43 protein-coding genes and 1 pseudogene (1 of these 44 cut by a window edge) are annotated in these 41,765 nt (G+C 37.5%); 11 read left to right on the top strand and 33 right to left on the bottom strand.

What is annotated here, in order from left to right; all coding sequences use genetic code 11:
• The 11 genes and pseudogenes from OSO01_RS10305 to OSO01_RS10260 all read right to left on the bottom strand — a co-directional run.
• Positions 1-168 (bottom strand): annotated as a pseudogene (locus tag OSO01_RS10305) (Fe-S cluster assembly protein SufB); the annotation flags it as partial.
• 39 nt (positions 169-207) lie between these two features.
• Positions 208-636, bottom strand: coding sequence for a Fe-S cluster assembly sulfur transfer protein SufU (gene sufU, locus OSO01_RS10300; protein WP_147210346.1), 429 nt, complete (start codon positions 634-636; stop codon positions 208-210).
• Positions 623-1,846, bottom strand: coding sequence for a cysteine desulfurase (locus OSO01_RS10295; RefSeq protein ID WP_147210345.1), 1,224 nt, complete (start codon positions 1,844-1,846; stop codon positions 623-625). Before OSO01_RS10295 ends, sufU begins: the two co-directional genes overlap by 14 nt.
• Entirely contained in the window at positions 1,846-3,156 is a 1,311-nt protein-coding gene (gene sufD, locus OSO01_RS10290) for a Fe-S cluster assembly protein SufD (protein WP_147210344.1), read from the bottom strand. The genes OSO01_RS10295 and sufD overlap by 1 nt, the downstream gene beginning before the upstream one ends.
• Positions 3,157-3,173: 17 nt before the next feature.
• Entirely contained in the window at positions 3,174-3,962 is a 789-nt protein-coding gene (sufC, locus tag OSO01_RS10285) for a Fe-S cluster assembly ATPase SufC (protein WP_077602046.1), read from the bottom strand.
• Positions 3,963-4,314: 352 nt separating this feature from the next.
• Positions 4,315-4,467 (bottom strand): YuzK family famiily protein, encoded by a 153-nt coding sequence (locus tag OSO01_RS23355; protein ID WP_175637096.1) that lies wholly within the window; start codon positions 4,465-4,467, stop codon positions 4,315-4,317.
• A 534-nt stretch (positions 4,468-5,001) separates the two neighbouring features.
• Positions 5,002-5,322, bottom strand: a complete 321-nt coding sequence (locus tag OSO01_RS10280) for a thioredoxin family protein (RefSeq protein WP_147210343.1) — start codon at positions 5,320-5,322, stop codon at positions 5,002-5,004.
• 110 nt (positions 5,323-5,432) lie between these two features.
• Positions 5,433-5,792 (bottom strand): toprim domain-containing protein, encoded by a 360-nt coding sequence (locus OSO01_RS10275; RefSeq protein ID WP_371863292.1) that lies wholly within the window; start codon positions 5,790-5,792, stop codon positions 5,433-5,435.
• Positions 5,793-5,962: 170 nt separating this feature from the next.
• Positions 5,963-6,343, bottom strand: a complete 381-nt coding sequence (gcvH, locus tag OSO01_RS10270; protein WP_147210341.1) for a glycine cleavage system protein GcvH — start codon at positions 6,341-6,343, stop codon at positions 5,963-5,965.
• Between the two features lie 73 nt (positions 6,344-6,416).
• On the bottom strand, positions 6,417-6,773 hold the full coding sequence (locus OSO01_RS10265) for an arsenate reductase family protein (RefSeq protein WP_147210340.1): 357 nt from the start codon (positions 6,771-6,773) through the stop codon (positions 6,417-6,419).
• 17 nt (positions 6,774-6,790) lie between these two features.
• The gene (locus OSO01_RS10260) at positions 6,791-7,267 is read right to left on the bottom strand and encodes a DinB family protein (RefSeq protein WP_147210339.1); all 477 of its coding nucleotides are present in this window, start codon (positions 7,265-7,267) and stop codon (positions 6,791-6,793) included.
• A 262-nt stretch (positions 7,268-7,529) separates the two neighbouring features.
• Between OSO01_RS10260 and OSO01_RS10255 the strand changes: the two genes are divergently transcribed.
• A complete protein-coding gene (locus OSO01_RS10255) occupies positions 7,530-8,342 on the top strand; it encodes an ion transporter (RefSeq protein WP_147210338.1) in 813 nt (270 codons plus the stop codon).
• A 42-nt stretch (positions 8,343-8,384) separates the two neighbouring features.
• On the opposite strand, the gene OSO01_RS10250 is transcribed toward OSO01_RS10255, so the two are convergent.
• The 3 genes from OSO01_RS10250 to OSO01_RS10240 form a co-directional block, all read right to left on the bottom strand.
• The gene (locus OSO01_RS10250; protein ID WP_147210337.1) at positions 8,385-10,169 is read right to left on the bottom strand and encodes an acyl-CoA dehydrogenase FadE; all 1,785 of its coding nucleotides are present in this window, start codon (positions 10,167-10,169) and stop codon (positions 8,385-8,387) included.
• Positions 10,170-10,193: 24 nt separating this feature from the next.
• Positions 10,194-11,369: an acetyl-CoA C-acetyltransferase gene (locus OSO01_RS10245; RefSeq protein WP_147210336.1), complete on the bottom strand. Its 1,176-nt coding sequence runs from the start codon at positions 11,367-11,369 to the stop codon at positions 10,194-10,196.
• 89 nt (positions 11,370-11,458) lie between these two features.
• The gene (locus OSO01_RS10240; RefSeq protein ID WP_147210335.1) at positions 11,459-13,852 is read right to left on the bottom strand and encodes a 3-hydroxyacyl-CoA dehydrogenase/enoyl-CoA hydratase family protein; all 2,394 of its coding nucleotides are present in this window, start codon (positions 13,850-13,852) and stop codon (positions 11,459-11,461) included.
• A 449-nt stretch (positions 13,853-14,301) separates the two neighbouring features.
• Between OSO01_RS10240 and OSO01_RS10235 the strand changes: the two genes are divergently transcribed.
• The 4 genes from OSO01_RS10235 to OSO01_RS10220 all read left to right on the top strand — a co-directional run bounded on the left by OSO01_RS10235 (position 14,302) and on the right by OSO01_RS10220 (position 16,993).
• Positions 14,302-15,051, top strand: a complete 750-nt coding sequence (locus OSO01_RS10235; protein ID WP_147210334.1) for a metal ABC transporter ATP-binding protein — start codon at positions 14,302-14,304, stop codon at positions 15,049-15,051.
• Positions 15,052-15,072: 21 nt separating this feature from the next.
• Positions 15,073-15,897 carry a metal ABC transporter permease gene (locus OSO01_RS10230; RefSeq protein WP_147210333.1) on the top strand — a complete coding sequence of 275 codons (825 nt, stop codon included), beginning with the start codon at positions 15,073-15,075 and terminating at the stop codon, positions 15,895-15,897.
• A gap of 14 nt (positions 15,898-15,911) precedes the next feature.
• Positions 15,912-16,325, top strand: a complete 414-nt coding sequence (locus OSO01_RS10225) for a Fur family transcriptional regulator (protein WP_147210332.1) — start codon at positions 15,912-15,914, stop codon at positions 16,323-16,325.
• Between the two features lie 218 nt (positions 16,326-16,543).
• The gene (locus OSO01_RS10220; protein WP_147210331.1) at positions 16,544-16,993 is read left to right on the top strand and encodes an SH3 domain-containing protein; all 450 of its coding nucleotides are present in this window, start codon (positions 16,544-16,546) and stop codon (positions 16,991-16,993) included.
• A gap of 191 nt (positions 16,994-17,184) precedes the next feature.
• Here OSO01_RS10220 and OSO01_RS10215 read toward each other — a convergent pair whose 3' ends face one another.
• The 4 genes from OSO01_RS10215 to OSO01_RS10200 all read right to left on the bottom strand — a co-directional run bounded on the left by OSO01_RS10215 (position 17,185) and on the right by OSO01_RS10200 (position 23,403).
• On the bottom strand, positions 17,185-17,991 hold the full coding sequence (locus tag OSO01_RS10215) for a VLRF1 family aeRF1-type release factor (protein WP_147210330.1): 807 nt from the start codon (positions 17,989-17,991) through the stop codon (positions 17,185-17,187).
• A 207-nt stretch (positions 17,992-18,198) separates the two neighbouring features.
• Positions 18,199-19,518 (bottom strand): hemolysin family protein, encoded by a 1,320-nt coding sequence (locus OSO01_RS10210; RefSeq protein ID WP_147210329.1) that lies wholly within the window; start codon positions 19,516-19,518, stop codon positions 18,199-18,201.
• A gap of 422 nt (positions 19,519-19,940) precedes the next feature.
• Positions 19,941-21,446 carry a BCCT family transporter gene (locus OSO01_RS10205; protein ID WP_147210328.1) on the bottom strand — a complete coding sequence of 502 codons (1,506 nt, stop codon included), beginning with the start codon at positions 21,444-21,446 and terminating at the stop codon, positions 19,941-19,943.
• A gap of 475 nt (positions 21,447-21,921) precedes the next feature.
• Positions 21,922-23,403, bottom strand: coding sequence for a C40 family peptidase (locus OSO01_RS10200; RefSeq protein ID WP_147210327.1), 1,482 nt, complete (start codon positions 23,401-23,403; stop codon positions 21,922-21,924).
• Between the two features lie 409 nt (positions 23,404-23,812).
• On the opposite strand from OSO01_RS10200, the gene OSO01_RS10195 reads away from it, so the two are divergent.
• Positions 23,813-24,820, top strand: a complete 1,008-nt coding sequence (locus OSO01_RS10195; RefSeq protein WP_147210326.1) for an aromatic acid exporter family protein — start codon at positions 23,813-23,815, stop codon at positions 24,818-24,820.
• Positions 24,821-25,025: 205 nt separating this feature from the next.
• Here the strand turns inward: OSO01_RS10195 and OSO01_RS10190 are convergent, their stop codons facing one another.
• The 5 genes from OSO01_RS10190 to OSO01_RS10170 form a co-directional block, all read right to left on the bottom strand.
• Positions 25,026-25,568, bottom strand: a complete 543-nt coding sequence (locus OSO01_RS10190) for an Rpn/YhgA-type helix-turn-helix domain-containing protein (RefSeq protein WP_147210325.1) — start codon at positions 25,566-25,568, stop codon at positions 25,026-25,028.
• Positions 25,569-25,634: 66 nt separating this feature from the next.
• On the bottom strand, positions 25,635-26,174 hold the full coding sequence (locus OSO01_RS10185) for an Rpn family recombination-promoting nuclease/putative transposase (protein ID WP_147210324.1): 540 nt from the start codon (positions 26,172-26,174) through the stop codon (positions 25,635-25,637).
• Between the two features lie 123 nt (positions 26,175-26,297).
• Positions 26,298-26,912 carry a DedA family protein gene (locus OSO01_RS10180; RefSeq protein ID WP_147210323.1) on the bottom strand — a complete coding sequence of 205 codons (615 nt, stop codon included), beginning with the start codon at positions 26,910-26,912 and terminating at the stop codon, positions 26,298-26,300.
• 136 nt (positions 26,913-27,048) lie between these two features.
• Positions 27,049-27,975 (bottom strand): MsnO8 family LLM class oxidoreductase, encoded by a 927-nt coding sequence (locus OSO01_RS10175; protein ID WP_147210322.1) that lies wholly within the window; start codon positions 27,973-27,975, stop codon positions 27,049-27,051.
• Positions 27,972-28,550 carry a DUF1836 domain-containing protein gene (locus OSO01_RS10170; protein WP_147210321.1) on the bottom strand — a complete coding sequence of 193 codons (579 nt, stop codon included), beginning with the start codon at positions 28,548-28,550 and terminating at the stop codon, positions 27,972-27,974. Before OSO01_RS10170 ends, OSO01_RS10175 begins: the two co-directional genes overlap by 4 nt.
• Positions 28,551-28,742: 192 nt before the next feature.
• Between OSO01_RS10170 and trhA the strand changes: the two genes are divergently transcribed.
• Both trhA and OSO01_RS23350 read left to right on the top strand, forming a co-directional pair.
• Entirely contained in the window at positions 28,743-29,387 is a 645-nt protein-coding gene (gene trhA / locus OSO01_RS10165) for a PAQR family membrane homeostasis protein TrhA (RefSeq protein WP_147210320.1), read from the top strand.
• A 328-nt stretch (positions 29,388-29,715) separates the two neighbouring features.
• Positions 29,716-29,880, top strand: a complete 165-nt coding sequence (locus OSO01_RS23350; protein WP_186813624.1) for a hypothetical protein — start codon at positions 29,716-29,718, stop codon at positions 29,878-29,880.
• A 279-nt stretch (positions 29,881-30,159) separates the two neighbouring features.
• Here the strand turns inward: OSO01_RS23350 and OSO01_RS10160 are convergent, their stop codons facing one another.
• Both OSO01_RS10160 and OSO01_RS10155 read right to left on the bottom strand, forming a co-directional pair.
• Positions 30,160-30,756 (bottom strand): TetR/AcrR family transcriptional regulator, encoded by a 597-nt coding sequence (locus tag OSO01_RS10160; protein WP_147210319.1) that lies wholly within the window; start codon positions 30,754-30,756, stop codon positions 30,160-30,162.
• Positions 30,757-30,762: 6 nt separating this feature from the next.
• A complete protein-coding gene (locus tag OSO01_RS10155; protein ID WP_147210318.1) occupies positions 30,763-31,440 on the bottom strand; it encodes a YqeB family protein in 678 nt (225 codons plus the stop codon).
• A gap of 227 nt (positions 31,441-31,667) precedes the next feature.
• Here OSO01_RS10155 and OSO01_RS10150 point away from each other — a divergent pair, with 227 nt between their 5' ends.
• Entirely contained in the window at positions 31,668-31,826 is a 159-nt protein-coding gene (locus OSO01_RS10150) for a YfhE family protein (RefSeq protein ID WP_147210317.1), read from the top strand.
• Positions 31,827-31,917: 91 nt separating this feature from the next.
• Here the strand turns inward: OSO01_RS10150 and OSO01_RS10145 are convergent, their stop codons facing one another.
• The 4 genes from OSO01_RS10145 to OSO01_RS10130 all read right to left on the bottom strand — a co-directional run bounded on the left by OSO01_RS10145 (position 31,918) and on the right by OSO01_RS10130 (position 35,163).
• Positions 31,918-32,622 (bottom strand): hypothetical protein, encoded by a 705-nt coding sequence (locus OSO01_RS10145; protein WP_147210316.1) that lies wholly within the window; start codon positions 32,620-32,622, stop codon positions 31,918-31,920.
• Between the two features lie 3 nt (positions 32,623-32,625).
• The gene (locus tag OSO01_RS10140) at positions 32,626-33,483 is read right to left on the bottom strand and encodes an ABC transporter ATP-binding protein (protein WP_147210315.1); all 858 of its coding nucleotides are present in this window, start codon (positions 33,481-33,483) and stop codon (positions 32,626-32,628) included.
• Positions 33,473-33,850 (bottom strand): GntR family transcriptional regulator, encoded by a 378-nt coding sequence (locus OSO01_RS10135; protein ID WP_147210314.1) that lies wholly within the window; start codon positions 33,848-33,850, stop codon positions 33,473-33,475. Before OSO01_RS10135 ends, OSO01_RS10140 begins: the two co-directional genes overlap by 11 nt.
• Before the next feature lie 257 nt (positions 33,851-34,107).
• Complete coding sequence (locus OSO01_RS10130; RefSeq protein ID WP_147210313.1) at positions 34,108-35,163, bottom strand: M42 family metallopeptidase; 1,056 nt, start codon at positions 35,161-35,163, stop codon at positions 34,108-34,110.
• Positions 35,164-35,358: 195 nt separating this feature from the next.
• Here OSO01_RS10130 and OSO01_RS10125 point away from each other — a divergent pair, with 195 nt between their 5' ends.
• Both OSO01_RS10125 and OSO01_RS10120 read left to right on the top strand, forming a co-directional pair.
• Positions 35,359-35,934 carry a copper resistance CopC family protein gene (locus OSO01_RS10125; RefSeq protein WP_147210312.1) on the top strand — a complete coding sequence of 192 codons (576 nt, stop codon included), beginning with the start codon at positions 35,359-35,361 and terminating at the stop codon, positions 35,932-35,934.
• A 3-nt stretch (positions 35,935-35,937) separates the two neighbouring features.
• Positions 35,938-37,038 (top strand): CopD family protein, encoded by a 1,101-nt coding sequence (locus tag OSO01_RS10120; RefSeq protein WP_147210311.1) that lies wholly within the window; start codon positions 35,938-35,940, stop codon positions 37,036-37,038.
• 62 nt (positions 37,039-37,100) lie between these two features.
• Here the strand turns inward: OSO01_RS10120 and OSO01_RS10115 are convergent, their stop codons facing one another.
• The 4 genes from OSO01_RS10115 to OSO01_RS10100 form a co-directional block, all read right to left on the bottom strand.
• Positions 37,101-38,411, bottom strand: coding sequence for a PcsB-like coiled-coil domain-containing protein (locus OSO01_RS10115; protein WP_147210310.1), 1,311 nt, complete (start codon positions 38,409-38,411; stop codon positions 37,101-37,103).
• Between the two features lie 250 nt (positions 38,412-38,661).
• Positions 38,662-40,353, bottom strand: a complete 1,692-nt coding sequence (locus tag OSO01_RS10110) for a DUF6044 family protein (protein ID WP_147210309.1) — start codon at positions 40,351-40,353, stop codon at positions 38,662-38,664.
• Positions 40,316-41,446 carry a dTDP-4-amino-4,6-dideoxygalactose transaminase gene (rffA, locus tag OSO01_RS10105; RefSeq protein ID WP_147210308.1) on the bottom strand — a complete coding sequence of 377 codons (1,131 nt, stop codon included), beginning with the start codon at positions 41,444-41,446 and terminating at the stop codon, positions 40,316-40,318. The genes OSO01_RS10110 and rffA overlap by 38 nt, the downstream gene beginning before the upstream one ends.
• 4 nt (positions 41,447-41,450) lie before the next feature.
• Positions 41,451-41,765, bottom strand: the 3' portion of a protein-coding gene (locus tag OSO01_RS10100) for an EamA family transporter (protein ID WP_147210307.1). 42 nt of this gene lie beyond the right edge of the window; the window shows 315 of its 357 coding nt (coding positions 43-357); its start codon lies beyond the right edge, outside the window — the gene reads right to left on this strand; the stop codon is at positions 41,451-41,453.

The following is a 41,765-nucleotide window of genomic DNA, read 5'->3' as shown; positions in this document are numbered from 1 at the left end:
ATCTAATGCCTTTAGACGGTAGTCAAGCATCCACTGTGGTTCTTCCTTCATTTTCGAAATTTCTTTAACAATATTTGGCGTTAATCCTTTTTCTGTACGGAAAATAGATACGTCTTTATCATGAAATCCATATTTATACTCTTCAATTTCCGGCATATTTTTTGCCATTGTTAATAACCTCCCTCTGACAGAATAAAAACTTCTGTCTTATTCGTCGTGCACTCCCTTTTCCATCGCTTTCCATGCAAGTGTTGCACATTTAATCCTTGCAGGAAATTGGGAAACTCCCTGAAGTGCCTCGATGTCGCCCATATCCTCTGAATCGATATCTTCACCTAACATCATTTTAGAGAACATTTCTGACATTTTTAGTGCCGTTTCTACTTCCAGTCCCTTAATCGCCTGTGTCATCATGGATGCGGATGCCATACTGATGGAACATCCTTCTCCCTGGAATTTCGCATCCTTTACAATCCCATTCTGGATATCTAACTGCAATTGAATACGGTCACCGCAGGTCGGATTATTCATATCCACTGTCACAGAATCCTTTTCAAGTGTTCCTTTGTTGCGCGGATTTTTATAATGATCCATAATAACTTGTCTATAAAGTGTATCGAGGTTATTCAAAGCCATTCCCAAAATACTCCTTTGTCTTTAACAGCCCTGCAACTAAAAGATCAATATCCTCTTTCGTGTTATAGAGATAGAAACTGGCTCTGGCGGTTGCAACCACATCCAGCCATTTCATTAAAGGCTGTGCACAATGATGACCGGCCCGGACAGCGATTCCTTCCGCATCAAGAACTGTCGCAGTATCATGCGGATGTACGTCATCCAGATTAAAGGTCACCAGCCCTGCCCGTTTCCGAGGTCCATAAATTTGAATACCATCGATTGTTTGCATTTGCTCCAGCGCATAGGCTGCCAGCTCTGTCTCATGAGCCAGTATTTCATCCTGACCGACTTCATTTAGAAAATCGATTGCTGCTGCAAGCCCAATTGCTCCAGCAATGATAGGTGTACCGCCTTCGAATTTCCAAGGCAGCTCCTTCCATGTAGAATCATATAGATTCACAAAATCAATCATCTCTCCGCCAAATTCAATCGGCTCCATACTTTCTAAAAGCTCCTGCTTGCCATAAAGAGCACCAATACCAGTCGGTGCACACATTTTATGACCTGAAAAAGCATAAAAATCACAATCTATATCCTGCACATCCACCTTGATGTGCGGAGCTCCCTGTGCTCCATCTACAACCATTACAGCTTGGTGCTGATGGGCAATTTCCGTGATCTCTTTTATTGGATTAATCGTTCCAAGAACATTGGAAACATGCGTTGTTGCAACGATTTTTGTCTTTTCATTTACTGTATTCTTAACATCATCAAGTGAAATTGTACCGTCTTCTTGTAACGGCAGATACACTAAGCGAGCTCCAGTTACTTTAGCAGCCTGCTGCCAGGGAATCAAATTACTGTGATGCTCCATTGGAGTGATCACTATCTCATCATCCGGGCCGACATTGGCTCTTGCGTAGCTTGATGCTACCAGGTTCAGCCCTGCTGTTGTGCCCCGGTTAAAGATAATTTCTTTTGTGCTCTTCGCATTAATAAATTCCCGAACCTTTTCACGTGCTCCCTCATACTGATCAGTCGCTCTTGACCCAAGGGTATGCACCCCACGGTGAACATTGGAATTATTATATCTATAATAATCACTCACCGCTTCGATAACCTGAACCGGCTTTTGTGAGGTTGCGGAAGAATCCAAATATACTAAGGGATGCCCGTTCACTTCCTGTTGAAGAATTGGAAATTGTTCTTTAATGGCTTTTACATCCATTAATAAACTTTCCTTTCAATCACTTGTGTTAATTGTTTACGCACAGACTCAATTGGAATTTGAGATACTACAGGTGCTAAGAAACCATGAATAACTAATCGTTCTGCTTCTTCCTGCTCCAGCCCTCTGCTCATAAGGTAATACATCTGCAATGGGTCAACACGGCCTACAGAAGCAGCGTGACCTGCTGTTACGTCATCTTCATCAATTAGAAGGATCGGGTTGGCATCTCCGCGAGATTTTTCACTTAGCATTAATACGCGAGATTCTTGCTCAGAGTTCGATTTAGTACCGCCATGCTCAATTTTACCGATAGCGTTAAAAATAGTGGTCGCTGCACCCTTCATAACACCACGCTGTAAAATATAAGCGTCTGTTTGTTTTCCAAACTGGCGGATACTTGATGTGAAGTTCTGTGTTTGTTTCCCTCGTCCAACCGAAACAGCTTTTGCTTCTGAATTTGAATTATCCCCTAACAGGTAAGTGATATTTTCAGAAATTGTATTTCCGTCATTCATTTGACCAAGCGCCCAGTTGATTTGTGCATCACGTTGAGCTACTCCGCGACGATTAACATATGTTGTCGTACCTGCCGCAAAGTTATCTACTGCACCATAAGCAACCTGTGCGTTATCATGTGCAAATACTTCTGTTACAAGGTTGGCAACAGTCTCTTCTGTATCATTATGAGAAATATAGTTCTCTACATAAGTCACAGAGCTTCCTTCTTCTGCTACAACAAGCACATGATTTAACAGTGCACTGTCTGTGTCCTCCTGCCAGAAGATTGCTTGAAGCGGATCTTCTATTTGTACATTCTTAGGAACGTATACAAATACCCCACCGTTCATAAGTGCAGCATGAAGTGCTGTCAAACGGTTCTGATCTACTGCAACAGCATCATTCATATAATATTTTTCTACCAGCTCACTATGCTCATTAATTGCTGTGAAAATATCTGTGAAAATAACGCCTTTATCCTGAAGATCCTGTGCAAGACTGTTATATGCCGCAGTTTGATTACGTTGAATATATAAGTTCTCCATGCTGGCATCTTTATCAAAGTATGCTTTCAGCTCTTCAGGCAGTTCATCAAGAGAAGCAATTGTAGCTGCTTCTTTATAAGAATGCTGGAAGTCTGTAAAATTCCAGTTCGAAATTTTTGTTTTATCCGGTTTTGGCATGTCTAATGAATCAGCCATTTCCAATGCTTTTGAACGAATCGTAGCCATCCAGCCCGGTTCATTGCGATCTTTGGAAAATGCTTGAATATATTCTTGATTGAATGGAAGCTTTGTTTCTACAGTCATGATTACCCCTCCTTACATTACGCGTTTTGTTCTGCAGTTTCTTCGTCTTCAATTCCTAATTCTTCTTTAATCCACTCATAGCCTTCTGCTTCAAGGCGTTTTGCAAGCTCAGGTCCGCCTGATTTTACAACACGGCCCTGCATCATTACGTGAACAAAGTCGGGTGTAATGTAGTTTAATAGACGTTGGTAGTGAGTAATAATTAAGCATCCAAAGTTATCAGAACGCATTTTGTTGATTCCTTTTGATACTACTTTCAGTGCGTCGATATCAAGTCCTGAATCAATTTCATCAAGGATAGCGATATCTGGCTTTAATTGCATTAATTGCAGAATTTCGTTACGTTTTTTCTCTCCGCCGGAGAAGCCTTCATTAAGGTAACGTGTTGCCATATTTTGATCTATATCAAGATAGTCTAAATCTTTGTCAAGTTCTTTGATAAACTTCATCAATGGAATTTCATCGCCTTCTTCACGTTTTGCATTGATTGCAGAACGAAGGAAGTCAGAAGTTGTTACACCACTAATTTCACTTGGGTATTGCATTGCTAAAAATAGACCAGCGCGGGCACGTTCATCTACTTCCATTTCTAATACATCTTCCCCATCAAGTGTGATAGTTCCCTCTGTTACTTCGTATTTAGGATGTCCCATGATTGCAGATGCCAATGTGGATTTACCTGTACCGTTTGGTCCCATGATTGCATGGAATTCTCCACCTTTAACCGTTAGGTCTACCCCTTTTAATATCTCTTTGTCTTCAATAGATACATGAAGATTCTTAATTTCTAATACTGAGCCTGACATAAATCATACCTCCAAAACTTTATTTTAAATGAAATGAATAATATATTCATTCTCAATTTATTCTCATTACAATCTTAAAGCATTTCAAATTAATTCGCAACTGTTATTATCCGTCTATAAGACGCGTCAAAATATACCGTTAAAGGAGTATTTAAAAACCCTTTTTCAGCCTGCTTGCGGAAATTTCTGTTCTCTTTATTTTTCATCTAAAAAAACCGAAAAATAGATTACTTTCTTCTGTAAAAACACAGTAAAAAATACCTATTATATTCCACTCGGCTTCCTTCTGTTTCCAAAAGTTTGTTTCATATAAAAAAGCTGATGCCCTTTGACACCAACTTCTTTATTATCTTTATTTCAAACGTCTGAGTTCTACTCCTGATGAGATCATTTTCGCATTTTGATATTCTTTTTCTCTTTGTTCTTCTACTTTTAATTTCTTTTCCAGACTTCTGTCATATTCTTGGTAATTGACGCCTCTCGATTGTCCAATAGCTTTTTCCATTTCCGAAGTGTAGCTTAAACCATTCTCAGTGGTAATAATAAATCATCCTTTCGGTTTGTTTAACACAATAAATATGCTAACACAGGTATGATTCCCGCACAAAATTGATTTAAACTTATATTTTCGGATAATTTATGATAATCGTTCCTCACGAATAGCTAAAGTCTTATATCCTTAATATTCTTCTAAAATGCTCGTTATTATGCGCTGATTGGCGCCAGAACAGTGATACCTTCATAGTTATTGATAATAAAATCTTGAATTTCTTGGGTTTACAGTACCCAACTAATTTATTCAACATTTTTTTATCTTCTGGGCACGTTGTAATAACATCATTTTATTTAAAGAAATTACCTTTTAAATTATTGAAGGCTGCTTCGATTTTAAAAGGCAAACCTCTTCCCCGCTCCAGATAAGAGTTTTCATATTTTATTAATGAAGTGTCAGCATATTATCATGCGATTCAAAGATTGCCATTCATATTTTCTACAGTCTCACTAAGGTTCAAGGTGATTATTCATTAAATTCCAAAGCTTAGTTATTTAATGCTGTGAACAGCTCTGGTTTATACCTCATTAAATACTGATAAATATTTGCTGTAGATTTAAATGTGTACACTTTCTCCACAGCTTCTCCGTCTTCCATAAAAACGAGACAGGGGACACTTTCTATTTTGTGCTGCTGCATAAACTCCGGATGCATGGAAGCATTCATTTCTGAAAAAATATCCTCCTTGTGCATTTTTTCCACATTCTCAAGCATTGCCCGTGCTACCGTACACGTCCCGCAAAATGGTGTATAAATATATAATATGAGCCGATGATGACTTACTTCTGCTTCATTAAACTGTTTCAAGTTGATTCCCCTCAATCTTTCTCCTCTTCATGAATATCAGAAGAAATATTAGCCTTTGCAACAAATTCCTTGATGAATAAAATCTATTTTTATTTTAACGTGTAAACTTATTATTTTGCAAGATAATTGAGGTCTATTCCGATTCGCTTGCCAGCCAGAATACTTGCCAATGTCTTCATTGGAGTAGCTGCAACTTCTCTGAATTCACTGCTTACATAAATATGCTCTGCATGCGGCAATTCTCTTGCCAGCTGCTTTCGAAGTTTCATTCCGGATTCATCCTCGTCCACAAGAATAAATACATCAGTATCATCCAAATGATAATATTCCAACAGTTCCTCAAATCTTTCTACGCCTATGGTTCCATTTGTACAAACAATGGTGATGGTATTATCGTCAAGAATTTTTTCAATATGTTTTTTATCAGATAACCCTTCAACGATTATAACTTTACTGTAATCATCTTCCATCATCGTCTTGCACTCCTTATCGCAACTAATATGCTTTTTCTATATTATATGAAAAGAAAAGAGCTAACTATACACGAATGTGGAAAAGTCAGCTCTTTTCACCCTTTTTTAGAGCCCTTTTGAAAACTTCAGATGAATATTCTCTAAAATAGGCGCGTAAGGTAATTACATTATTCTTCTATAAATTCCTGGTATGCTTCTGCATCTAATAATTCACTTAGATCATTATCATCCTCAACCTCAATAACGATCATCCATGCTTTTTCGTATGGTGATTCATTTACAAGCTCAGGACTGTCTTCCAGCTCTTCATTTACTTCTACAACTTTTCCGCTTACAGGAGCATATAGCTCGGATACGGTTTTAACTGATTCTACACTTCCAAATGGCTCATCAAGCTCTAAAGAATCACCGATTTCCGGTAACTCCACAAAGACAATATCTCCAAGCTCATCTTGTGCGAAGTCTGTAATCCCAATACGAACTTTTCCATCCTCTTTCTTTACCCATTCATGTTCTTTTGAATATAAATAATTCTCTGGCAAGCTCATTTCGTATCCCTCCAAAATCATCATTATTTCTCTTTAACTATACATTGAAGCGGGTTTAAATTCTAGCCCTACCTTACTTCCAAACAGATTCATAGGTTTCTTCATTAAAACCGGCAGTCACTTTCTTTCCATCTGTCAGGATTGGCCTTTTTATTAACATACCATCAGAAGCTAAAATCTCTGCCATTTCCTGAGATGATAAATCATTTATTTTTTCCTTTAAGTGAAGCTCACGATACTTTTTACCACTAGTATTAAAAAACTTCTTTGCAGGCAAATCGCTTGTCTCCATCAATTCCAGAATTTGGGTTTCACTTGGAGGCTCCTCTACTATATGAATTGCTTTATAATCGATTTGATTTTCATCCAGCCATTTTTTCGCATTTCGGCAGGTACCGCACTTGGGATACCAGTAAAAAGATAATGTCATTTATATTCCTCCGTTCTTTACTCCTGTTCCTCTTTTGTCGGCCCCATGACTCCCGGTACCTTCAAGCCAGCTTGTCTAAGTAAAACTGTCATTTGACCGCGGTGATGAATCTGATGACTGACCAGCATCCGCAGAATACTTCCTTTCGGAGCAGGTCCGCCAAAATCACCGGTTTCATTTACTAAAGCCTCATTTGACAGTTGTTCTTTTGCTTTCTCTACAACACGTTTTGAAATATCCTCATATGCTGCCAGAATTTCATTTGCTTTTGCCGGATTTTGATCAGGGTCGTAAGGAGACTCGAGATTAACGCCTACTAAGCTCATGAAAAATACAGGACTGTTCACTAAATGCCAGCCTAGCCAGCCGAGACTGTTATGTCCTTCTTCAATAGATTGATCCAGTTTTTCATCTTCTAAAGCTTTCAATACCGCTTTGGTTCCATCAGCAGACTGTGACCATTCTGTTAAAAAATCATTTAATCTTCGATACATGATAGCCCCTCCTATATTTTGATTTCTTTTTTATTAGCGTACCATGAAACTTCAGCTTTAATCCAATATATTGAATTGTTTTTAAGAGGGTTATTTTCTCATATGAAATCACATAGTTCAAAATGACAAACCAATTAAAAATTAGTACAATAAACAACGGGTATGTCTTTGCATTGATTAATAGAATCTATTATTTGAGACACTTCAATTTACGTGAATATTCTTTAAAAAATGATACGTACTAAAGAAAGGACACACGTTAATGACATGGAAAGCTTTTCAAAATAGATGTGCTGCCATCGCAGAAAATAAAATATTTACAGATATCATTATCGGTCTTATTTTACTGAATGCTATTATTGTTGGATTAGAAACATATCCGGCAATTAATCAGCGCTATGCAGCGTCTTTGTATTGGATAGATGCTGTGCTCCTTATTATTTTTATGGTAGAAATTATGATCCGGATTATTGGCAGCTATTCACTTGCTCATTTTTTTAAAAATCCCTGGAATGTATTTGATTTTGTTATTGTAGCAGCCAGCATTCTATTTGTCGGTTCTAATTATGTAATTGTCTTGCGTATTTTCAGAATACTCCGGGTACTCCGTGCCATTTCCATTATTCCATCATTAAGAAAAATGGTGAATGCACTTCTGTTAACAATTCCTTCAATGGGAAATATTATGATCTTGCTTGCCATTTTCTTTTACATCTATGCTGTTATCGGTACCATGTTGTTTCAATCCATTGCTCCTGATCATTTTGGATCGCTTCACCGGACCTTGTTGACCTTATTTCAGCTTATCACGCTTGATTCCTGGGCAACAGGCGTGATGTATCCTATTTTAGAAGAAACCAGCATAGCTTTAATCTATTTTATTTCTTTTATCCTTATTGGCGCATTTGTCATTATTAATTTATTCGTTGGGGTAATCGTAAATAATGTAGAAGAAGCAAATCGTGAAAATCAGCCCACGCCGACTGATTTAAAGCTGGAAGCGATGGATAAAGAACTCAAAGAAATTAAAGCTTTACTAAAAGAGGATGTTCAAAAAGAAGCAACGAAGGAATAAATCGTTGAAAAGAGGCTGGATATCCAGCCTCTTTCTGATGTATCAAACAATATATTTTTCTTCCTCAATAATTTTTGCGGCAATTTCACGTTTCTTTTTAACCGTATTGATTGGTGTATGTCTGGTAAGCTTACGCAGAGAGGACAGCATGATACGCAATGTATCTCCTTCTTCTGCTGTAATTAGAATTTCCTTTGCCGCTGCTTCTATCCGGTTAAATGCTTCCTGGACATAGACTTCTGTATACATTAACTTTTGATGTGCTTTTTCCAGTCCAGCCTTAGCAATGGCTTTTTCTGTACGAAGAATAGCAGACTCCATATTAAATACTTCCGCTGTCATATCAGCTAATTTAATTAGAATTTCTTGTTCGCGGTCTAATTTTTTGCCATATTTCTGTGCTGCTAAACCAGCACCCAGCAGAATCATTTTTTTCGCATTTCTTAATAAATACTTTTCTTGTTCTAAAGCTTCTGTTCCCACTTCCTCCGGCATCATCATCATTAATTCTTCCTGCAGCCCCTGTGCCTTTTCCAACAGTGGCAGTTCACCTTTTAAAGCTTTTTTCAGAAGCGTTCCCGGTACAATAAGTCTGTTAATTTCATTGGTTCCCTCAAAAATACGATTAATACGTGAATCACGGTAAATACGCTCCACTTCATACTCCTGCATAAAACCATACCCGCCATGCAGCTGAACAGCTTCATCTGCTGCGTAATCCAGTAATTCTGTAGCCATATATTTTGTCATCGAGCACTCAATTTGATACTCAGCGATTGCCCGGGCGACTTCACGGCCATCCTGCAGCTGTTCGTCGGATAATGCACCCATCCGCTGTTCAAATAACCCCACGGTTCGATAAACTGCACTTTCATTTGCATAGATTTTTGATGCTATTGTTGCTAATTTTTCCTGTGTCAAAGTGAAGCTTGAAATAGGCGTTTGGAATTGTTTACGTTCATTCGCATACTTTGCTGCTAATTCTAAAGCACGCTTCGATCCTCCTACTCCGCCGACAGCCAATTTATAGCGGCCCACGTTCAGAATATTAAAGGCAATCACATGTCCGCGGCCTTTTTCACCTAACAGATTTTCTACAGGAACTTCCGCATCCTCTAATACAAGCGTTCTTGTGGAAGAACTTTTAATTCCCATTTTCTTTTCTTCCGGTCCTGTAGATACACCAGGGTACTCTCTTTCAACAATAAAAGCACTGAAATGCTCACCGTCAATTTTTGCGTATACGACAAAGACATCCGCAAAAGCTGAGTTGGTAATCCATTGCTTCTCTCCATTTAATATATAATGTGTGCCTGCATCGTTCAATTTCGCTGTTGCTTTTGCTCCAAGTGCATCAGAACCTGAGCTCGGCTCTGTTAATGCGTAAGCAGCAATTAACTCACCAGTAGCTAATTTAGGTAAATATTTTTCCTTTTGCTCCTCATTACCAAAGAAGACAATTGGCAGTGATCCAATTCCAACATGTGCTCCATGGGTAATTGAGAATCCTCCTGCACGGGAAAACTTCTCTGTAATTAAGGAAGAACTGATTTTATCCAGAGCCAGACCGCCATATGCTTCTGGGACATCTGCACCTAGCAGGCCTAATTCTCCTGCTTTTTTGAGCAGCTTAACAGAATGGTCAAATTCATGATTTTCCAGATGATCAATCTTAGGAACAACTTCTCCCAATACAAAATCTTCTGTTGTTTTCGCAATCATCCTATGTTCATCTGTAAAATCCTCTGGTGTAATGATATCCTCTCCGGAAATATCCTCAACTAGAAAACCGCCGCCTTTAAATAATCTTTCTTTTGTCTCACTCATTATTATTACCCCTTTTCTAGTAGTTTATAAAAGCTCAAATACGCCTGCAGCACCCATACCGCCGCCGATACACATGGTTACTATCCCGAATTGCTCGTTTCTCCGCTTCATCTCATTCATTAAGCTGACTGTCAGCTTTGTGCCAGTACAGCCCAGCGGGTGACCTAACGCAATGGCACCACCATTTACATTCACCTTATCTGTATCTAAATCTAACGCTCTGATAACCCGCAGTGCCTGTGATGCAAAAGCTTCATTTAATTCAAACAACCCTATATCAGATAACTCTAACCCGGCCATTTTTACTGCCTTTGGAATTGCTTCTACCGGTCCGACGCCCATAATTTCCGGTGCTACTCCAGCTACAGCAAAGGAACGGAATTTTAGAATTGGTGTTAATCCTTCTGCCTCTGCCTTTTCTCTATCCATTAATAAAACAGAAGCTGCCCCATCACTCATTTGTGAAGCATTCCCGGCAGTAACACTGCCTTTTATATGAAAGACCGGGCGCAGTGAGCTTAAAACCTCTATATTTGTTCCTGCACGGACTCCCTCATCCATTTCAAAGGAGAAGGATTTTTCTTCAATCTTATTGTTCTTTCCTACAAAACGTTCTTTCACTTCTACAGGAACAATTTCATCCTTAAACAGACCTTTCTCCATTGCTGCAGCAGCGCGTTCATGACTCTTTACTGCAAAAGCATCCTGATCTGCTCTTGAAATGTCAAAACGATTTGCTACTTCCTCTGCCGTATGTCCCATGTTCATATAGTATTCTGGCGCATTTGCAACCAGGGCCGGGTTGGGTTTAATGACATGCCCGCCCATCGGAATCATAGACATCGATTCTGCACCGCCAGCAATAATTGTCTCAGCAGCACCGACCATAATTCGTTCGGCACCGTAGGCAATCGTTTGTAATCCTGAAGCACAGTAGCGGTTTACGGTAATTCCCGGTACATCATGACCTAGCCCAGCCAGACCGGCAATATTACGCGCCATATTCATTCCCTGTTCTGCTTCCGGCATTGCACAGCCAATAATCACATCATCTATTGACCCTTGATAATTACCGGCTCTTTTTAAGGTTTCTTTTACAGTTAAAGCTGCCAGGTCGTCTGGCCTTACATCCCGTAATGATCCTTTATTTGCTTTTCCTACTGGTGTTCTTGCACCAGCCACAATTACTGCTTCTTTCACGGATATGCCCTCCTTTAAATGCATGCTCCCTTTAAGTACGTGTTCAAAAAGTTCGATAAATTGGGCTTTTTGAATAATCTCTTTTGAGATTAATTTCGCAACGGCTTTCCTTTTACCAGCATATGCTGCATTCTCTGCTGAGTCAGCGGTTCTGCAATAAGGCTTAAGAATGCTTCTCTTTCCAGATCAAGCATCACCTGTTCATCAATCTCTGTACCTTCCTTTATCCTTCCGCCAGATAAGACATAGGCTAATCTTTCAGCAATTTTCAAATCATGCTTCGAAGCATATCCGCCATAGTGCAGCGATTTTGCTCCCATAACCATTGCTGCATAGCCCGCTTCTCCGACAACCGGAAATTTCTCCCTCACAGGCTTCTCATAACCTTCGTTGAATAAAGATAATACACGTTTTTTGGCATCGTAGAGAACGTGATCCGGATTTCTGCTGATGCGGTCATTTTTATTCAGATATCCATTTTCCATAGCTTCTCTAGCAGAGGTGGACACCTTAGCTGTTGCTACTTTTTCAAAAACATCATTTGCAACCTTCGTTAAGTCAAAATCTACACCTTCGGGAAGATTTCTAAGCTCTTTTAAATAAAGCTCCTTTGTGCCTCCTCCTCCAGGGATAAGCCCGACTCCAAATTCGACAAGCCCCATATAGGTTTCTGGTGAAGCCTGAATCGCTGCAGCCGGCAGAGATACTTCCGCACCGCCGCCTAATGTCATATTAAATGGTGCAGCAACTACCGGTTTGTCGGAATACTTAATATTCATCGTCATATTTTGAAATTGGCGGATTACAAGATCTAATTCGAAAATATTATCATCCTGCGCTTCCATCAGCATCATCGCTAAATTGGCACCGACACAGAAATTTTTGCCCTGATTTCCAATTACAAGACCTTTGTAATTTTTATTTACTTCTTCAATCGATTCATTGATCATCTGGATAATATCCAGTCCGATAGCATTACTTCTTGAATGAAACTCCAGAAGTGCAACGCCATCTCCAATATCAATCAGGCTGGCACCGGTATTTTTTTTGATAACTCCCTTTTGTTCTTTTATTGCTGCCAAGGATATTTCTTTCTTGTTTACTTCCTTTTGTTTATAGCCATCTTCATGGTAAAAATAACTATCCCCTTTTTCCTGTTTATAGAAGGTTTCATTCCCTTCTTCCAGCATATCTAGCACCCAGCTTGGCACCGTCGTATCTTCAGCCTGGATACGTTCCACAGCAGCACTTACACCAATAGCATCCCAAATTTCAAATGGTCCTAATTCCCAGCCAAAGCCCCATTTCATTGCATCATCAATGGAAACAACATCATCTGCAATTTCTCCGACTAAATCAGCGGAATATAGTAATACCGGCTTAATAATAGACCAAATAAAATCAGAAGCTTTATCTCCTTTTTGATTTATAAGCGCTTTCATTTTTCTTTTAACGCCTTTTTCCTGCTTTGCTAATTCTACCGCTGCTGTTTTTAATTTCTTTCTTTCCTGGTACTCTAAAGTTCCAGGGTTAATTTCTACAATTGTACGGTCTTTTTTCTTTTCATAAAATCCTTTACCACTTTTCGCACCAATCCAGCCTTTCTCAATCATCTGCTTTAAAAAGTCGGGAACAGTGAAAATTTCTTTCTCTTTTGGATTAGATACATGATGGTAAACATTATTTGCCACATGATAAAATGTATCGATTCCCACTACATCCAACGTCCGGAATGTCGCACTTTTCGGTCTACCAATCAATGGGCCGGTAATTGAATCTATCTCTCCGACGCTTAGTCCCTGTTTCTCCATTTCCTGAACAGTCACCAAAAGTCCGTAGGTTCCAATCCGGTTTGCAATAAAATTAGGGGTGTCCTTCGCCTCTACAACACCTTTACCTAACACATCTTCCCCAAATGTTTTCATAAAAGAAAGTACTTCCGTTCTTGTCTTTTCCGTCGGAATAACCTCTAATAATTTCAGATAACGAGGCGGATTAAAAAAGTGTGTACCTAAAAAATGCTCCTGCATATCTTCTGAGGAATCCGCAATCATTGCTTCAACAGAAATTCCTGATGTATTAGAGCTGATAATAGTCCCTGCTCTGCGATGCGCATCCACCTTTTCGAATAACTCTTTTTTCGCATCCAGGTTCTCTACAATAACCTCAACAATCCAATCTGCTTCTGATAGAAGCGTTAAGTCATCCTCCAAATTAGCAACCTGAATCAGCTCTAAGCTTTTTTTAGACGTTATTGGCGACGGCTTTTGTTTTAACAGCTTTTTCTTGCTCTCTTCAACAATCCGGTACCTGACCTTTTTGTCTTCTAATGTAAGTCCATGCTTCTTTTCTTTGTCTGTCAAGGAATCTGGTACTCTATCAAACATTGTTACAGATAAACCTGCATTTGCTAAATGAGCGGCAATACCAGAACCCATCACTCCTGAACCTATTACTGCTGCACTTTTAATGGAATATGTCATTTCACAATCCTCCAGCCTTTCTTGAATGAATGTTCATTCATTTTTGAGCCAAAAAATAAAAGATATTGGCATATCAAATATCTCACATTACTTATACTATAACGGAATATTTATTTTTTGGCAATATTTTTCACAGTATTTTTGTAAAGGGTTTCAAACAGCTTTTTCTTTACTTGTATAAATATATTATCTGCACTGGCTGACACTCGCCACTGCGATATTATATTCTAATCCAACTGCAGTTCATTGATTGTTAATCCCTCGAACTTTATTGATTTGCGTACTGGACACATTCTCACGAAAAAACTAGTTTCTTCTATATTAATAAATGTTTTATTTAAGGCATTCACAAAATCGTAATCATTCCTATTTACAAAAAGCGCCCCTTGCGATATCATAGATAAAGTACTTTTTATTATAATTTGTTACCATAAGAATGGAGGAATAAGATGACGACACCTGTTGTATCCATGTCTAATATTAACTTCCATTATGGATCTCGTAAAGTCTTAGATAATATAAACTTTGAAATTCCCAATGGAGCTTTTATGGGACTGGTTGGTCCAAATGGTGGGGGAAAAACCACCTTAATCCGGCTGATCCTTGGCTTAGAAAAACCGGAAACGGGAGAAATAATGGTTTTTGGACAGCCTATTCAAAAACTAAAGAATAAAGATCGAATCGGCTTTGTCTCACAAAAAGCAAATTCATTTAATAAAGGGTTTCCTGCAACAGTATATGAAGTAGTTGCTTCCGGGCTCACTGCACAGCTTGGCTATTTCAGATTTTTGACCAAAAAAGATAAGCAAAAAATTCATGAGGCTATTGCACAGGTTGGTATGACAGAATATACGAAACAAAATATTGGAAACCTGTCTGGCGGTCAGCAGCAGCGAATCTTTATCGCAAGAGCCTTAGTCAGTGATCCTGAGCTGATCATTTTGGATGAGCCGACGGTAGGAATTGACTATGAAAATGTAAAAAGATTTTATGAGCTTCTTTACAAACTGAACACAGAATACAAAAAAACATTACTGCTGGTAACGCATGATACAGGCACCATGACCCAGTATGCGACAGACATTGTTTGTTTAAATAAAACAATGCATTTTCATGGAAACCCTGATGAATATGCGTCACTTACGGAAGCAGACTTCTCGCAAATTTACGGTCATCCGGTAAGTCTGGTTACACATTAATTCATAGTTGGAGGATAGACAATGCTTTTGGATTTTTTAACTTACCCCTTTTTAAGATATACTTTTCTTACAGGTATCTTAATTGGTATAATTGCTCCTTTATTAGGAACTTTTATCGTAGTGAGACGGCAGTCATTAATAGCTGATGCCCTTTCACACGTCACTTTAGCCGGAATTTCTTTCGGTTTGATGGCTGAAAAAAAATATGGCTGGGTTATTTCCCCAATATATAGCGGAATGGTGTTTTCTGTGATTGGCTCGATTTTCATTGAAAAGCTGCGTACGGTATATAAAGCCTACCAGGAAATATCAATTCCTATTATTTTATCTGCCGGTGTAGGTCTCAGTGTCATTTTCATCTCTATTGCTGACGGATTTAACACAGATTTATTCAATTATTTGTTTGGATCGGTATCGGCAGTAACTATAAATGATTTTTATGTCATTTCCGGAGTTGCCGCCTTTGTTCTTGTTATTATCTGGCTCTTTTTTAAAGAATTATTTGCCATGTCCTTTGACGAAGAACAGGCAACTATCGCCGGACTGCATGTGAAATGGATCAATATGCTGTTTATTATATTAACAGCACTGGTTATAGCTGCTTCTATCCGTATTGTAGGTGTATTACTTGTTTCAGCTTTAATGACCTTGCCGGTAGCAGCTAGTATGCGTATTGCTAAAGGATTTAAACAAATGATTTTCCTGTCAATCCTCTTTGGTGAAGTTGCTGTTATATTTGGAATTATTTCAGGTTACTATTTAGACATTCCACCAGGCGGAACGATTGTTATGACATCGTTATTCATATTATTAATCGCTATAGGAATTAAAAAAATACGAAAATAAATGGAGGTTTTTCGATGAATCTTCAAGATGCAATCAATGTATTAAAGGAAAAAGGATATAAAACAACAGGGAAACGTAAGGATATCCTGGAATTCTTTGCTTCCGAGGATGGATACCGGCCTGCAAAGGATTTGATTGTTCATCTGGAAAACAAGTATGGTACAATCAGCTTCGATACAATCTATCGTAATCTGCATTTGTACCATGATTTAGGCATATTAGAAAAAACAGATTTAGAAGGTGAAAAACATTTTCGGTTAAGCTGCAGCCATCACCACCATCATCATTTTATTTGTACAGACTGCGGAAAAACAAAAGAAATTGATATCTGTCCAATGGATACAGCTACTGCAGAACTGACAAATTATGAAATTGATGACCATAAATTTGAGATTTATGGAAGATGCCCCGCTTGCCTGAATGCTTAAGGAATTTGTTTCCAACTGAATCATGACCTTTCATCTGCAGGATTCGTTTCTAATGCTATCCCGTTTCAAATTCTTAAAAAATTTGAAACGGGATTTTTAATTTAAGTCTCTAAACTTATCTATTTTGTATACCCTAAAAAATTTTGGGAATTGTGTTTCTTTATATCGAAAAGTTATGTATACTACCTTTAGAACGTTTAAAATAGGAGCAGAGTAATATGCGCAAAAGTAGCAAATTTCGATTATTTTTATTATTTATCGCAGGAATTGTTTTTGTTGTATTTGTTTTCATTATGCAAAGACAATTCAACAATCCTGAGTTCGACTACCAAAATGAAGTCGCAGGAGTAAGTCAGTCCGAACAGGATGAAAAAACAGAGGATACTGACAAAGCTGATGAGGAAGCAGATACAGATGATGAATCTAAGGAAGAGGCAGAAGAAGCTGATGAAGATACTGACAATTCCACTGGAGAGGATTTTCAGGTTACAGCAGATTTATTAAATATCCGCAGTGGGCCCAGTGCAGATAGTGAAGTAGTAGCAACACTGGTTACAGGAGATATTGTTCAAGTTATCGGTGAAGAAGATGAGTATGAATGGGTTGAGGTCACTTATCAAGATGTCACCGGCTACGCCAATGCTGGATACTTAGAACCGGCTGAGTGATAAGAGTAAAGCTTTTTATCAGCAAAATGACATCCTCATAGAAAAACCGAACTTTTTTCCTTCTTCATCTGATTGATGAATAGGAAGTTAAAGTTCGGTTTTTTATTAATGGAATTCACTGCTGCCTTTCATAAAACAGAGTGAAGCTATGGCTCATGGAGAATGCCACGTGATAAGCCGGCTTCTCCTGTTTAATCCAGCACTTTTTCTAAAATTTTACTTTCTCCATGATCCAGCATATTTTTTAAGATAACATCTTCCACGTCCTTATTCATTTCTGTTTCCAGTGTTTTGGACGCCGGCGCTTCACCAACAATGAAAATTCGTTTCCATTCCCGGTCTTTGGCCTGCTTGTCCAGCTTAGGAGCGATACTTTTATACCACCGATATTGATTTGCTTCATAACGATCGCTGAACAGGTCTCTTTGTATGTTACTCGATCCCATACCTTGTTTCGCTCTGCCATGACGCGGTCCCTGTTTTACCTTCCATGTGTCCTCTTCCACATCTAATTCGTATTCTGCTGTATCTTCAACCTGATTTAAATTTGTATCAATCAGCTTAACTTGATCTTGCTGAACAAGAATAATACCTGTTCTCGGGTATTTCTCTGACAGTGTGTTTAATTGATCCAACACAGGACTTTCCTGCCATTCAAATTCATTTTCCAAGCGCATCTGAACACGCTCAGCAAACCAGACCTCCTCGTCTGCTGATGCTACGATAATAACTCCCTTCATTACATTTCTTTCAATTTCATCCATAAATTTCTTTACTTTTTTCTTTATTTTTTTGTAGTTTGCAAGCTCTTCTTCATTATTTCCTTCTTTTAAATAATGTTCAAAGTTATTCAATCCATTTTTAAGGTGGATTTTCCATTCTCCGCCTTGCTGATCTGGGTCGCTTAAATCTGTATTGAGGTACATTGTAAATATCTTATTTGCTCCAGATCCTCTTACATTCTCTAAATCTTTTACAATATTTTGAATGTCTTTCATTATATATAAGCCCTCCTCCAAAATCAGTATATATTTAGTATGTAACCTAAATATTAAGAATTTAAACTTCAATAACATACAAGCTTGATAATAAAAGATTTTTATACAAAAAAACCGAACCTCTTCTGAATCCATTTTGCTTTACTAGACTCAGGTTTGTTCGGTTTTTTTATGTTTTCTATTTTTTAATTACTTTAAAATAAGCTTTTATTCTATCTCAGATTCTTCCTCAGAAATCTTTGTTATTTTCACTCTCTTAATCTGATACCCATCCTTTTCAACAAGAACAAATTCATACCCTTCGAACTCCATTACAGTCCCTACCTCCGCTTCGAGGTTGTGGGTAAAAAACCAGCCGCCGATAGTATCTACTTCATCATCTTCCAAAGTAATACCCAGCTTCTGATTAATATCATCCAGGCTGACCCGGCCAGCAACTAAATAAGTTGTTTCGTCAATTGTTTCAAAGTCGGGTACTTCATCTTCATCAAATTCATCCCGGATATCTCCAACGATTTCCTCCAGAATATCCTCAACAGTAACTAACCCTGCTGTGCCGCCATATTCATCATTTACAATAGCCATATGAATTCGTTCCTTTTGCATTTTTAAAAGGAGCTGGCGAATTGGTGTTGCTTCGGATACATGAATAATCGGACGGATATAATCTTCAATTGTCGCAGGTTCATTATTGCTCAGCTTTCCAGTAAATACTTCTTTTAAGTTTACCAGACCGATAATATTATCCTTATCTTCATCGGCAACCGGATAACGGGTGAATTGACCTTTGTGAATGATCTCAATATTTTCTTCAAAACTATCTTCCGTCGAAAAATAGACCATTTCTGTTCTTGGTGTCATAATTTCTCTGGCTACTCGTTCATCAAATTCAAATATGTTATTTACATACATCATCTCTGATTGATTAATTTCACCACTTTTATAGCTGTCAGCTAAAATTAAACGTAATTCTTCTTCGGTATGCGTCTCCTCATGTCCACTCATCGGTTTTAATCCGACTGCCCTGGTTAATAATCGTGCTGATCCATTTAATAACCATATAAATGGAAATAACAGGCGATAGAACCAAGTCAGTGGCCATGCGACAGCTAACGTTACCTGCTCTGCTTTTTGAATTGCTAATGTCTTTGGAGCAAGCTCCCCGACAACTACGTGCAAGAATGTTGCAATCAGGAATGAAATTAAAATGGAAAGCGTCGTAACCAGACCTGTTCCAATATTAAATTCCTCCAAAAGTGGATGTAGCATTCTTTCAAATGTCGGCTCTGCTAAACGCCCAATTCCGAGTGCTGTAATTGTAATCCCCAGTTGACAAGCAGATAGATACTCATCAAGATGTGTAACGACCTTTTTAGCTGCAGCAGCCGATCCTTTTCCAGCCGCAATATGCGGCTCCAGCTGAGTACTTCGAATTTTTACAATAGCAAACTCTGACATAACAAAAAAAGCAGTTAATGCGATTAAAATAGCAACCGCAAATAAATTTATGATGGTCGATATGTCCAATTAAGATCCTTGTGCAAGGATGCACAAGGATTTCACCTCCTGAAAATTTAAAGATTATTTATTAGATTTGTGTTCAAAAAGTAAGATGTAAAACGCTAAGATACTCTTCTACGAATGTCATTTGTTTTACTTTTTGAATCCCCTCTTTTAGTTTGTTATAAAGGTTCCCCTTATAACATTTTTTCCTTCGCACGCCGATGATCCAAATGATCAGGCTGCTTAAATATTGCCATATGATTATTATAAATACAATTCCGCATTACCTTCCCATCGAATCACCCTTTCTCCTATCTTTATTATAATAGATAAAGGCATAATATGTCTACTTGACTATCGAAGTATACCAAACAAACTTGCAGTCGGAAAAATAAGCCAGCTGTCATTATAACGACAGCTGGCTTATTTTCACTTTATCTTATAAATTAACCCTTGGTTTTATCCTTTTCCTCTCTCTGCAGAATTTTAATAAAGGAGATCATCAATATAATGATAATAACCACAAATGGCAATGCAGATGTAAGAGATGCAGTCTGCAGGGCTTCCAGTCCTCCTGCAACTAAAAGAACAACTGCAATAGCTGTAATTAACCCTCCCCAAATAAATTTTGTAATTAGTGACGGGTTCAAACTCCCTCTAGATGTCATGCTTCCTAAAATATAGGTTGCGGAATCCGCTGAGGTAACAAGGAATGTAAAAATCAGAATAATTGCCATAAGAGAAGTGATTGTACTTAGCGGTAAGGTACCAAATGTCTCAAATAATGCCACAGCTAAATCGTTATCTACTGCTTCAGCAATCATGGTTCCATTTCTTAAATCACTATATAAGCTTGTTCCTCCAAATACAGCAATCCATATACAAGCAATGGCGGGAGAAGTCACAAGAACACCAAAGATATACTGGCGGATTGTACGCCCTCTTGATACGCGTGCTACAAACGCACCAACAAATGGGGACCATGAAATCGCCCAGGCCCAATAGAAAATAGTCCATTCCGTCACCCAATTGTCTCCAGTATATGGAGTTAAACGTAAGCTATATCCGACAAAATTCGTTAAATAATCTCCTAACCCTAATACAAATGTTTCTAAAATAAATACCGTTGGTCCTGCTAGAAAAACAAAGACAAGCAGAATTAAACAAAATGATAGATTAATAGTACTTAGCCATTTCATTCCTCGATTCACACCACTGATAGATGATCCCAAATACACCAGCAGCATAGCGAACGCTATTATAATTTGCATCCATACACCGTCAGGCAGCCCAAAAACAGATGATAAACCGCCACTCATTTGCATAATTCCTAATCCTAGAGAAGTCGCTACTCCCATAACAGTAGCAATTACCGCAAGTGAATTAATAGAGGTGGCTGCAAGTGGATTATTTCCTACGACAGGTTTTACGGCTGTTGAAATTAATCCATCTTTACCTTTACGAAATTGCAGATAGGCAATAACAAGTCCGACTAATGCAAAAACAGACCATTGGCTAATTCCCCAGTTAAAAAAAGCATATCCCATAGCCACTCTTGCAGCTTCTTCCGTCTGGGGTTCTAAGCCTGGAAACGGAGTGTCAAAAAAGTGGCTCATCGGTTCTGCTACACCCCAAAATACCAGTCCTGAACCAAAACCTGTAGAAAACAGCATCCCTATCCAGGGAAAGAAACCAAATTCAGGCTTTGAATTTTTTGGACCTAATCTCATCTTGCCATACTTACTAATAGATACACCTATTAGAAAAATGACAAATACAAAGACAGATAAAAGGTAAAACCATCCAAAATTCTGTGTTGTAAAATCAAATAATCTTGTTGCTACACTTTGAAAACCTGTTGGATTAACCGCGCCGATAATAACCAAGGCTAAAATCACAGATGCAGATATAAAAAATACAGGATTTAAAAAGCTTTTTCTATTTTTTCTCATACATCGATCCTTTCTATGTTTATTTACGGGGAAGGATATATGTTACTATTCCCAATAACTAAGAAGGTAAACTATATTATTTTTACAATGCAATCATTTTGATGAGACTGATAATAGAAGTTCTTTCATTAGATAGGGTCGAGGAATATAATTGGCTACTCTGTCAAACAAATAATTACATAAATAAAGTAAAGGATATTTTTAAGTAAGCATCTTTATCTGTCCTAATAACATCAAAACAGTCTTATTTCACTTTATATGCAGAATTTATTGTACTAAAATACTTCTGATTTAAAACGTTTTATTCTATATTAATCGGGTATATATAAATATCAATTCATTTCCAGAAAAATGATTACTATAATACCAGAGTATCAGACAAGAATTGACATGATTATAGCAGTACTCACAAAATAAAAAAGCCCTCACACGAAGCATTTCTTCATGTAAGGACTCTTGGTAATATGACTGATTATTATTGTACGCGACGTACTGTTCCGCTGAATTGGCCGCCCCAATAGCTTCCTGGTGACATATCAGCAACCGCAACACCTGTGCTGCTTTGAGAACCAATAAACTTGTTGTTTCCTAGATAGATACCAACATGACCATTTGTTCCATTTGTATTAAAGAATACTAAATCTCCAGGCTGTTTACTACCTGAATCAACAGCTTTTCCAGTGCCAACTAATGCACCAGTGTAAGATGGGATGGAGTATCCAGCTTGAGCGAATGCCCAAGATACAAATCCAGAGCAATCAAATCCTGTGCTCGGGCTTTTTCCTCCCCAAACATATTGGTTTTGATAAGTTTGGCCTTGCGCAGCGCTAAGTACTGCACTGATTCCAGAACCTGTAGATGGAGCAGATTCTTCTTTTGGCTCTTCTTTCTTCTCAGGTTTTTTTGGTGCTTGAGTTTGAGCTTGGTTAGACTCACTTGATCCGCCATTAGAACCTGATTCAGTTGTGCTGGAAGAATTATCACTATTTCCAGAGTTATTATTATCATTGTTATTAGTATCTTCATTATTTGAAGCTGCTTCTTCCTGACTGACAGGAGCTTCTTCTTGTTCAGCCGGTTCTTCAGCTGATTCCTCACTAGACTCATTTTCAGTATTGCTTTCTTCTTCACTGCTATCTTCGTTTGAACCTACACTGGCACTTGCTATTAATGTTTCCGGTGCTGGAGCAGTTGCAACTTCTAAACGGTCAGCTACATCTTGCTCAATTGCAGCTAAGCGGGAATCTTCAATTTGTAAATCATCAATAAGTGCTGTCAACTCATTTTCTTTATCCTTTAAAGAAGACTCTTTATCCTCAGCAGCATCTTTTTGTTCTGTAATAGTATTATTAATACCTGTTAAATCTGTTTTTAATTGATTTAATTCATCAAGCTTCGACTCAACAGTTTCCTGTTTATCAGCTACTGCTTGTTTGTCTTCTTCCTGCTGTTCAAGTAAAGCTAAATCAGAATCAGTAATTTTATTTACTGCAGAAACACGTCCTACAAAATCACTGAAATCCTGTGCTCCAAACAATACTTCAAGATAGCTGATATCTCCACCGTTTTGCTGTAGAGATACTGCACGTTCTTTCAAAATCTCCGTACGTTTTTCAATTGCTTCTTCTAATTCACCAATTTCAGCTTCCAACTCACTGATTTCAGCTTCAGTTGTAGAAATCCCGTCTTCTGTTTCATCCAGCTTTTGCTGATTTTTTTCAAGAGCTGAATTTAAATCATCAATTTCCTGCTGTAAATTTTGTAGGTCAACTAGAACATCAGCTACTTCGTTTTCTGCATCTGATAGATTAGCTTGTACAGAATCACGATCTTCCTGTACTTGAGATTGCCGATTTTCTAAATCCTCTACTGATTCTGCCTTTACTGGACCTGAAAAAAATACACTACTTAATCCTACTACGGAAGCCGCAGTCAATGTCATTACTGTCTTTTTCAACTCATATTCCCCGCTTTCAAATTTTACACCGCAAATCTATTATCTATGTATTTTGTGCCGATTATCTGCGATTCTTTTATTTTTATATTCATATTATTTTCTTCATTTATTTAATAACTTTGTAAATCTTATCATAAGAAAATGTCATGCATATTATAGAAATATTACATTTATATTTCAATAACGACAAATCCATTTAAAAATCGGCATAGATTGTACGTCGTTCCCCATCTGTCAGCATTCATATTCTAGTAAATTTGTATTGGATTTATTTTATTTTCCCGAAAAATATACTATATGCATATTCTTTCGTCATTTAATTCACATAAAAATGATACAATACAATGAATGAAAGATTATACTAGTTCTTTTTTTACAGATTATTACTTGATAAAAAGTAGGGATTTAAGTGAAAGTACAAACAATTATTGGAAATAGAGTAATTAAAACCGGTATCGCTGTATTTTTCACAGCACTTATTTGTAATTGGTTTGATTTCCCACCAACATTTGCCGTTATCACCGCAATTGTTACCATTGAACCAACTGTTACAGATTCTATAAAAAAAGGGCTTGTCCGTTTCCCCGCTTCGGCAATCGGTGCTGCTTATGCCGTAATATTTCTGTCTTTATTCGGCAATTCACCTTTTACTTACATGTTAGCCGCAGTTCTGACTATATTTACTTGTTTCCGGTTAAACCTTCATGCTGGATTGTTAGTTGCAACCTTGACGGCTATTGCCATGATTGAAATAGTAGAAGACAGCTATTTTTTAAGCTTTCTTATTCGATTAGCAACAACAACCATTGGGTTATCTGTTTCTACGCTGGTAAATATGTTTGTTTTTCCGCCAAATTACCATCATTCAATCCATAAACAAACAGAATCTATCCGTGAAAAATTAAGTAATCATATGAAACGATGTTATTATGAATTGATTTTTACAAAAATGCCATTAGATATGGGTATGAATAAAAAGGTAGGCGCTGTGTATAAAGAGCTTGAAAATGCAGTATTACTTTCACTCTACCAAAAGAATGATTTAAAATACCACCATATTCTGGAAAAACGTGAGAGTGAATTGACCCGCTTAAGAAGACAGATTCATTATCTGCGAACAATTCAATACCATGTAACAAATATTGCGGAGCAACCATCAAAAGAATTTGAATGGAGTACACAAAAACAAAAATATGTGTTTGAAAATGTATGCTATTTTGCTAATGTGCTTTCAGGAAAGATAACCTTTGAGGAAGAAGGATGGAAGAAAAAGCGGGCACAGCTTCACAAAATATTTCAAGACACCTTAAGATCAGCTCAATTAGACAGCCCAGAAAAATTACCGATAGAATTAGTTGCTATATATGAATTGATTTCTATTGTAGAAATTATAGAGGACTATTTTACGATGGAATAATATTTAACATCTTTGAAAAAGAAGCAAGCCTGGTTTAAAAACTTTGCTTCTTTTTCTATCAAACTATTAAATATCCGTAATTAAACAGGAGGGCGAAACTGTTATTATAGATTCAGGAGACGTGGACAGTTTTAATAGCGGGTCATTTCCTCTCCACTTATCTTTTAAATCCCTTCTGAACATTCTCTTTATGCTGTATTTAAAATTAAAATAAATCTTTCATATTCTCTTCTTCTATTTGCATTTTCAGTGCTGCCACTTCTTTATCAGACAGTCCTGTTACATTTTGGACAAACAAACTATCCATCCCCTGTGCAAATAAATTACGTGCAACGACATTCCCGTAACGGATAATTATTTTGGCCGCCTCACGATTCGCAAGCAAAGATTTTTCCTCTGCTTCCAGTTTCTTTATTTTTTCTTCTGTTGCCTTTAATTTATACTGTTCATACTGCCTTTTCAATTTATTGTACTTTTTCTCTGCAAGCTCAGCCCTTTCTTCGGCTGCTTTTCTTTTTTGTCTTAAAATTTCTATCTCTTGTAATAATTGCTGCTTTCTTGATTGCTGATTTCTGTCTTTGTATGCTAATCGCTCATCCTCTGCGCTGCTGATATCTCTCCATGCTTGCATAGCCGCCTCTATATCCTTATCAGTCTTTGCAATTTTCTCTAACTCTCTATAAATATCAAGGTAAAAATAATTTTTATTATCGTCAACCGCCGCAAGTAGTAATAACCATCTGGCCAAATTATTCTCTTCAGGATCTAACTGTCCTTCCTTCCAGCTGCGAATCAGTTTTGGGATCTCTACAAATTATGTTTCCTGCATATTGGTTAAGGCAATTTTTTCTTCTTTTTCCGACAGCCTGAATACGCTGTAAAATTCTTCACTTTCATGGAATAATTCAAAATTCATAATGCTTATGGTAATAACAGGATGTTGTTCATTCAATTCTGAATCTGTTTCAAATTGACGGCAATATATTTTTGACAAAAAATATAGGGATTGCTCCTCCACGGCGTCCTTATTCGGAAAAAGAATCTCTACATAAATCGATTCTTTATCTTCTGTTTCAACCAGCATTGTAAAATGTGATTTTTCACCTCCAGCTGCTTCCCACCATGGAAATTTAAAATCATAAATCTTTGCTCTTTCGAGTTTGATAAAAAAAGCATTTAAAAAGGCAATCATAATTTTTTTATTACGTTCATCACCAAAAAGCCTTCGAAAGGTATAACCGGCCTTTAAGTCCAGCAGATGGCAGGACTCTTCTTTAGAAACAGCATTCTTATACACTTCTCCGTTTTCGCATATTTGAGGAAATAATGTTGTTGCTTTCCGAGGATAAATCATGGAAACACATCCTTATGTTTTAGTAGAGGACTTACCAAGAAGATAATCTAAATACAGTTAACCAAACGTACGTTCTTTTGTCAATGAATTTTTTTCATCAAAAAACTGCAGGAACAGGGGCTCCTACAGTTTTTCTTTCTTTCTCTTCCTAATATACCAAATAATGCAAAGTATTAATCCTGCAATGATTAAAGCATATACAACATTAGAATAGACATCCATAAATCCAGCAACATGATGCCAATTTTCTCCCAGAACTGCTCCAATACCGATTAAAATACTATTCCAAATAATAGAACCGATGGCTGTTAAAAGAATAAAAATCCCGAAATTCATTCTTCCCATACCAGCTGGAATGGATATCAAACTCCTTAAAAGCGGGACCATCCGACAAAAAAATACTGTCCAATAGCCATATTTATCAAACCATTCATCTGCTTTATAAATATCTGACCTTTTTAAGCGCAATATATGTCCATACCGGTCAACTATTTTCTCCAGCCGCCCAACATCTAATATCATACCTATACAATATAGGAGCATTGCACCAATAAGAGCCCCCAAAGTAGCTGCAGATAGTACACCTATATAGGTTAATGTGCTGGAGGTTGTCATGAACCCTCCAAAAGGAAGGATAATTTCAGATGGTATCGGCGGAAATAAATTCTCTAAAGTCATCATCAGGAAAATTCCTAAATAGCCAAATTGCTCCATAATGGATGTAACCCACTGTCCCATAATATCCTCCATATAAGCTTGTCTTCTTCATTAAAATATATTCTATCATGTGGCTGGCTATGATTTTTATTTCATTTTAAATACAAGTGTTAAGTTTTTTAGGGATAGCTTGTAAACATCCTTGTTAAGAAATGGTTTAATTCATGATAGATGCCAGTTTCTTATAAGAGTTTTTTCTCGCTTCATAGCTCGGCGCCATTGTAAGCACCATTATTTCATCGCATTGATAATCCTTCTGCAGCGCAGCCAGTTTTTCCTGAACAAGTGTTATATCGCCGATAATCTGTTTATCAGCAAATTTTGCCTGCTCATCCTGGTCTATCTGCGGGGACGAAGCTTGCTCTTCTCTTCTGCGTCTTGTTTCTTCTGCTAACTCTATTGCCTCCTTTTCCGTTTCTGCACAAAGAACGGATACAGCAACAATAGCAGATGGTTTCTCTGCTTGTCTCAGATAGCCGGCAACAATTTCCGGGCCATTATCCGCTCCCATAAAATGGCCAAATACGTATGGGAGTTTTTTAGTGACAGCAAGCTGAGCACTTCTCTGGCTGGTACCTAAGAGCCAGGGCTGCGGCTGAACTTCTGGTACAGGTGTAGCTGTCACCCTTGAATAAAGATGCTCTGGCGCAAAATCCTCTTGCAGGAAATGAAGCAGCTCATCAATATAATCAGGCATTGCTTTAACCTTCTCTAAAAAGTTGCCTGCCAGGGCAATAGATGCTTCTGCTGACCCGCCTGGAGCCCGTCCCAATCCTAAATCTACCCTGCTTGGATACAGTGCAGCCAGCATCCGGTAGCGTTCTGCAATATTATATGGACGATAATTCGGTAAGAGTACAGCTCCTGAACCGATTCGAATCCGCTCTGTTCTGCTTCCGATAATTCCTAATAAAATATCCGGAGCAGGGCTTGCTAACACAGGTGTATCGTGATGCTCCGCAATCCAATACCGTTCATATCCCAAATTGTCGGCCAGGACAGCCAATTCAATACTTTCTTCCAAAGCCTGCTTTCCATCAGCATCTGCAAATAGAGGAGATTGATCTAAAATACTCAGTTTCATTGTTCTTCCTCACCTTTCTGCTCTAATTGATCTACCAGCTTCTCAGCTGCACGGCGGTAAAAATTACTCATTCCGGTCAAACTTGTGATCAGCAAAAGCTGCTGTAAGTAATCATCGTTCACTATATCTTTATCTAATTCTGTTTCAAATATTTCTTCCTGTTCTGCTATATACTCTTTAAAATGAGCAACATTTCTATCCATTAAATAAACATAATTATTATAAAAGCCCTCCAGATCAAAATCGTCATGCTGCATTCTTTGATTTACCTCTTCAAATGTTTTCCCGATATCTTTAATAGATAAAACACTTTTCATTTGATAAATCATACTGATCAGCAGCAGATGCTCTTTCGAATACTTTTTATTTTTTATGGGAAAGAATAATTTAGCCTTTGCATAATTATTAATCATCGTTTTTGTTAATACTTTATCCTCCTCGTAGCGCTTTGCAGAAGAAAATTTGCTTTCAAAAAGCTGAATGACCTGATCCATATATAAATCTAAATCAGGTATTTCCTTTGAATTTAACTGGTTTTCCAAATGAAGTCCTTCTAATTCCTTTTTTATATTCATAAGCTGTCCTTCCTTCTTCGGTTTTCCTGTCTTTTTTTACTGTATATTAATCAATTCATGTATTTATTTTAGTGTTTCTACATTTTATTATAGGGAACTCTATTCAAAAATCAAATGTTGACTACTTGATGAAATAGGTATATATTTATTACATAGTATTTGAAACTACATATGTGATTGGAGATGTTTTATTTGAATAAATTTATTAGGGAACCGATGAATGCCTTTACCCATTTTATCGGGATTATCTTATCAATCATTGGACTAATACTACTTGTTGTAAAAGCAGCACGGGTAGGTACACCTTTAGATGTCGGTGCTGTCGCTGCATTTGGTATTAGTTTAATTTTGTTATATACTGCTTCAACTGTTTATCATTCTGTTATTGCCGGGCCAAAAACAATTGCCTTTTTTAGAAGATTGGATCACTCCATGATATATGTGCTCATTGCTGGTACATATGTCCCGCTCTGTCTTATCGCCTTACATGGAACAATCGGCTGGGTATTATTTTGGGTGATTAGCGGTTTAGCTCTGCTGGGCGTCTTATTTAAATTAATCTGGTTCCATTCGCCACGGTGGCTATCTACCCTCCTATACGTCTTAATGGGATGGGTTGCCATATTTTATAGCGGCTCGCTCGCACCAATAATTGGGAATGGCGGATTAACCTACCTGATTGTTGGGGGAATATTCTATACCGTGGGGGCAATTATTTACTGGTTAAAACCAGAATTCCTGCGTTCCCGTTATTTTGGCTTCCATGAGATATTTCATATTTTCATTCTGCTCGGAAGTATTTTTCACTTCTTATGTGTTTATCTGTATGTTATTTAAATCTAAGTATATCTAAAAAAACCTCGAATTCACTAAAAATGAACGAATTTGAGGTTTTTGCTTTCTATCTCAGGAAAAAATTTAAAATAGTTTACTCCATGATACTACCTTTGGCATAAAAGAGAATGCTCTTTTTTACTATCTAAAAAATGTTTAAAAACCTAATATGAATGCTATTTTGTATTTAGAAAAAGGAAATTTACCAGCGGAAAATCAATTTATACAGCCATTTTTCACGAAAGAAACCCTATTTTACCATTTTGCTTCTCCACCCTAAGTCTATATGATTAGAATCAAATTTATTATTACTTGGGGATGTAGTAAAATAATGCTAACAACAGTAAAAGAAAATATAAACAGTTACCATACGAGCAACACAGATTATGATAGGCTGTGGAAAAACTTAATCGAAGAACTATTTCAAGAATTCATACAATTTTTCACACCGGACCTGTACCCAGAAATTGATTTTGCTAAAGAGGCAGATAACTAGTACGTTGAGCTTTTTCAGTTTGTTATCAATTCAAGAAAAGGAAGAAAGTATTCGGATAAAGAGATATCTGAATTAACAAGTCTCGGGGTTAAGGAAGTGACTGAACTTCGAAAATCACTCGAAAATTAATTAAAATAACTGTAAAAGAACCTATCTTTGTTAATTATTCCACTTCAGCAGACATAGGTTCTTTCAATTTTGATGACGGGCCTTATTTTAAAATGATAATATAAAAAAGATTACATATCATTTGAGGAATTTCCCTTTATCACACAACATTTATTTAACTATTTTCGTAACCATTTTAATTAACTCCTGCTGATAATTTTCTAAATCAAAACTTTCACTTTGCAGGAGCATGCTCTCACTCGCAGCACCATTGATAAGTATAGCTGTTGCTTTTGGCTGAAAATCAGAAGAGAATATTTTTTTCCGCTGCCCCTCTGCCAAAATATTTTCTAAACGCAGGTAAAGCGGATCCTCTTCTTCTTCGTTTAATTTATAGTAGGGAATATTATCCTCTGTCCGGGCATTAAAAATGATTTCAATCAGTGCAACATTATTTTCAACATGTTCATATTGATAGGTGAGTGTTGCTTTTATATAAGCCAGCAGCTGTTGATAAATATCTGCCTCTCTCTTTACACGGTCCTCAATAAATTCAAGCTGTGCACCGATTAAGTAGCTTAATGTATGCTGAATCAGCTCTTCTTTATCTGCAAAATGATAAGAAATTAATCCCGTGCTAATTTTTGCGTGTTTTGCTATTTTAGCAAGACTCAATTTTACATAGCCAATATCATTCAACACATCAATAGTTGCTTTTAAAATCTGTTCTCTCCTTGCTTCCGAGATAAATGTTTTTTCTTTCGCCATTTTATATCACCCTCTTATCATCCGGACATACTGCCGTTTGTCCTCATCGCGAATAGCTGCTCCTTTATCTGCTAAATCGTTCCGCAATATAGCTGCTTCTTTTTCATCGTCTTCCTTCAGCGCCTTTTCTCTTGCTGCAAGCAAACTGTTTACAGAAGCCGGAAAATCAGGATGCTCCGGTACCCAGCGCTGATAATCAGATTGATAAGGATCCTGAGTCTTCCAAGGAAACCGGTGTTCAAGCAAAGCAGCTTCTATTTTCAGCAGCTTTACATCCGTTTGTGCACGATACAGTTCTTCACCTTTTTGACCTAAAACGACAATATCTTTTCTATCCATATAAATTGCCGAAATTTCACTTTTTTGCAATTGTACTTCTTTATCATACCTTTTCATTGTAACTTCTTGATCCGTAATCGTCATTTTTAATGATTCACTAAAGGCATACAGCGCAAAAAGAATTCCCGCAATCAAACCGGCAATTACCCCAATAATAGATACCCAGAAACTATTCCAGGATACAATCCATTCAAAGAACAGACCAAAAGGAACAAAAGGAATCTTAATCAGCCAGCTTGAGATAATTTGAATAAACCAGCCAATAATTGCTCCTAGAAGCGGACCACCAATAATAATGATTGCTTTATCAAGCTTTGATAAACCAAGTACGGTTTCATTTTGCATATTTTAGAATCTCCTCTGCGTATTTATTATAAGTAATTTTTGATTGTTTAATCAAATTTTAACACAATCAATTAATTTATTCCAGTAAAGGTGAAACAAACGGTATTTGGGAAGATAATAAAAAGCTGATAAAATTTCAACCGGATAATGGTTATGTTTTATGTTTTAATTCGTTTAAACAGGGAAAATATTTAGTAGAAAAACATTATTGGAAGGGATGATTACTCATGAGAAATACACAATATCAGCCAGCAAAAAAGAGGGACGTTGCTGATGCTCAAGAGGTCCATTACTCTAAAGAATTTAAGCAGGCAGATATTGCCGGCGGCTTCCGGAGACCTAGGGTTAATGAAGCAAAATCTGAGAACCCTAATTTAAAACAATAAATATTTTTCTCTTTAACAGTATAATATAAAACTTTTAAAAAGGAGCTGTCATCAAATGTTTAATGTGCATTTGATGACAGCTCCAGCTTCCTTAACGCCTATTCACTATAGTGATTTTCCTTATAAATGGGAAACCTATCAGATAAAGCACAATACCGATTAAAAATAGCATTACAAAGGTCATAAGCGTTACATTGGAGAATAGATCAACAGCCGCTTGAATCATCCAGCCCTCAAAAACACCATATAGTATAACAACCAGCAGGACTCCTAATAAGCTTCCTGCCCCTGCCAGACCGGTACGATAAAAAATTAATCCAATTAAATATAATAGTGCCATAATAAAAAACATCACAAATGTATCTACTACGATCCTCATCACCCAGTTATCTGTTAAAAGCATCGCTGGATGAACATAAATATAGTTTGTAACCCCGACAATGTTAAATATCCACTCTGTTATCTGTTGAAGGGTGCTTCCTAAAAATGCCATAATAAAAGAGTAAACTGCCATAAAATATAAATGCATAAGATACATATTCTTACGGGTCGCCCCCATCTTTAATCCGAATGGAACGCTGCCTTTTACTAACAGAACCCCAACAACACCTACATTAAAGTAAGTTCCGAACGGGATAGCGAAATACATTTTAAAATCGTCGACAGCTCCAAGTAATAAATAACAGATAATAGCTGATGCGATAATACACCCTATAAAAATAGCAAAAAAGATTTTGGCTGTACGAATTACTTCCGTTGAATAAGCGTAAAACATACCTTTTATTTGATTGTTCATGGATTATGCTCCTTTCTTTTTCTCCGTCAAATGAATCATTAACTCTTGAACTGGTACGCCTTCTACTTCCAGACCTGCATCTAACGCCTCTTTCCTGCTGCCAAAAGCATAAGCCATAGAGCTGCCGGCTAAGTCATTACGCTGAATAATTTCTTTATCTGCTAAAAAGGCATCTACCTGATCCTTTGGTCCAGAAATTGCGATTGTTTTCGCCCGTAGGTCTTCTGCGCTTTCCTGTAAAATAACGGAGCCTTCCCTTAAGATAATGACTTCCTCAAACATTAAGCTGACCTCATCAATTAAATGTGTCGAAAAGATAATCGTCCGCGGATTTTCCTGATAGTCCTCCAATAATATTTCATAGAACTTTTTACGAGATGGAGCATCCATGCCGATATAAGGTTCATCAAATACAGTAATTGGCGCTCTGCTCGCTAATCCTGCTGTAATACCTAATGCAGACTCCATTCCTTTGGATAATGTCTTTATTTTGGCTGATTGCTTTAAATTAAAAATCTCTAATAATTCTTCTGCCATTTCTTGATTCCAATTTGGATAAAAGTAAGAATAGATTTTCAATACTTGTTTTATCTTTAGCTCTGGACTGAAATTATTCGCTTCTTTAATCAAACAAATGGATTCTGTTAAACGTTGATTATCAAAAGGGTTCTCTCCATCGATAGAAATACTGCCTGCAGATGCTAAAATCTGTCCGCTTAGAATATCCATAAATGTCGTCTTACCCGCTCCATTTCTCCCTAACAAACCATAAATTTTATTCCCCTCTAAAGTAAGAGAAACCTGATCCAAAGCATTATTTTCTCCATAGTTTTTACTTAACTGATCTACTTTAATTTCCATTTGCTTCATCCTCCCGGTTAAGCATATTGATCAATTCTTGCCTATCCATCTCCAGCTTCTGTGCTTCCTTTTTCATTGGAAGTAAATAATTTTCATAAAAAGTCTGTTTTCTTTTTTCAATGACAATCCCTTTTGCTTCATCTGTCACAAACATGCCAACACCCCGTTTCTTTATCAAAATACCCTCTGAGACAAGCTCATTGATTCCTTTTCCAGCAGTTGCCGGATTAATCTGATAAAATTTAGCAAACTCATTTGTGGAAGGTGCACGTTCTCCACTGTTCAATGAACCGTCAATAATAGAATCTTCAATTTGTTCTTTTATCTGCAGAAAAATCGGTTTGTTTTCATCCAATTCTTTTTTCATTAGCCTCATCCCTTAATTGGTTAATTACTTATGTAACTAACCATATAACATAAACTTTAAAAAGTCAACTTGCTTTTTGTAATTAATCATCTATTTTTGTAAAGAAACCCTTATGTACAAAGAGTTTCATCTATTGAAATTTTTATTATTAAACAGCACTATTCTAGAGAAATAAGTTAGTTAATAAACGTCAGTTGAGGTTTTATGCACAAAAAATAAGACCAGGTTGAGTACCCCGATCTTATTGTTTCGTTCTATTATCCCTCTACCATTTCTGACTGAACATAATGATAAACTAAATTCTCTGTGTGCTTGAGAGACAATTCATGTGTACGTTCAAATGCATGTGATGCATCAATCCCCGGACCAATAAGTCCATGAATGACATCATGGCCGGCATGAATGGCTGCTGAGGCATCAGATTGGTAATAAGGATAAATATCTAATTTATACTCAATCTCGTTGGCTTTCGCAATTTCAGTGAGATGATTGCGGAGACCGTAATGGTATGGACCTGAAGCATCCTTCACACAAATGGATACCGTGTATTCATCCGTTCTTTGGCCATCCCCAATAGCTCCCATATCAACTGCTAAATATTCTACTGTTTCCGGCGAAATATTAGAATTGCCGCCATAGCCGATTTCTTCATTATTGGAAAAAAGGAAATGCGTTGTATATGGCAGTTCCTTTTGATCTGCCGCAAGCTTTTCAATCACTTTGATCAGGATAGCAGCACTTGCTTTATCATCCAAATGACGGGATTTGATAAAGCCAGATTCCGTTTTTTCCACCCGCGGGTCAAAGGAGATGAAATCACCAATTTCAATGCCCAATTTACGAGTATCTTCCTCACTCTTTACCACTTCATCAATCCGCACTTCCATATTTTCTGTATCTCTTTTCAGCTCACCGGCTTTCCGATATACATGAACAGCAGTTTGATGCATTAAAATCGTACCTGTATATTTTTTCCCGCTTACTGTGTGAATAGTACAGTATTCCCCTTCTACAAAGTTAAGTGGAAAGCCGCCGATAACTTGTATTTTCAAACGGCCATCTGTTTTTATTTCTTTGACGATTGCCCCTAATGTGTCTATATGAGCTGTCAAGAAGCGGTGCTTAGACGTATTTTTCCCTCGTAACGTCGCAATCAGACCGCCTTTACGATTTCTTTTCATCTCTACATTGCTCTTCTCCAACCGCTGTTCAATAAATTGAATCGCATCCTTTGTGTAGCCGGACGGACTTGGTATCGATACCAACTCTTTAATTAATATCATTGTTTCTTCTATATTGGGAAAACTACTCATTATTATCCCCCTTGTAAAATTAAGTTATATTCATTAGTCTACTATAGTTTATCAGAAAAAGCATTGTCATCAATTGTTCATAGTTTATAAAAATGTGATTATTTTACTTTGATTAGACTTGTTACTCGTCTTATTCTTTTGTAAGCTTAGGTTTGAAGAAATTATATTTAATTCAATAAAAAGGAGAAAAACATTATGAAAAAACTTACAGGAGCTTTAGCTCTAGTTACCTTATTATTCGTATTCAGTGCAAGCCCTGCCTTTGCACATACACATCTTGATACATCTGATCCAGAGGAAGGCTCAACAGTAACAGAAGCTTTAGACAGTGTTACCCTTTATTTTGAAACAGTGATTGAAGAAAGTGCTGTATTGGAATTACAAGCAGAGGATGGAACAGAGATTACACTTGATAATATTACTGTGAATGATGATGAATTATCTGCTGATGTTACAGAGCCTTTAGAAAATGGAGCATATACCCTTAGTTGGGATATTATTGGTGTGGATGGTCATCCGATGGAGGATTCCCTTTCGTTTGAAGTGGACATTGAGGAAGCAGCAGCTGATGAAAATACAGAGGAAGATACAGAAGGACAGGAAGATGAAGATGCAACGGAAGAACAGGCTGATGAAAATGAGGCCGCTTCTGAAAGTGATGTTCAAGATACAGCAGCAGAGGATAGTAATTCAAATACCCTGCTGATTACTATTCTGCTTGTTGCAATTATCGCTGTTGTAGCTATTGTATTACTAAAAAGGAAGAAATAATGTATGTTCTATCTAACCATTTTCACAGAAACATTCTTATACCTTTGCCTTGCCTTTTTAGCAGGAAGCTTTCTGGTCAGATTGCTTCCTGCCACTTCTTCTATTAAGATCAAAGTATCCTCTAACCTACAGCTTGCGGCGATTTGGGGAATTGCCTTATTTGCATTTATTCCGCTTATTCAGCTAATCAGCCATATTGCCAAGCGAACTTCATTAGGCTCAGGCTTTGAAACTGTCTTATTATCCTTTCGCATTGGAAATGCCTGGTTATTCTTATTTATTATTTGCGTTCTTTTCAGCGTTTATATTGCTTTTGTCAAAGATACAAACAGTAAACAAGCGGCATGGACAGGAATTATTTTCACAGCTCTGACGGCAATTGGAATTGGCTGGGCAAGTCATGCAGGGTCATTCGAAGGAGTTTCGGGAGCAGTAACGCATTCAATCCATATGTTTGCGGTAAGTGCCTGGGTTGGAACCTTGATCATGGTAAGCTGGTTTGCGCCAAAATCTATCGACTGGCTGCGTTTTATAAAAGGATATCATCCATTTGCATTGATCTGTTTCGCTATTGTCGTTCTCAGTGGTATTCTATTAGCACAATTCACTGTTGACTTGAGACAATATGGCGACGCTCTTCTAGTTTCTTATGGACAAAGCTTATTTTTAAAACAATTATTTATCATCCCGCTATTGCTATATGCCATATTTAACGGCGTATGGATGAAACGGCGTTTACAAGCTGATACAGCCTTCCAGGCACAGCCCTGGATACGAGTGGAATTCTTTATTATTCTATTTATCTTATTACTGACAGGTATTATGAACGAGCAATCACCGCCGCTTCATATTGAAAATCTTATTGCGCACAGCGGATATGCTCCGATATTGAATATGTTTTATGATGGATCTATGGATGGCGCAGGAATAAATTTAGTATTAGACGGATCTGTTTTCTTCTTTATCAGCTTAGCAGCTGTGTGTCTTGCAGCCAACATTTATATTTTTAAAACGAAGAGACATCCTGCACTTTCTTATCTTACATCGCTTCTCTTTGTCATAATGGGATACTTTGCTTTTATACAAAGTATTGTAATCAGCTGATAAAAAGTATGCGTAATAGACAAAAAGCATGTATCCTTTATTTTCAGGATACATGCTTTTATTTATCTTTCTAATATCGTTACTTTAACATCTTTTCTTCCCCAGCTGTGCGCTTGAGATGTATCTGGAAAGAAAACATCAATTTTATTACCTTTAATTGCTCCGCCTGTATCTCGTGCTACAGCTACTCCGTAACCTTCCACTTCTACAATACTGCCGAGTGGAATAACACTTGGATCAACAGCGATTACTTTTGCACCAGGATTTTGTTTTAAATCAAATCCAGTTGAAGTAATTCCACTGCATCCAGAGCAGTTCGCCGTATATGCGGTTGATGACACTGTAAATGATTTTCCAGAGCTCTGCTCATCTTTAACTGCTACTGATTCTTCTTTTCCAACTTTATCTTCATTATTTGAGCTCTTCTCTTCTTTTGGTTCAGAAGGCTCTTCTTTCGGTTCTTCCTTTTCAACAGGAGCTTCTTCATTTTCTTTTTCTGAATCATTTGTAATTGTTTTTGCTGCTACACTTGTTTCTTTTTCCTGATGAACTTTTACTTCTTCTTCCGCTGCTTTTTCTTCAGCTTCTGCAAGCTTAGCTGCTTCTTCTTCCTTTACTTTTTCCTCTTCAGCAGTAATATCTGCTTGTATATCAGCTTCTAAAGATGCCAATTGTGAATCAGTAATTTCCAGCTCAGCAACAAGTGATTCTAAATCAGCCTGCTTCGTTTCTAATTCATCTTTTTGTGCATTACTATCTGCCAATGCCAGTTCAACACTCTCTTTTGCAGTTGCCTGTTCATCTTTTAAATCATTCAAATCAGCCATCTTGTCTACTTCTTCGGAACGCTTATCCTCTAAGGAAGCTATATCTTCCTCCTGCTGTTCAATTAATGATGCATCTGAATCTGCAATTTTATTGACTGCATTTGCCCGTGAAATAAAATCTTCAAAGCTCTGCGCACCAAAGAGCACCTCTAAGTAATTAATGTCTCCACCGGAATGCTGAACAGATTTCATACGGTCTTTTAATATTTCAAAACGTTCCTCGATCTTGTCTTCAAGCTCTGACATTTCATCTTCTAATACAAAAATATCTTCTAATAAAGCATCAATCTGTTGATCTGTTTCATCAATCGCCTGCTGCTTTTCTTCTAATTCTGCTTCTGTACTTGCAATTTCACTCTTTAACTGCTCCAATTCTTCTAACACTGAAGCAATTTGTTGCTCAGAATCAGACAACTCCGTCTTGACTTCCGAACGCTGATCACGAACTCCCTCGAGATCATCAGCAGTTTCTGCTTGAACTGGTACAATACTGGAACTCATGAAACCAACTACCATTACTATCGCTAGCAAAAATGATTTCTTCAATTCTTTTCCCCCTGTTCCTGCATCACTACTACATAGGTCTCTCTCTCTTAAAAAAGCATTAAAACCCTTTTTTATTATGCAGTTTTGTGAATCATAGGATAAATTTAACACAATATAAATTCCTAGTGCAGTGTAACATCTGGAGATTGCAGAAAGGTTATCGAAATATTACAGTTTTGTATCACATCAAGAGAAAAAAGCTGCCCAAGCCTGTCATACGAATGCTTTCAAGCGTAATATTACAATCCAGTTACATTACGTGATATAAATAAATTTCCCATACAGAATCTTTTTCTTCAAAAGTTTCCTCCAATGACAATCCGATATCTTCTGCATTTTCAATCGGAACAGCGGATAATATATATTCTCCTCCTAATTTCTTTAAAGCTTCTGTATCAATAGCTAAATCCTGAATAGATTCATTTCTGTTCTTCGTAAACATATAATCTTTGCCCTGCTCTGCTGAATACATGTATAGTCTTCCGCCCCAGGTATCAAAATAGTTTTCTAAGGTCGGGCTTTTGTCCAGTTCGCCGGCAATCACCTTCCGGAAGGCATGCTTATATTCGAGTGGAAAGCTATTATTATACGTATCCAGGGTGTAAAATCCATTATACTGAGCTATTGTCGGGTGTAAGCCGATGCTGACAACACGATAATCACTTGGATCCTCTCCAATATAGTCCTTAATGGATGTAAACAAGTCCTCTGAGTAAAATTCCTTAAAAGTCGGGGTATTTGCTTCCCTATATTTAAACTCTTCTGTCAGACCGAACAGCATTACACATTGCATTATAATAAGTGCAACCACAATCAGCTTCCCAATTTTTTTAAACCTCCAGAGGATACCTAAAGCGAGTGCAAAGGCAATATACCAAATTGGCGGATCCATGAAATGAATCCGTGCAAAATTAAATGTATTTAAAACAGAAATACTTTCTTTCAGCGGCTGCCAGCCCTCCCAGTACCAGAATGCATACCAGAATGACAATACCAAATTCGCTAAAAACAGTGCAAAAAGCCACTTTGGATGCCGATTTTTAAATAAAGCGATCAAGACGGCCAATAAAATAACGGGGACAATAATATAGGCCTGAACTGCTTCATCATGCGTATGACCGTATAAAAAGTTCTCCCATGCCAATTCATAACTCCGTTCAAACGTATTACCGCTCAACTCCAGTTCTTCTCGATGTGAGGTAAAGCTATCATCAAAAAACATAGATGTAATTAGCAAATAATCCTTCATCAGAAAAATACCCGCCATCATTGCCAGTGCGGTAAAAAAAGTCCAATTCCATTCTTTATAACGGATTCGGTCAATCAGCCATAATGCACCGATTACCGCCAGAAAGAAAACAAAGCTGAGGACAAAATTCGCAAAAAACGGTATTAGCAGAAGCAATACCCAAGTATGCTTCGGAGCATTTGTCCGATATTTCCGAATCATTAAAAAGACATATAAAGCAAGCGGCATGCCAGCTATAGAAAGAACTCCTGACGGCCAGTAGGGAAGCATAGCAAAAGCAAGCGAAACGCCAACCGTTATCCAGGGTGTTGTCTCTTTTTTTACAACGAAGCGTGTTAATAATAAGTACATGCCAAAAAACGCTGCAAAGCGCATAATAGTCTGGCTGATAGTATAAGCTGTGATTGGTTCGAACAGGACATACAGCCAAAGTGCTGCATCAAATGCAGAAGGCAAAGCACTGCGTGGAAGTCCGTCAATTGCATAAGGAAGCTGCACATCTGTTAAAGTGAAAATAGAGCCGCTCTCAGCAAGCACTTTATACCAGACAATATTAGAGTCCATATTATCATGGACTCTAATATGTACATCTTCACCATAAATCACATAAGGAGATAAGTAAGCAAGTAAAATAAGACAGCCCAGCCATATCCACTTATTGTGCATAAAATTGCTGAATGCTATGAATGACATACTCTACATCCCCTTTACTTATTCCATAGTAAAGTGGCAGCCGTAATAAACGTTCACTTTCTATCGTTGTATATTGGTCCTCTCCAGAGAAGATGCCGCATTCTTTCCCTGCGACAGAAGAATGAAGCGGAACATAATGTGTTGCGGTTAATATATCACGTTTCTTTAAATAATGGATCAGTTGTCGGCGAACATTTGAATCCCTTGTTTTAATAAAGAAAAGATGTGCATTATGCTTCCTGCCTCCCGGGATAGAAGGAAGTTCTATTTCTCCTGTTTCAGCGAGAGGTGTCAATCTTTCTTGATACATTTCCCACGTCCTCAGACGATTTTCATTTATTTCTTCTGCATGCTCCAGCTGTACAGAAAGATAAGCAGCATTGAGCTCACTGAGCAGATAGGAGGAGCCAATATCTCTCCATGTGTATTTATCCACTTCTCCACGGATAAATTGAGAGCGGTCCGTCCCCTTCTCTTGAATAACCTCTGCGCGCTCCATTAAGGAAGGATCATTAATATATAACGCTCCTCCTTCACCACAAACATAATTTTTAGTTTCATGGAAGCTGATGGTTCCCAAGTGTCCAATGGTTCCTAAAGCTTTCCCTTTATAAAAGCTCATTAAGCCTTGCGCTGCATCCTCGACAACCCACAGCTTATACTTTTCGGCAAGCTCCATGACGCTGTCCATATCACAGGAAACACCAGCATAATGCACAACTGCAATTACTTTTGTCTTATCTGTGATTGCTGCTGCAATTTGCTCCGGGTCGACATTCATTGTCCCTGGTTCGACATCAACAAAGACAATTTTCGCCCCTCTAAGAGCAAACGCATTTGCTGTCGAAACAAAGGTATAAGAAGGCATAATAACTTCATCTCCTTCTCCAATCTCTGTCAGTAATGCTGTCATTTCCAATGCTGCTGTACAAGATGGGGTAAGCATAGCTTTTTTGACACCCATATTTTCTTCGAGCCAGCGTATACATTTTTCCCCATAGGTACCGTTTCCTGATAATTTCTGTTTTAATATTGCATCACTAATTGCTGCATCTTCTTTTCCTATATAGCATGGTTTATTGAATGGTATCATGGTATCACCTCATTATCAGAATACCTATTACGACAAAAGCAAAGCCAATAATTTTCTGTGTACTGACCGGTTCTCCAAATAAAAGAACAGATAAAATAAACACAAGAACAAAAGAAAGGCTCATAAACGGATAAGCGTAACTGATATCAAATTTCGTCATAGCTGCCATCCAGCTTAATGCCGCTAAAAATGCTGCAATAAAACCGGATAGTATCCAGGGGTTCCAGACAAGCTGAAATAAAAACAAAAACTTATCAAATAAGCCGTCCGGCAGTTCTCCCTGTCTATCCATTGTCCATTTTATAATCAATTGTCCATA

This window comes from Oceanobacillus sojae (genome assembly GCF_007991515.1).
GTDB lineage: Bacteria > Bacillota > Bacilli > Bacillales > Amphibacillaceae > Oceanobacillus > Oceanobacillus sojae.
Note: the sequence above shows the minus strand (reverse complement) of the source record. Positions and strands in the feature narration are given on the sequence as shown.

Coding starts and splice junctions, on each gene's coding strand:
- OSO01_RS10205 (WP_147210328.1), bottom strand. CDS start 21,446: ATGAGAAAAAATAGAAAAAGCTTTTTAAATCCTGTATTTTTTATATCT.
- OSO01_RS10235 (WP_147210334.1), top strand. CDS start 14,302: ATGACGACACCTGTTGTATCCATGTCTAATATTAACTTCCATTATGGA.
- sufU (WP_147210346.1), bottom strand. CDS start 636: ATGGCTTTGAATAACCTCGATACACTTTATAGACAAGTTATTATGGAT.
- OSO01_RS10275 (WP_371863292.1), bottom strand. CDS start 5,792: ATGGAAGATGATTACAGTAAAGTTATAATCGTTGAAGGGTTATCTGAT.
- rffA (WP_147210308.1), bottom strand. CDS start 41,446: ATGATACCATTCAATAAACCATGCTATATAGGAAAAGAAGATGCAGCA.
- OSO01_RS23355 (WP_175637096.1), bottom strand. CDS start 4,467: ATGGAAAAAGCTATTGGACAATCGAGAGGCGTCAATTACCAAGAATAT.
- OSO01_RS10220 (WP_147210331.1), top strand. CDS start 16,544: ATGCGCAAAAGTAGCAAATTTCGATTATTTTTATTATTTATCGCAGGA.
- OSO01_RS10120 (WP_147210311.1), top strand. CDS start 35,938: ATGTTCTATCTAACCATTTTCACAGAAACATTCTTATACCTTTGCCTT.
- OSO01_RS10160 (WP_147210319.1), bottom strand. CDS start 30,756: ATGGCGAAAGAAAAAACATTTATCTCGGAAGCAAGGAGAGAACAGATT.
- OSO01_RS10225 (WP_147210332.1), top strand. CDS start 15,912: ATGAATCTTCAAGATGCAATCAATGTATTAAAGGAAAAAGGATATAAA.
- OSO01_RS10145 (WP_147210316.1), bottom strand. CDS start 32,622: ATGAACAATCAAATAAAAGGTATGTTTTACGCTTATTCAACGGAAGTA.
- OSO01_RS10155 (WP_147210318.1), bottom strand. CDS start 31,440: ATGCAAAATGAAACCGTACTTGGTTTATCAAAGCTTGATAAAGCAATC.
- OSO01_RS23350 (WP_186813624.1), top strand. CDS start 29,716: ATGCTAACAACAGTAAAAGAAAATATAAACAGTTACCATACGAGCAAC.
- sufD (WP_147210344.1), bottom strand. CDS start 3,156: ATGACTGTAGAAACAAAGCTTCCATTCAATCAAGAATATATTCAAGCA.
- OSO01_RS10230 (WP_147210333.1), top strand. CDS start 15,073: ATGCTTTTGGATTTTTTAACTTACCCCTTTTTAAGATATACTTTTCTT.
- OSO01_RS10125 (WP_147210312.1), top strand. CDS start 35,359: ATGAAAAAACTTACAGGAGCTTTAGCTCTAGTTACCTTATTATTCGTA.
- OSO01_RS10140 (WP_147210315.1), bottom strand. CDS start 33,483: ATGGAAATTAAAGTAGATCAGTTAAGTAAAAACTATGGAGAAAATAAT.
- OSO01_RS10185 (WP_147210324.1), bottom strand. CDS start 26,174: ATGATTTATCCTCGGAAAGCAACAACATTATTTCCTCAAATATGCGAA.
- OSO01_RS10260 (WP_147210339.1), bottom strand. CDS start 7,267: ATGTATCGAAGATTAAATGATTTTTTAACAGAATGGTCACAGTCTGCT.
- OSO01_RS10170 (WP_147210321.1), bottom strand. CDS start 28,550: ATGAATATAAAAAAGGAATTAGAAGGACTTCATTTGGAAAACCAGTTA.
- OSO01_RS10240 (WP_147210335.1), bottom strand. CDS start 13,852: ATGACATATTCCATTAAAAGTGCAGCAGTAATAGGTTCAGGAGTGATG.
- OSO01_RS10250 (WP_147210337.1), bottom strand. CDS start 10,169: ATGAGTGAGACAAAAGAAAGATTATTTAAAGGCGGCGGTTTTCTAGTT.
- OSO01_RS10255 (WP_147210338.1), top strand. CDS start 7,530: ATGACATGGAAAGCTTTTCAAAATAGATGTGCTGCCATCGCAGAAAAT.
- OSO01_RS10110 (WP_147210309.1), bottom strand. CDS start 40,353: ATGTCATTCATAGCATTCAGCAATTTTATGCACAATAAGTGGATATGG.
- OSO01_RS10215 (WP_147210330.1), bottom strand. CDS start 17,991: ATGAAAGACATTCAAAATATTGTAAAAGATTTAGAGAATGTAAGAGGA.
- OSO01_RS10135 (WP_147210314.1), bottom strand. CDS start 33,850: ATGAAAAAAGAATTGGATGAAAACAAACCGATTTTTCTGCAGATAAAA.
- OSO01_RS10150 (WP_147210317.1), top strand. CDS start 31,668: ATGAGAAATACACAATATCAGCCAGCAAAAAAGAGGGACGTTGCTGAT.
- OSO01_RS10265 (WP_147210340.1), bottom strand. CDS start 6,773: ATGACATTATCTTTTTACTGGTATCCCAAGTGCGGTACCTGCCGAAAT.
- OSO01_RS10295 (WP_147210345.1), bottom strand. CDS start 1,846: ATGGATGTAAAAGCCATTAAAGAACAATTTCCAATTCTTCAACAGGAA.
- OSO01_RS10130 (WP_147210313.1), bottom strand. CDS start 35,163: ATGAGTAGTTTTCCCAATATAGAAGAAACAATGATATTAATTAAAGAG.
- OSO01_RS10175 (WP_147210322.1), bottom strand. CDS start 27,975: ATGAAACTGAGTATTTTAGATCAATCTCCTCTATTTGCAGATGCTGAT.
- OSO01_RS10180 (WP_147210323.1), bottom strand. CDS start 26,912: ATGGGACAGTGGGTTACATCCATTATGGAGCAATTTGGCTATTTAGGA.
- sufC (WP_077602046.1), bottom strand. CDS start 3,962: ATGTCAGGCTCAGTATTAGAAATTAAGAATCTTCATGTATCTATTGAA.
- gcvH (WP_147210341.1), bottom strand. CDS start 6,343: ATGAGCTTGCCAGAGAATTATTTATATTCAAAAGAACATGAATGGGTA.